We start from the raw sequence: 57671 nt of genomic DNA on the forward strand, positions 1-57671 counted from the left end.
AGCTTCTGAGATTGGGGAGTTTATCCAGCATTTTATTCCGTTTATTCGAATAGTAATTTCGAAGTTTAGTTATTTTTTTGCATCAATAGAAGTCTTATATTAGCCCAATAACAGAGTAATCAAGGCTAACTTATGAAATATCCCGCACTATTTGACACAGCAACACTGGGCTCACTGACCTTAGAAAATCGTATCGTGCTACCGCCACTGACACGCTCCCGTAGCAGTCAACCCGGTAACATAGCCAACGAACTGATGGCTCGATACTACAGCCAAAGATCCGGTGCAGGTTTTATGATCACCGAAGGCACTCAGATAGAGCCCAGGGGTCAGGGCTATGCCTGGACTCCTGGCATTCACTCTCCCGAGCAAGTTGAAGGCTGGCGAAAGGTGACCCAAGCCATACATGATCAGGGAAAAGTGATTTTCGCTCAGCTCTGGCATGTAGGCCGGGTGTCTCACACCAGCTTACAGCCCGGCAACGCCGCGCCAATTGCCCCTTCTGCGGGTAAAGCTGAAACGGTCAGCGTATTTATCGAGACCGGACCGGGAGAAGGGGCATTAGCTGAGCCTTCTCCGGCCCGCGCACTCTCCACTCAGGAGGTTAAGGAGCTGGTTCAGCTCTACAAGCAGGCCGCAGTCAACGCCAAAGAGGCGGGATTCGATGGCATAGAGATACACAGTGCCAATGGTTATCTGGTGAACCAGTTCATCTCAGATAAGAGTAACTTCAGGGAGGATGAATACGGCGGCTCATTAGAGAATAGACTGCATTTTCTAAAGGAGATTATCGAGGCTGTGACCCAGGTTTTCCCCCCGGAGAGAGTCGGAGTACGTTTCGCGCCTATGTTCGAGACCACACAAGAAGATCGTATCTATCTTGGCCTGTTAGAAGATGATCCCCACACCACCTATGTGACGGCAATCAAGATGCTGGAGCAGGCGAAATTAGGTTATCTGTCTCTGGCGGAAGCCGATTGGGACAATGCACCTGAACTGCCCGACAGTTTCAGACAGGCGGTGAGAGACAGCTTTTCTGGACTCATCATCTACGCCGGACGTTATACCCCCGAACGTGGTCAACGGCTATTGGAGAAGAACTGGGGTGACTTGATCGCCTTCGGTCGTCCCTTCATCGCCAACCCTGACCTGCCTGAGCGGATCCGCCATGATCTTCCCCTCAATGCAGTGGATCCTACCACCATGTATGGCGGTACTGAGTTAGGTTACACGGATTATCCCACTATCAACATGTCTCAAACAAACTAAGCCCATCTGAAACTAACATCAGACATGGCGGCGTTGAGTTGAGTTGGGTTAGACAGATTATCCCACTGTAGACGTGTCTCAGACAAACTAAGCCCATCTGAAGCAAACATCAGGCTTGGGATAGCCGATAGAGACCAAGATGAAATTTTTAGCATAGACTTGGTCCTCTATTTCAATTCATTCTCTAATATCGGCTGCAGTTTCTCTGGGTCGTGCTAGTTCTATTTGTCCGCAGACATGAAAAAGGCCTAGCCAATATGGCTAAGCCTTTTATTCGTGTAGTCCTTACACACTAGATAAGAAGGCGTATCACAAGCCCCCTAAAGAGAACGAGCGACCTCATAACCGTCCCAGATTGCAGTCATTATGGTACGGGCCTGCTGGCTGTCGCCTATATTGAACACCTCATTTACATCCAATTCGTTAGCTAACTCATCGAACAAGCTGTGCTCAGCCTTGTAACCCATTGACTCTACTTGAAGGCTATATGAATGTTGAAGAAAAGTTGAGTGACGAGACTGCAGCTGACAAGCAAGAGATCCTGTGGAGCTGGGGTTATAACAGCTATTTTCACGGCGATATAAGCCGAAATCCCCTTGATAGCATATCATCGTCACGGCCCATGGGCATATGGCACAGATCAGGCCATGAGTTTTACCTGAACTCGGCCATGATCTCTCGCCTAAAAATCACTCAGGCAAAGAAGGGGTGGCCGCCGAAGTCGAGCAGACCACTAAGATGTTCGGCAACAACACTAAGGTGCGCTTCTTGGATAAGCAGGTCAAAATTTTGATGGACGGCGCCATCATCTCTCAGTTGATGCAGATGGAAGATTACCTGGGAAGCATTAAGACGGGACAAATTGCCAACTTCACCATACTCGAACAAAACCCCTACAAGGTTGAGTTGGATAGCCTCAAGGATATCCAAGTGTATGACACAGTATTCAAAGGTAAGCTGTTTCCTGTAAAGCACTAGATAGTGTTTAGCCAAAGCTAAAAGCAAAAAAGCCATCTATTATGATGGCTTTATTTTTACTTTGAGTCTTGAAGCGAGCGTTAAATTAGCTTCATTTCTTGGACTATTTCGTGAGCAATTTCTGGCGTAGTGCTCACTGGTTTCTCATGTTTATCAGCTTTTAGCTGACCCTTACGGTGCTTGAGCGCTGCCTCGAGCTTCTTCTTGGCAATCGCAATAGCCGGATACATGACATCGTTTGTCCCCGATGCAGAGATTCGACTACCTTCATAATTAGTGCGCAACTCAACCTGATACTCGCCATGCTCTTTAGAGATGGTGACATCTAACGAGATGAGTGTCGGGAAATGAGTGGCTATCTTGGAAAACTTTTCGTTCAAATGTTCTTTGATTGAATCTTTAACATCTACGTGGTGACCTGAAAGATTTATTTTCATAGGTTTTCCTTTTAATAATTACTTCTAATAATAGAACTGGGGTCTGAGCTTGAAAATCTCAAGGGCTAAGATAAAATTAATTTAAATTTTTACGCTAGCAAGTCATTACCAACTCGGTTAATAGAGTATTTCCATACTCATACAGACCTAATAGCCCTATATCCATCCTAACTATTACCATTGCAGAGAGTGAACGTTTAAAGATGAAAGTGCCAATGGGCGGATATGACAAGGCACATTTGATGCATGCTTGTCACACGTAATTAATCACCAAAACAGTTCCAAACCAGCTGTATTAATATTTACTCCTGATGCGAAACAAATGCAAGCCTCGGTTATATTCAATGTCTAAAATAAAGACAAAACTAAGATAAACGTCATAAAAGCAGACAATATGTCGATATTTTCATCACTCAAGAGACTGATAATTAATCAACTAAAATTAAGCATAAACCATACTCGCTCTATATGATGATTAATTTTCATTCACACCGAATCATTTCCGTCATCTTACCGCAAAATGAGAAGCAGCTCTCACTGTGTAAATTTATATGTAAATGAGAATGAAAACAGTTACCAGACTGATACTGCTGATGTAAAATCGTGCCACCATTTTGATCTACCTGTTTCGTAGCAGGTTAAAACGGATAGCCAAACAGTGATTCACTCTCACGTTACCAAGTTAACTTTCATAGAAAAAGTTAGTTTATATCGCCCCAAACATGGCGCACTGATCACCAGAGTATCGGCAGCGATATTTGGCGGTTATCTGGTTGCAGCCAATGTATGTGGATTTATTGCAGCCTTGCTGCCACTTCCTGCTGTCGATGCAACCTTAGTGGCTACCATGCTGGCATTCACTATCTACGCCGTCAGTGCGATTCGTACCTTTAGTTTACAGTCGCCAATGCGTGCCTGGTTAGAGATTTTGATCATGAGTGCTTGCCTGTACGCAGCCACTAAAATGATGACCTAACACCTATAACAGGCTTATTTCCGTTTTTAGGTAACCTAATGAAAGATTCTTTTTTTTCGCTCCATGACCTGGCTCCATACTTGGGTAGGTCTGCTAGTCTGCTGGATACTGCTAGTCGTCTTTTTTGCTGGCAGCATGAGCTATTTCCGTCACGAGATATCATTGTGGACCAAACCTGAATTACATTTAGGGACATTCCAACATTATCAAGCTAATAAGCTTGGCAAGCAGTTAGCGTCGGGACAGACCTTCTTAAATGAACGGACAGATAATGCGAGGGACTGGCGTATCTACCTGCCAACGGAGCGCAGACCCTATCTTAGCTATGGCTGGCAAAATCAACCGCAAGCTGGGCAACGCCGCGGTGAGTATCATGAATTGATCGTTAAAGCAGATAGTGAAGAGATGATCGGTGAAGTACGAGAATCTAAAGGCGGTGATTTTTTCTACCGATTACACTTTGACCTGCATTATATACCTGCCCAGTTTGCCCGTTGGATAGTGGGATTTTGCACCATGTTTATGTTGGTCGCCTTAATCAGTGGGATGGTGATCCATAAACGAATATTTAAAGATTTTTTCAGTTTCAGACCCAATAAGGGCAACCGTTCTTGGCTTGATGCCCACAATATCAGCTCAGTGATGGCACTGCCCTACCACTTGATGATCACCTATACGGGTCTGTTTATGTATATGCCTTGGCGGTAGTCACTAATTACGACGGTGATAACCGGACCTTTCGCGCCGAGTTAAACCCATCTAGGGTACAAACAAAACCCAGTGGCCAAGATGCGAAACTTATTTCTGTAGCTAGCTTATTGCCACAAGTAAAGCGCTACTGGGGAGACGCCCCGATTAAACGAGTGGTTATCTCTGCGCCACATGACAGTAATAGCCGTATCAGTTTCTATCGCAACAATGGACAACTGGTCACCGACAAACGTACGCAAATGGTATTTAGCGGAGTCACAGGTGAGCTAATTTCCATGTCACCTGTGGAAGAGTCTGCGACTCATGCAACTTACGACACCTTAATGTCACTGCATACGGCTCGTTTTGCAGGCTATTTTTTACGGGGATTCTTCTTTATCTGCGGTCTGATGGGCTGCGCCATGATAGCTACCGGAGCACTGCTTTGGGCGGTAAAAATACGCCAGAAGCAACAGAAACAGATAAGCAAGGGCAAGACTGCGAGTTTGGGTCTACGATTGGTAGAAGGGCTGAACCTGACATTTATTGCAGGCTTGCCCTTAGCGACATCGGTTTTCTTCTACGCCAACCGTATGCTGCCGCTCGAGTTACCAGGTAGGGCACAATGGGAAGCCGATTGCTTCTTTATCACCTTAGGCTTAGTCGGGTTATTAGCCTGCTTTACTCGCAGCCTAAGCAGTTGGCGACTGGTTTTGAGCCTTGGGGGACTAGGATTGATTTTTTTACCTCTACTCAACGCCTAACCTCTCCGAGCAATATTATCGATAATATTGTCAGCGGCCAGTGGACCTTAGTGGGTTTCGACCTCTTATCTTGCTTTTTAGGCTTAGGTTTACTTTTAACGGTCACAAAGCTCAATACTTCAAAAAAACCTAAATCAGCAGCCATCAATAAAAATAAGGCGACTGGGTCTCAGCGACAAAACTTAGTGGCTGAAAATCCCCTGACAGCTAAAGTGAAGGGAGACGCCCAATGATGATCTCCAATCTAATGGTATTGAGTATCTTGTGGATCAGCTATGTCGCATTTGGCTGTTTAGCATTGGCCATGTTTTCAAATTTCAGGAGCACCTTCAAAAAAGCCCCGACTCCATGGCAAAGTAGGGGCTTATATTGGTCTGGTTGGTCGATGCTTGCCTTAAGCTATTATTTTAATGTGGCCAAACAAGGTATGCTTTATGGCAGTATATTCTTTACCGGTATGCTTGCTGTCGCAGGATTATTAGTGATTCTCACGCTAAGTTACCGTGCTAAGTCTTTGCCCGTTTTTATGGCCACGGGACTAATAACCAGTATCAGTTATCTGCTTACTTAACCTCGTACGTTAGAGAAACATGAGTATCGTTAGGTGAACGAGCACTGATATTTTTGGTATCGAGTTCAGCCAATATTCAGCTTATAACTTGTACAATCAAACTTTACTCGTAACCAATGAGCTTGATATGCAAATTAACTCGAACGCTCAACAAAATAATGCTGTGTATGGCACAACCAAGTCAATGACAGCGAAAGCACCAATCTCAGCATATCAAGCCGAAGTTGTAGCCGTAAAACCTCTACCTAGCATCACAGACTCAGTCACCCTTTCGGCCGAAGCCATGGCCTTGTCCAAGCAGCCACCAGCGACATCTAAAGAGGCTGGAATTTTACCGTCATCACCAACATTTATTAACGAGAGAGAGAAGGTCGATAACTATCTTGAGTACCGTAAAGCACAAGCCCAGTATCAAATCTATTCAAATATGGCGGGCGTAGCGACGGGGAACAGTAATGGTATATCACCAGTCACGGCTTATTATGTCTCTAATAATGATGAAGCAAGAGACGCTTTAGTTAACTCTAAAGCCCAGCAGCAACAGATTTCAACCATGCAAACCTATGTAAAAACCACTCAGAGCATCTATGAGCAAGGCTAACTAAGTTACATTTACGTTCGTATTATCTAGACGTCCAGCCAGAACCATTCGTGCTAGTCGCTCAATATTCAAATAAACTCAGTAGAGAAATGAATGGCATTTACCTCAGAAGTAAACTGGCAAACCGATGAGATATCTAGAGAGAATGGCGACTTCTGTCGAGATCACACCATACACTTTGGTAACGGCCAACTAATTCAAGCATCTTCGATACTGATCAGGAGATAAGCGGATAGATATCTCTATCTAACCTTCTTAATAGTTGAATAATAGTAACGGTATATTCAGCGTTAAAAAGAAACGCTATCTGAGCAGGACTTGCAGGCGGCATTGAACTCTCCGGTAGACTCCAAGAATCGGACAGGACAGTTTAGCCCAGCAGAAAACGACACTTAGATTTTATAGCTTAAAACTCATAAGAAAGTGTCAGCATGGGTCCATGAAAGCCATAATGGATACTGGTAGTGGTATGATCACCCTCGATATCTACGGTCACTTTGTAATATTTATAAGATAAATCTGCTGCAAATTTACCTTCAAAGTTATATTCAATCCCACCGCTGAGATCGATCAATTCACCCTTTATATTGTCTATTTTGATATAAAAATACTGAGCATGGCCAGTAATACTCCAACTATCGGCAAACTGATAATGAGCCAGTAGACCGAGATCCGGCAAAGGAGCCGTCACATCGGTAAACACCACAGTATTGGGAGCGATATCTATGATGCCGCAGTTATCATCGACACAAGCACCAATCTCCCCCTCGAAGCCTAACTCTAACCACATGACATGAAAACCGGCGGTAAAGATGAGATCCCATGCATCATCCTTATAAAAATCATAGCCATAACCTATGCGAGCGATATCGACATTAAAGGTTGTGGTGATCTCGGCGCCGAGTTGAATCGAATAAGTCTCATCGATATCAGGGTCGGGATGGTCAAACTCGTAGGGCACTGTGATATTAGTATTGGTTGCATCACGATGAAGTCGTTGCCAGTCAAAATAGATACCATGCCGGGCATTGAACCAATATGCAATTTCAAAAAAAGGCAAAAACTCACTCTCTACCAGCTCTAAATCAGTCTCAAAATCGAGCTCAAAGGTTTTGCCTGTTAATGGACTCGTGACATCCATTCCTGTGTCAGAATTGGAGTAAAAACCACCTACTGCTATCTTGAAATGGCTATCATCGGCGATGGCTGTGGGTGACAGAGTAAGGACTCCGATCAAGATCAGAGAACTCCATACTGACTTATCTTTTATGGCAAGCTGCATTTTCCTACCTCTAATCCTTAATATAGCCCAGTATCTGTTCTCCCAAAAAAGAAAGCTAAGGGACTCTGGCTAATAAATTATAGAAAAGAATCATGAGTAAGCCACCTAGAACAAGGATTTTGAGTAAAAAGTACCATAGAGGCTAGTGATAAAATGCTTAAATAGGGGAAAAGAAAAACGGAAGCTATCAGCCTGGGAACTGCTTGGCTGATAACCTCCTAAAAATTCCGACCTTGGTGAGAGAGCCGAAACAGACATAGGGTATGCCTGATACAAAAACTATTGGATAAGCATTAATATGCATCATCCACATATCTTTAACTAATTAATTTTATTTAATAAATCATTATTTTATTTAACTATTAGTGACTGACTTAGCTACTGACTGTTTATATCATCAGCCATGGATTGCCCGGCAAGCGGCAACGCCTTGAGTGGCTTTATCGGCTTCTGTACCAGCTCATCTTTAAGGTATGAAATGGCCTTTTCAAGCTGAGCATCATACCCGGTAAAGGTGGCATAAGGTAAGTTATCCACCTCAATATCCGGACTCACTCCCCGGCCTTCGAGGATCCAGCGACCGTCCATGGCATATTGAGGATATTCGGCGACGCGCGCCATGCCTTTGTCTGCCAGGGAATTACGTCCCGACAGCCAGACACCGGCCCCCGCAGTCTGTTTACCGATAAGTGGTGCTATGCCGAGGGCCTTGATGCCGGCAGCGAAGGTCTCACCATCTGAATAGGTGAGTTCATCGGTCAACACAACCAAATGGCCGCGGAAGGTCTGCTGCATATTCGCATTTGGCGTGCCACGAGTCGGTTGCCAGAATGCCCAGGTACGGCGCAGTAATTTTTCGATGATCCAGCTGTCGATATTACCGCCGCGATTACGACGCACATCTATAATCAGCCCTTCTTTCTCATAGTTAGCGTAAAACTCACGGGCGAAGCTGGCAATGTCACCGCTGCCCATGGCATAGAGGTGTAAGTAACCAATTTTACCTTCACTAGTGTCACTCACCTTAGTGCCGTTATGGTTAACCCAGTCTAAGTATCTGAGCTTAGCATCACTGCGGATCGTCACAGGCTTCACTATGGTTTTATGTTGTTTATTGCCGCGTTTTAGCTGGAGCAACACCTGCTTCTTCACCTGATTTCTCAGGAAACGGGTCACATCGGCAACATTAGTCACCTTCTTGCCGTTAATGGCGATGATGATATCCCCCACCTCAGCATCGACGCTCACCTTTGCAAGTGGCGCGGCTTGACTGGGTAACTCGGGGTCATTCTGGTAGATGTGAGTGATCTTAACGCCGGCTTTCGTCTGCTCGAGACGTGCACCTAAACTGGCGGCTTTGGCCATCTGCTTATCTTTGTCCAGATCACCACCGCGAACCTGAGAATGGAGCGAATCCAGCTCGGCCATCATCTGCTTAAACAGATCGTTGAGTTCGTGTCTGTCCGTGAGTCTGTCTACCAGAGGTTGGTATTTAGCCTTGGTCGCCTGCCAATCCAGGCCACGCATCTTCTTATCGTAGAAAGAGTCTCTGTGCATCAACCAGGCATCTTCAAACATCTGCTGCCATTCAAGCCTTGGCTCTATGGCGAGCTGCCATTGCTGTATCTGCACCTTGGCATTGGTCAGTTCTTTAGGCAATTTATCACCGGCATCGACAATGAGCATATCTTTACCGCCATGATTAGACTTGCGAATAAATAGCTTCTCACCATCCGCCGATAGACTGTAACTGGCGACGCCTTTAGCAAATATTTCCACTTTAGGGCTGAGAGGATCGAACTTCACCAACTTCAAGTTAGACTTACTGCCACGGGCGGCGGCGCGATCGAGAAAGTAGAGCCCATCCTTGTTCGCCGTCAATGCTGAATAGTTACCGGACGCCACCGGAACCTGCCATAGTCTCTGACTCAAGCCATCCCAGTCGACTGTCACCTTATTCGATGATGTCTTATCTTTGTCATCGGCTTCAGGCTTAAATAACTCATTGGGTTTCTGAAAAGCAAACCTGGCATCTTTATCTAATGCCAAGGCAAAAATTTGGCTACGTTTGTCAAACATAGGCCCTAAGTTACGATCGCCCCAGGGCGAGGTAGGTGTAGAGTTAAATTGCCTGTCGGAGAGGAAATAGAGCCAATGACCATCTGTGCTAAACGCGGGTGAGTAAGATTCATATTTATCACTGGTCAAGGTCTCAGCACGCTGTTTAGCTAATGAATAAAGCACGATTTGAGGTCTGGGTTTGCCCATCTCTAACTTAGTGACGGCAATAAACTGACTGTCACCCGACCAGACGATATCGGCATAAGGGCCCAGGCCCTCGCCTTGGGTGATGATCTTCTTGTGCCTATTCTTCTTAAGGTCCAGCAACCACACGTTACCGTCATAATCATCACTGGCAATGTATCTTCCATCCGGTGAAACACTGAGCGACATGCGTAAGGTGTGACCATTATCGGTTAACTGTTTAGCGCCATTCCCGCCATCGGCCGGGAAGCGCCAGATCTCTTGCTCACCGGAAGCATCGCTGATGCCATAGACCCATTTTCCATCTGGACTCATCACAGCATTGCGAATACGGCTGCTGCCGGGTAAGGCGAGTTCAACTAAACGTGAACCATCTGTGGCCGCTACGGCCACATGACTTCTTGCCGTTATCACCACCTTGCTTGCCGAAGGTGAAAGACGAGTAGATGTGGCGTACTTCATCGGGTCGTTAACCCAATGTTCACGCCGCTGTGGAAAATCAGACACTAAGTTAATATCTAATGTGCGGCTGCTATTGGCAGCGATATCGTAGAGCTTGATATCGGCGCCCTGCTGGAACACGATGCGGCCATTATTTATGCGCGCGCCGCGAACCTGCCAATCGGTAAACTGGGTATGCTGCTTAAATGCTTTGCCATCTAGTGTCATGGACCAGATGTTATCGTTGCCATCACTGTCGCTAACAAAATAGAGGCGGTCATCCCAGAGCATGGGGTGACGCACTGAGCCAATATGGTCCGATGTTAAGCGCTGGGCTTCAGTCTTGGAGCCCAACTTGAAACGCCACAGCTCACCTTTGGCGCCACCGCGATACACCTTGACGTTGTCGCCGGTCGCCTGTAATCCAAAACGAGTGAAATACAGATACTCGCCTTTATCATCGATAGTCCCTTCGATGGCATCGGCAAGAGGCAAGTCTTGAGTCTCCAAGGTGTCTGGATTAACGCTTCTAAGCACCCAATAGTTGGCCGGACCGAAGGCATTATCTGTGGCATACAAGACCTGGCCATCGGCCGTCCAGCCCTGTACTCGCACTCGGCTATTTTCGAAACTTATTCGCTTCGCCTGACCACCTTTGATAGGGATAACATAGACTTCGCTGCTACCTTCGTAGTTAGCCACATAGGCTACCCAGTCGCCATCTTTCGATACTGTAGCCCCTAACTCCTCTGCCGGCAAACTGGTCAGCCTCTGAGCCTGGCTCTGGCCTAGCTTCTTGGTCCAGAGATCGCCCTCGGCGGTAAACACTAAAGTATTATCGCTCAGTGCCGGGGCGCGAAAATAACCGGGATGAATAGTCTTTGCCGAAAAAGCGGCCGCAGAACTTAGGCTGCCGAGCGCTAATAAGGTGCAGACAACAGAAAGGCGAAGTTTCATGATTAGCTCGTTATTTATTATTGATATTATTATTTCAGGCCCACAAGGTAGCAAACTTTTATTAAACCAACAGTAATAATTAGTACCTAAATCATTAGCAAATGTGTACAAACTAATAAACAAAGCAGTCCTATCCTCTGAATTAACCGGGGATGGAGGGATGGAATGTGTACAAACTAATTGAGGCAGCTAGCATAGCGATAACTGCCTTAGTGCTGTTAAATAACAGAGAAATGTAATGTAGAGAAATCAGCCAGCTAGTGCGCTGTTATTTCTGCCTGCAACTCACTCCACCTTTGATGCTGAGGATGCTCAGACTCTTCGAGGTTTGGATACTGCTTGGCAAGCTTGTTGGCTAGCTTCTCAGCCTCATCCCACAGTTTCGAATCGATCAAGTTTTGCAGATGATTCAATGCTTGCTTGGCACTCACCATAGCCTCACGCTGTGGCACACTCTTGTTAGGTAAGGCATGACTCGATAAAGACTTGCTCGACAGCGACAGGTTACTCTGCGCCTCTGCGCCTAGCTTAGCTCTGTCATCAGCGCCTTCACCCGTCGGTTTCATTTTCGGCGCGGCAGCCCCGTCAAACTGCTGTGCCGATGCCGGCATTGCGCTCGGTGTCCTGTGTGCTTGTCTGGACTCACTCTTCACATCGACAGTATCGGCTTGCAAGGATTCAAGCTGTTCATCGAGCGGCTGGCTCATCTGCATCATCATGGGCATGGCATCATCGGAGAGGATCTCTTGGGGGCTTTGAGGGTTTAACATGACCACAGTCACCACCAGCATCACGGAGGCGGCAGACGACAATGCCCATCTATTCTTTCGCCAAAAACTATTCTCGACTCTCACCACATTGTCAGTGAACTTGTCGCCCGCTAATGGGGCTTGATGCTTACTGCTATCAACCGCAGCTTGATTGCTCACGGCGCTCGCCTCAATAGCCATCTTGATGATGCTATCATCGAGTTCACTGCTAGCTTGCTCTTGGGCCTGCAACTTATACCAGGTCTGCAGCTCGTTATCGAATTCCTCAGCTTGCTCGGTCGCAGGCTTATTGTGTTGCTCATCTTTCATTTTGAACCTCCTGCCACTTATTCATCACACAGGTTTTAAGACCTTGGTTGGCATAGCGAATGCGACTCTTGGTCGCTTCGAGTGTCACGCCGACGATATCTGCGATGGCACTGGCGGTAAAGCCCGCCTCCATATTCAATAACAAGGCTTCTTTCTGCACCATCGGCAATAATGCGATGCAACGTTTAAGCAGGCTAGCCTTAAAACTATCCTCCATCGCCCTGTCCGATGACATCTCATCACTGGGCAGCAAGGCTTCGGCGTCTTGCTCTTCGCTAAAGGTCTCGCTAAACAGGTCGACAGGTTTCACCGCTCTAACGTGGTCGATAAGCAAGTTATGGGCAATTTTATAGATCCAGGTCGTAAATTTAGCATCGGCCTGATAACTGGATGCAGATTTAATGATCCGCCCCCAGGTCTCCTGATAGAGGTCTTCCGCCAACTGTTTATCCCCTATCTGGCGGACAAAATAACGATACAAGCCACCCTTATGTTTTAGATAGAGAGTTTCAAATGCCGAGGTGTCTCCACTGGCATAGTTCAGCATTAAGCGCTGATCTATCTCCGCCTCTGTCGATTTATCTTGCCCTAACGCTTGTGCCACAAACCTCTCCTGCTGAAACGCCTCTCCCTTAGGCCGTAAACCTATCGAGGGAGAGACTATAGATAGACTAGTGATGGAAAGTTTGCACGCCCTGAATCCCTTTGTCTATCTCAAGCTAGTATTCGGGAGAGATTATATGTGGCGCTATGTACTTAGGTTGAACTTCGACCTTAGGTTTGGGCATAGGTTTTATGGGGTGAATGACCCTCGACATGTTTTCTCCCTCGACAACAGCCTCTTGCCCTGCCAGCAGGCGAGCTGTCTTAGCGAGCTGCACAAACTCATGACGATAGCCGAACGCGTCTTGGCCCATTGCAGAGTTAGCCAAGTCGATCACCTTAGAATAGCTCAAGTCATGGGTATAGAGACTCTGATTAATCAATTGCCCCAGTCCGGCAACTGCGGCCGAGAATCTATAGTCATCGCTCGCCTGGGCTAAGGTCTTAACTCCAGAGTCTCGGCGAATCGCATATGAGATCAATCGGCTGGTATCTTCCCCTATGGGCTTATAGCGCAGCTTGAGAAAGGCTATCTCATCCCGGCTATATTTCTCCATGCCAGTAGCATTATCATAACCATATCTGAGTTTGTCGTTGGCCTGGTTGGGACTATCGACATAGCTTATCTCATAGAGCGCGGTGACCCTGTGACCCGCCCCTATCTCGCCGGCATCCACCTTGTCATTATTGAAATCTTCACGGTTGAGGGCCCGATTTTCATAGCCTATCAAACGATATTCGGCGACGATTGCCGGATTAAACTCCACTTGAATCTTCACATCTTTAGCTATGGTCAACAGGGTCGAACTCAGCTCATCCACCAGCACCTTACGCGCCTCATTGAGCGTATCTATGTAGGCATAATGACCATTGCCCTTATCGGCAAGTTGTTCCATCAGGTGATCGTTATAATTTCCTTGACCGAAACCTAAGGTCGTTAGGGCTATGCCTTGGTCACGTTTGGCTGCTATCAGGTCCATCAAGGCCTGATGATCTGTGGTGCCGACATTAAAATCACCGTCAGTGGCCAAGATCACCCGATTGACGCCACCTTGGATGAAATGTTTCTGCGCCAGTCGATAGGCCTGCTGGATCCCGGCGCCGCCATTGGTCGAGCCACCCGCCTTTAGGCTATTCAATGCCTGATTAATCGCCTGAGTGTCGTTGCCTTTTACCCCGTCTAGCACCACACCCGATGCGCCAGCATAGACCACGATGGAGACATGGTCTTGCTCACTCAGTTGCTGGGATAACATCTTCAATGATGTCTTTAGTAACGGCAGCTTATCTCGCGAGTTCATCGAGCCGGAGACATCGAGCAGGAAGACTAAGTTGCTCGCCCCTAGCTGGGACTTATCGACCTCATATCCCTTGAGACCAATCCTGAGCAGCATCTTATGCTCATTATAGGGAGACGGTGCCAGCTCGGTATTGACACTGAATGGCTGCTCGACCGTTGAGGGAGTAGAATATTGATAATTAAAATAATTGATCATCTCCTCGACTCTAACCGTGCCCTTCTCAGGCAGGCGTCCCTGATTGATCCAGCGCCTCAGTGTCGTATAACTGCCGGTATCGGTATCGATTGAGAAGGTGGATACCGGGATCTCCCCCACCACCATGATGCCATTGGCAGTGCGCCTCGCAAAATTATTCCTGTTGCTAGCTTGGCTAAACGCTGACACGCCGGGAGCACTCATCTGCCCCATGACATGGTGGCGGCTTAAGGATTTCATCTTAATCATGCGCTCACTGGCCTGCTTACCGGCTCCGTATATACCACTGGGTACAGAGATAGACATATCGGCAGATTTATCATCTGAGATGGCTTGATCGGCCAGTGTTCTATGCTCCTTTACCTCTTCTTGCTGCTGATGCTCAGTCGCTGCTGCGCTGTCTTTTTCTGCATCACCCTGCTGACCACCACAGGCAGTCAAGGCCAGTAGTAACGAAACCGAAATGAGTGATAATTGAAACCCTTGCACACTTTTCATTGCTGTGAATTGATGAGCTGCGAAATGAGCTGTGCAGCCTTGAGCCGAATCAGCGTTCGAATGAGCCATGATCCTGTCCTTTTGTCTGTTGATACTCCTATAAACGGGCTAATAACAAAAAAGGGTTAAAAGATTTAATAATCTGAGTGACTAACAGATATGAGCCACTTATTCATTTGCGTGAAGTGGCTCACACAAGCAGAGCTAACTTAGGCTCAGAATAGTGTCCCGTTTACTGTTTCAATCAGGAAATTCAGTGTCACATAAGGCCCACCTCTTCTCGCTCACCTTAGGTCATGCCCTCATCCAGTCTTGTTTCAAACAGACGTACACCCTCAAGCGTCTGGGGCATGATGCATTGGCAGGATTATCCGTTGGCATCATCGCCATCCCTTTATCCATGGCCCTGGCCATTGCCAGTGGCGTTGCCCCTCAATATGGCCTGTATACGGCCATAGTCGGTGGCTTCATCATCGCCCTCACTGGTGGCTCACGTTACAGCATTTCCGGCCCCACGGCCGCATTTGTCGTGCTGCTTTACCCCATAGCACAACAGTTTGGCTTAGCGGGCTTACTGCTGGCCACTGTGATGTCCGGCATCATCTTGGTCATGATGGCCTTACTCAAACTCGGCAGACTAATCCAATATATTCCCGAGCCTGTTACCTTAGGCTTTACCGCCGGCATAGGTCTGGTCATAGCCACACTTCAGGTGAAGGACTTCTTCGGCCTGTCCTTGAGCGTCATGCCTGAAAGCTTCTTAGATAAAGCATATATACTAGTGCAGTCAGTGCCCGATTTCGATCTGGCCAGCACCTCAGTGGCTCTCACCACCTTGTTGGTGATGCTATTCTGGCCCAAGTTACGTACACAGGTGCCGGCTCATCTGCCCGCCATCGTCATCGGCAGCCTGTTAGCATTGGCACTCAACCATTATGGTGCTCAGATAGAGACCATAGGCACACGTTTTCATTACACCTTGAGTGATGGCACTACAGGCATGGGGATCCCACCCTTGCTACCAGGCTTCGAATGGCCCTGGATGCGAACAGGTCCCGATGGCGGCACACTGAAACTGAGCTGGTCCTTGATACAGGCCCTACTACCCAGCGCTTTTGCCATCGCCATGTTGGGGGCTATCGAGTCACTGCTGTGCGCCGTGGTGCTCGATGGCATGACGGGTAAGCGCCACAGCTCCAACAGCGAATTATTGGGTCAGGGGATAGGAAACATCATCGCCCCCTTCTTCGGTGGCATTCCCGCCACCGCAGCCATAGCAAGGAGCGCTGCCAACGTCAAAGCCGGGGCCCAGAGTCCCGTTGCCGCCGTGATCCATTCCCTGGTACTCTTGTCCAGCTTACTCCTACTCGCTCAAGTGCTGGCCTATTTACCTATGTCGGCAATGGCAGCACTCCTGCTCGTCGTCGCCTGGAACATGAGTGAGGCTCCCAAGGCTTGGCACCTTATCAGGAAGGCACCTCATAGCGACATTTTGGTGTTTATGACTTGCTTCTCTCTCACCGTGATATTCGACATGGTGATAGCCATCAGTGTCGGCATAGTGCTGGCCGCACTGCTCTTCATGAAAGAGATAGCCGACATGACCAAGCTTTATGATATCGGCCATAATCTTAGTTATGTCGATACGCCAGTCCCCCAAGAGATGCTGGTCATCAAAATTAATGGCCCGCTATTCTTCGCCGCAGCCGATCTCATCTTCGCCGAGATACATGTGCTAGCCCGCAACAAGAAAGTCGTGGTGTTATACATGGACGGAGTGTCGATACTCGATGCAGGGGGGTTATCTTCACTAAACCGACTCGTGGATAAATTCAGGCTGGAACAGAAGACATTAGTGATTTCCGACCTGCAGTTTCAGCCAATAAGGAGCCTGACCAGAGCCAAGGTACAGCCCATAGAGGGGCTATTGTATTTCTATCCAACACTCAATAAGGCGATAGATAAACACACGGGAAAGAGAATAAGCACAGAGGATGCTGGAGAATTAGAACGTTATTAATAATAAAAAATGCCACCGACCCTAGGTCGATGGCATTTATTTATCAAACTTTAGCAGAGACTATAAGTTCGCCAGTTTTTCTTGCAGCTTAGCATCTTTCGCTTCAACAACAGCGGCAGATCTGGCACGTTCCTCTTTTACCGCAACCGCCAAAGCGTCATCAGCCACGGCTAAGATTTGCGCGGCTAAGTAACCCGCATTCTTAGCACCTGCGCTACCGATAGCCACAGTGGCTACTGGCACGCCGCCAGGCATCATCACAGTAGAAAGCAGGGCGTCATGACCCTGAAGTGGACCACAGTCAATCGGGACGCCAATCACTGGACGGGTTGTGATACCGGCAACGGCACCGGCTAAGTGAGCAGCCAGACCGGCGGCGCAGATGAAAACCTTACAACCGCGCTCTTCTGCATCATGCACATAGGCGTGAGTCGCAGCGGGAGTACGGTGAGCCGAGGTCACCTTAGCTTCGAATCGAATACCAAAGCCCTTAAGCACCTCTAGGGTGACTTGCATGGTTGGTAAATCAGAATCAGATCCCATCAAGACTGCAACAAATGGTTTGCTCATTTTTAATCCTTATGTAGGGTATAGCTTAGAATTACTTATAATTTGTGGCGCATTATAATGGAATAATGCCCCGATTGCTTGATTCCAGCAACGACTCCCCCAAGCCAGAGGCTGATTATCGTCTAGCTTGATCCACACTGCAAATAACTAATGCCTACAGACTAATAACAAAAAACACCGTTTTGTGTAGCACACAATTCATCTTATGTGTGGACAGAGAGAGCAATTAAGAAGAGACGCCATAACCAGTTCGATAACATATATCCATATACAAATGCCAGTTCAGCTTCCATGCTTCTCATTCATAGGCTCATGGCTATTCCATATTCACCCTATCTCTCGCTCGGAGAGTTTCACGTTGTGAAACCTCGCCCAGATGTTGATTAGAAAAAGTATCTGAATTTACCTGAAAGCTCTAATTCGCTCCGCCCCTTTATTCTAAATGTGTATATAACTGTTAAATAAAGATATTTTAAAAAAAGCAAAAAAAGGCTGCATAAAAAATGAACGATCGCTATTATATCGCTCAGTTGTTCAGAGAGTTATTAAATGCGGCATCAAGTACAAGTAAAACATCCACTACTAAAACCGTGTTTTGTAGCTAGACGTTTCCCTTTTATTTTAGCCTAACATGATATAATTCAATAAATTAACATATTGTTAATATTGAACTTTTTTTAAATTAAATAAATAAGGGACATCACATGTCTAATTCAAATACTGGTACTGTAAAATGGTTTAACGAAGATAAAGGATTCGGTTTCCTTACTCAAGATAATGGTGGCGCTGACGTATTCGTACATTTTCGTGCTATCGCATCAGAAGGTTTCAAAACTCTTGATGAAGGTCAAAAAGTGTCTTTCGAAGTAGAGCAAGGCGAAAAAGGTCTGCAAGCAAGCAACGTTATCGCTCTTTAATGAAGCGCTAATAACGCAAGCTGATATTAAAAAAAGAAGGTCGCCAACGCGGCCTTTTTTATGCCTGTCATATTCAACAAAAGAAAAATAACCAAGACACTCAGGATGGTCACTTGCCTGTATGGCCTATGTAGACCACTCTCCACCAAGAGATAGGCTAGATAGCGCTTAAGCAAGACCCAAGATACCCAATTTAAAGTCATCTTTTCATACATAAGCAAACCCTTGTTTGGGGTTTATAATGTTTTATTTTTAAGGACATAGTCGATATTTTACTCATAACAGACTATTTGAGTATCGTTTGACGTAATAAGTGGGTGAATTGATAAATCGAGGAGTTTATCTAGATGTGTTCGGCACTGGCGATCTTGCTTAGAATAAGAATATATGTATTGGTTACAAATGACAAACAAACTACTAGCTGTGGTAGTTGCATAGTAAGAGCGATCCTTATATCGCTTCCTAGCGATGGTTCTGGCGTCTTTGTCTTGTTCCCAGTCACAACTAAAATGTCGCTTATCAATCCAATACAGCGATTGCTTACGGCCATTAAACACGCCTTTCTCGTTGCGAATTAACCAGTGCTTTGATTTTCTCTGGTGTTTGCTCGGCTATCATGGCGTTAATAACGGCTTCACATTCTGATTTTACAAAGCCGACTGCTCGCGCCCCTAAGCTGATAGGCGGCGGAAATAGACCGTCTTTAATGCGATTGTATAGCGTTAATTTTGATAAGCCTGTTTCGTTAATGACATCAGGCTTTCTGATTATTCTTGGTTGGTATTGGTTCATAGGTAATTATCCTTGTCCGTTATTGAATTATTCGGGACAATTATTTCCTATTTACCCTAGGGTTTAGCGGGGGGGTTAGGTGGCTAATGCTTAATATAATAGGGTTAATATTTAATTATTTTTGCGATAACGTCTTTTGATTTTTCACTAAGCCCTTCTGGATTTTCACCTGAATCTTCGTGCCTAATCCCCCTCGTTTTACTCTCTTTATCTAGCCATAATTTGATGTCTTTATTGAGAGGTGTAGTTGTACTATCGCGTACGAGAGTATCGTGAGCATCAATAGCAATTTGTAGCTCTGGTGGGTATGTTGGCTTTTAGTTTTTCATTTTCAAGGCTTAAAGCTTCAATCGAATCTTCAAAGGCTCTTGCTTCATAATGTAGCCCAGTGTTAATACCTTCATATTCACACCACCTTAGTAATTCTCGTTTTGAAATGACGGTCAATTCGTAGTCTATTACAGCACTTTGCTTTAAATAAGTACCATTATCATATCTTTTTGAATATCTGTCACCGAACTCATCATTATTTGAGCACCAAAGCTCAAGTGTGTGCAATTTAAAATCATCTTGGTTCGTCCCTTTAATACAGTCACTTAGAAGGTCGATATAATGGTCGTTCAAAGGGGTCGAATGGAGTTTGCCATCACATGAATTTTGATTAGTGGAATAAATATTTTATGCAATTCGTGCGGCATCAATTTGAGTGAAATTGCTTTTTCTATTAACTAAGTTCACATCGTAGTTAAAGTCATTAGCTTGTATGCTTTCAGCTCCTCTAGTAAGAGGGATACCGAATTTATTTAGGGCGACTTTGAACTCACTATAGCTGATGAAAACCTCATTAATTAAATACCGCATAGAAACAATATATGAATTACCATCTAATTCTGGACGCGAGCAATACTTAGAGCATTTAGATTTTAGCATTTAGATTTTAGCTTTTAGCTTTTAGCTTTTAGCAGCAAGTCTTCATATTCATGCTCCCCTGTTTGGATTTTAGATGCCTTGTCTATGATTAAATACCCATCAACGTAGAAGGTGTGCCTTCGAAACCTTCAGTTAGTAATCCTTTAAACTTAACAAACTTATTAAGCCCGTCAGTAACAGTATAAATAGGTATCTCTATACATTGGCTCAACTGAGCCTCAGTATAAAATACCTTATCATCCTTTATTTCCATATTACGCCCCCGCGTTCCTACTAAAATTTACTAAGCCAAAAGTTGATAGGTATTCAACTTCTTTCGGGGGCTACCCTAGGCTTCGTAAAACTAGATAACGGCCTTTAAGCCTTTTGTTTTTTGTAATTATAAAGTGATGTTCCGCTTGCTCAATATGTCCAGACCACCAGCACATCAATACTCGTCTACGTTCTAGTATTCAGCACGGTTATATGCGCGCCTAACTTCATTTTTATCAACATGCGCTAAAGCTGCTTCAATGACATCGGGAGCAAAGCCTTGTTCGTTTAGTGTGGTACTGGCTAATGCGCGTAAGCCATGGGAACCAATTCACCAGCAAAGCCCATACGTTTAAGTGCCACGTTCATGGATAAAGGGATCAGAGCGAATAAGATCAGATTTTGGCAGAAGCAACAGGGATTTACAGAGCCGGGCTAGGAGGTTTCCCTGCCCGGCTAATATTTATTGCTAAGCGAAGAAGAGACGCCATAACCAGGAAGAGTCGAGATCTTCCTTACAGGTCTTATATTGCGCGGCGTAGCGCTTAGATCTGGCGTCGACCTTAGCCGCAACCTTGATCAACCAGGCTTTCTGGTTATAGCTCTTGCGCTTATAACCGCCCCAACCTTCATGGTAATTCAGATACTGATTTCTGGCATCCCACTTAGAGACGCCATTAATTTTATGGGTTTTATAAATAAACCAGCCCATAAAGTCCATGGCATCATCGAAATTACTCCGGCTTGACCAGGAGTTCCCCGTCTCCTTGACGTAATCATCCCAGGTCATGGTCTTAGCCTGAGCATAGCCATAGGCATCACTGGCACGCCCGATAGGAATAAAGCCGAGAAAATACTCCATAGGTGGCGCTGCATTGTGTTTAAAAGAGCTCTCCTGATACATCATCGCCAGGGGCACATGGACCGGCACGCCCCACTTCTCTTGGGTGTTCTGTGCGGCGCTATACCAGTCGCGATTTTCCTGATAGATGGAGCATAAATTTTCAGGGTTTTCCGGCGGAGCCGTGGCGCAACCTGAGAGTAATAATGCCAAAAAAGCTGCTGTTAAAACCGAAAACCCTTTCATAAGTGCGATACCATGTGTAATGCAGACAGGAGCATATTAAGTCGTGAAACTAATCAAAACGTTAGTGTCACATCCTTAGGTTAAAGATGCAATTATCCAAGCTCAAAAGTGCCCGATATTAACCTTATGTCACAGGTTACTTCACGGGTAATTCACACGCATGCGCTTCTTCGAGCCAGATCACCGGCTGCCAAAAACCAGAGTCATGGCCACGATAGCGTTTATCGGTATTAAATTGAGCCGCAAAATGATATCTGCGGTTGGCTTCGACTCTGACAACTAAGTCTTTAGGCGTCCTGGCGGCTAGCTTCACCTGCAGAGATGGCGCGCTGATCAACTCGGCAAAAGTAAAGGTATGCTCGCCGAGCGAGAGCCGGTAATTGGGTTTAGAGATGACAGGTTTGCCGTCTAAATGAGTGACGACGGCTCGATACAGATCTTGACTCGAATCGGGGTCGAGATAACCCGAGACGACACCACACCTCAAACTATCATCAGGCTGTGAAGCACAGCCTGAAAGCAAGATAAGCATGATAAGCATGATAAGCATGATAAGCATGGAAAGTAGCACGAGTAATGGTTTCAAATCTTCACTCTCAACGGCAACGTTTTATCTCAGCCATTTTTAAAATAGTTTCATCTCGGAAGTAATCTTGCAGAAATGCCTCAAAACTTTGGCTAGACTCGGCTTCCATCTTAGCTTGCTTAGTCAAGGAGTCTAACGCATCCTGTTTGTATCGAGCGACAACTTGCTCTGGTAGCTCATATTCGTTCAACGTCTTATGGTACTGTTTGGCTAAGCTTTTGACCCAGCAACCATGATCGATTTGACTCTCAAGCAAGTGCGACATGACCCTTCCAGAAAGGGTTAAGTCAGGATCATTGACCGCAGCTAACCAGGTATCGAGCGCTTGACGATAATGATTTTCACCCTCACTGTCCAACAGCTCGGCAATCGAGCTTAAAGATGAAAACATCTGCTTCATCCAATCGGTGAGGAGCACTGAGTGTCCATTATTGCTTAATTCCAGACCCGGCTTACGTCCTTGCAGAATGACTCGGTTCAAGTTAGCGGATATTTCGGCTTCCTCGCCCTCTGCCGATAAGGGGGAATCACTTAACAAACAATAGAGCAGGAACATGTCTAAGAAGCGCACCTGAGATGCTTCTATGCCTATCGCGCTGTATGGATTGACATCTAAAGCTCGAACTTCGATATATTCGACTCCGGCTCTAGCCAGTGCCTGCGAAGGCTTTTCACCATCGCGAGTGACTCGCTTAGCCCGGATTGGCGAATAAAATTCATTCTCTATCTGCAGCACATTGGCATTGAGCTGCCTAAATTCTCCATCAACCTTAACGCCTATTTTTTCAAAATTAGACGAGGGCATATTGATGGCATTGTGCATCCCTTGCAGATACTTATCCAGAGAATCATAGCTGATGCTTAAGTTGTCTTGTTCCTTATTGGTGTAACCCAGGTCACTCATTCTCAATGAGGTGGCATAGGGAAGATACAAGGTCCCCTTGCCCATCTTCTTAAATTCGATATCGGTCTGCTGATCTTTAATGAACGAGCTACACAGGGCCGGGGAAGCACCAAAAAGGTAAGGTAATACCCAAACCATGCGTCGATAATTACGTATGAGCCCTAGATAGGACTCAGAGATGAAATCTGTTTTGGAACCCTGTTGATCGCTTAAAAGGTACAACTTGTCCCAAAGTGGCTGAGATACAGAGAAGTTAAAATGAACTCCGGAGATAATCTGCATCTGAGCGCCGTATCTATAGGTTAATCCCTTACGATACAAACGTTTCATCTGTCCTGAATTTGAACTGCCGTATTGTGCAATGGGAATTTTGCTCACATCACCGACATAACAAGGCATGCTCACCGGCCATAGACCTTGTTGGTTAAGGTTTTGCACCGTAAATGCGTGGGTATAGGTCAGATCTTCAAGCAAGTCATCGATATCACTGAAAACAGGAGTGATAAATTCGAGCAGAGATTCACTATAATCTGTAGTTATCCTGGAATGAGTGAGCGCTGCACCTAGTTCTCTAGGGTGGGCATCTGTCGCCAGCTGGCCTGACTCACTGATTCTTAATGCTTCGCGTTCTATGCCACGTTGCATCCCCTGTAGTGCTGCACGCCCCTCTGAGTCAGAGAGTTGTTCGATCCATGTATTGAAAGAGTTCAATATTTTATTCTCTAATTTTTGTCATCATTTAGGCTTGTCTGGATCAAACCCGTCAAGGGTGTATTTTCTTTCATTCACACAATCGACAGCGTTTAACCCTCTCAGGCAAGTCATCTTTTCTAAGCCATAAAATCGCGGCATCCATTCTAACAAGATGCCGCAAGTTACTACCACTAGATATATGGCCTAATTTGGCAATTACAACTCTAAATCTTCCACCGGATAACCGAGTGCTTTAATATCCGCCTCGATTAACGCTTTATCACCCACGATTAACACCAGCATACTCTTAAGATCTAACTGTTTTCTAGCCAGCTTATTCAATTCATCTTTGCTGATTGAATTAGTGATCTTAGTTTGTTGCTTGGTGAAGTCTGTATCGAGTTGGTAACGCTGTATGCGGCGCATGAAACCCGCTTTTTGATAGGGCGTCTCATAATCCAGTGCATTTCCCTGAGAAATTGAGGCCCGCATAAATGCCAACTCCTCATCCGTCATCCCCGACTGGCTGTATTTTTTAATTTCATCAAAAAACTCTACCAGGGCCAGAGATGTCACATCCGTTCTCACGCTTGCCTGGGCTTGATAAACCCCCTGCTCAATGCCACCGGAAAAGTAACTACGGGCACCATAGGTATAGCCTTTATCTTCGCGTAAGTTAAGGTTAATACGGCTATTGAAGGCACCACCTAAGGGATAATTCATCAGGTAAGATTTAAAGTACTCGCCCGTTGCGTCATAGGGCAGCGCACGCTTACCAATCTTAATCACAGATTGCGCGGCGCCGGGCTTATCTAAAATATAGATAATTCCTCCCTGGAGTTTAGGTAAGTCAGCCAATTTAGGCAGAGACGTAGCTTCGCCTTTCCAATGACTAAAGCCAGCTAACTTATCCATGATTTCAGATTCACTCAGATCACTCACCGCAATAATTTGTGCATTGCCGGCTCGATACTGCTTTTGATAGAAAGCGTTAATATCATCTAAGGTCAACGAAGAAACAGACTCTAAGGTGCCACTTCTGCTTACTCCCAATGGGCTATCACTGCCATACATCAAAGCATCGAAGGCGGTATTTGCCAAGAAATTAGGATCTGACATCATGTGTTGCAGACTCTGCAGTTGCTGCTGTTTCAGTCGGTCAAAATCTTCAGGTTTGAACGCCGGCTCAAATAATCTCTCCTGAGCGATTGCCAGAGTCTCATCGAGGCGTGAGGTCAAGGTCGAGATTTTCACATAACTCTGATAGGCACTGGAGCCGAACGAGACACTACTGCCTAGCATCTCTAATGCTTGAGCAAGCTCTTCTGAGCTGCGCTTCATACTCGATTCATTGAGCATGGCAGCGGTTAAACCAGCAAGGCCCGCTTTTTCAACCGGTACAAGTCGGTGACCGCCATTAAGGTAAATAACCAACTCAACCGTTGGTGTCTCCTCACTTTCAGTGCCCATCACTTCAATATTATTGGCCAGCTTTCCAGTCCAAAGCTTGGGCACAGTAAGCACAGGCGCAGGTCCTGCACCCGGCATTATGCTACGATCGAATCCTGAGACAATTTGCTTATGGTCTGCCACCCCTTCTACCGCGATGTGGGATACAGTGAGCGCTGGGGGCGTGAAAGAATCTTCATGGGCGATAAGCTGCTCTTGTCCCTCGGGCACCACGCTCATGACCACCATAGGTTTGTTCTTAATATACTTGTCGAATACCCGCATCACATCGGCCTTAGTCACGTTGGCATAGCGCTTAAGATCCGCTGAGATCATGTCCGGATTACCGAAGAAAGTCTGATTAAAGGCTAAGGTTGCCACCTTGTCCGATACGCTCTGCAAACCGAAAATAGTCCCAGCTTCAAACTGCACTTTTACCTTCTTCAGGTCGTCATCGGTAACACCACGCTGCTCAAATTCGGCAATAGATTGCTTCATTCGCTTCTCGATGTCGGCTAAATTGCCTCCTTTAGCAGGATTAGCCAAGGCGAACATGGAGAACTGACAGGCTAACTCCTGACAAGGGTGATTCACCCCAGCCTGAACCGCATAGCCATCTTTGACCAAATTTTTATAGAAGATTGAGGTCTTGCCGCCCCCTAAGATATTAGACAGCAGATCTAAGGCCGCCTCATCTTGATGACGGGCATAAACGGTTGGAAAGGCGATGCGTAGCAAGGGAAGGTGAACCTTATCTTCCATCGAGATATAGCGAGTCTTATCTAAGGTCAATAACTGCTTGTCATCGGCTTTGACTTCGGGACCTGCCGGGATCTCCCCAAAATACTGGTTAACCCAAGCTAAAGTCTGAAATTCATCGAAATCGCCCCCTATGGTGAGAGTGGCATTGTTGGGGCCATACCAGCGCTGGAAGAAGTGTTTCACGTCATCGAGATTAGCGCGCTCCAAGTCATCCGGCCAACCTATGACAGGCCAAGAATACTGATGACCTTGGGGATAGAAGGCTTGATTAAATTTCTCGCCCATGCGCCCGTATGGCTGATTATCGATGCGCTGCGCTCTCTCATTCTTAACCGTCTCACGCTGCACTTCAAACTTCTCCTCCGTCAAGGCTGGCAGGAAGAATCCCATACGATCAGACTCGAGCCAAAGCATCTTCTCTAGCTGATTACTCGGTACCGTCTCAAAATAATTTGTTCTATCGGTATTGGTGGTGCCATTCAATGTACCACCGGCCTCGGTGACTGTCTTAAAATGCTGTTCATCGCCGACATGCTGCGATCCCTGAAACATCATGTGCTCAAATAGATGAGCGAAACCCGAACGACCTTCAAACTCTCTGGCAGAGCCCACGTGATAGGTCACATCCACATGGACTAAAGGATCAGAGTCGTCATGATGGAGAATGACCGTGAGCCCATTGGCAAGCTGATACTTCTTGTAAGGGATGCCAATCTCAGACTCGGCAACCTTAACGGTTTCTAACAAGGTCACTCCCACAGGAAGATTGATTGGTGACTCTTGGCTGGCACAACCCGCCAAGGCAACCGAGATGGCTGCGGCTAATATCCATTTTTTCACGTTAAAATCCTTAATATCAATTTACCCGTCACCCGTCTATAACCAATGAAGTGCAAGTCCGGCGACTAAAAAATAACGTACACTCTTACCTATTAATATCATCAGAGTCGATCTGAGTAAGGGAAGTTTCATCCACCCTGCCAATAAACACAATAGGTCGCCAATAATTGGCATCCAGGCTAGCAACAAGGCCCAATATCCATATTTGTCTATGAGGTCGAGAGCACGCTTATATTTTCCTTTAGCCATCTCCTCCGGACTGCGGGCAAAACGACCCAAAGTCCCTAGATAATAGCTGGTTATCGATCCGAATGTGTTGCCCACACTGGCTAGAATAACTAAGGCCAACCAGTTAGAACTGTCATCATTCAGTAATGCCACCAGTAAAACTTCTGATCCACCCGGTAACAAGGTTGCAGCAAGGAACGCCGCACTAAACATCAACCATAACTCTGTCATAAAAGCTTACCTAATGAAAAACGTATTTTTTTGTGATAAACCAAGATAAAAAATCCATGTTGCTCAAGTGTTAATAGTTAAAGTTATTAAAACAAACTTACTTATCACAATAAGTTATAACGAAATCGATTTGTTTTGCAAGCCACTCTGTCTATACAATGCAGCATCGGATAATAGTCTGATCTCATTTTGTTCTAAAAAGGCTTAGGCTAGCATCCAGCACTTTTTTGAATGTTAATAATAAAAATCACTTGGAATTACATAATGTGGCAAACCATTAAGCAGATCCCCTTTTGGCAGAAAGTCTTAGCAGGCTTTGTTTTAGGGGCAATGATAGGGGTGATCTTTGGCGAGTCAGCCACAGTACTTAAACCCCTAGGCGACCTCTTTATCGGCGCCATCAAGATGTTAGTGGCACCTTTGGTATTTTGTGCCATCGTTGTTAGCATCACAGCACTAGGCTCACAGGTGAGCCTGAAGCGCTTAAGCTTTAAAACGTTAGCCATGTTTATGTTTACTGGGACTCTAGCCTCCTTAATAGGCTTAACCGTAGGCTCGCTTATCGACATGGGCGGCAGCATGGATCTGGTCGCAACAGAAGTGAGAGAGCGTCATGTTCCCGGCTTTGCACAGGTATTGTTGGATATGATCCCGGTCAACCCCTTCGCCTCACTGGCCGAAGGCAAGGTACTGCAGATCATCGTATTTGCGGCATTGATAGGCATAGCCATCAACAAGGTGGGTGAGAAGGCCGAGCCATTGAAACGCACCTTCGAAGCGGGTGCTGAAGTCATGTTCCAACTGACCCGCATGGTCCTACAATTGACTCCTATCGGTGTGTTTGGCTTGATGGCCTGGATCGTGGGTCAATATGGTCTGTCTACCCTGTTGCCTTTAGGAAAATTCATCGCAGCCATCTATATCGCGGCCTTAATCCATATCATCTTCGTCTATGGTGGCTTGATTAAGTTTGTCGCTAAACTTAGCCCACTGCAATTTTTCCGTAAAGCCATACCAGCACAAATTGTTGCATTTACCACGGCTTCCAGCTTCGGTACTCTGCCAGCCAGTACACGCTGCACCGAGTCCATGGGTGTCTCGAAACGCTATAGCTCCTTCGTATTGCCTCTTGGCGCAACCATGAACATGGACGGCTGTGGTGGTATTTATCCGGCAATTGCGGCTATATTCATCGCTCAGATTTATGGCATTACACTGGATATGACTGATTACATGCTTATCGCGGTTACTGCAACGGTGGCCTCAGTAGGCACGGCAGGTGTACCCGGTAGTGCTATGGTCATGTTATCAGTGACTCTGGGGGTCGTCGGTTTACCCTTAGAAGGCATCGCCTTCATCGCTGCCATCGATCGTATTATCGATATGATTCGAACCAGCACCAACGTGACTGGCGATATGATGACAGCAGTGGTCATCGGTAAGTCTGAGGGGCAATTTGATGAAGCGCAGTTCTACGCCGCAGAAGATGAGCCCTTAAAGCAACAAGCAAGGAATTAAGCCTGCTAATTCCCGCTGTTAAAACAAGCCGCTGTCGCGGCTTGTTTTCGAATAGCCGGTTCAAAATCAGTCGGTTTGCCTACAGAACTTTGAATTCCTACTGAAAGATCAGATATTTAGTTGGATTGGTATTATACTTACCCCACCAGAAACTTGGGCTTACAAAGCCTGACTTGCAACACTGAAGGATACACAATGGCAAAAGTCTTTCTGCTCCCTATTTTTCTTTGTCTGTTATGGACACTTTTTTTGCATTTCAACGGTGTGTCCATTAAGCAAGGCAAGAAAGGTTTCATCTATATCATAGCCATTAGCGCAACGGTGATCCTCTCTCTGGGACTGTTACTCTGGGTGACTGCCGAGCAAAACATTCGCCATTAGTTTTCTGCTCCACACCCATAGCCTGGTCTCATCAGTTTAGTATTTAGCGCTTCTTAACTGTCGAATAATCGCTATCGAATAGGGATTAATTGGAAATCTTGCCGCATTTATAGTATAAGCTCACACAAATCTGCTTTATCCCATTTCTAATCGTTAACTCTGGAACAAATCATGTCAGATAAGTTTTTCTTCATGGGGCGTAAAACTCCAAAACCTAAGCACGAAAGCTATGGCTTTAACACTAAGCGCATCCAGAAAGCTGGCACCAATCAAAACCCATTGAGTTTATCTGTGGTTTCAGATGAGCGTAAGTCAGAGGTAGAGGTCATTCTTGAACAGCATGGGCTATTGGCAAACATAGAAGTCAATGCCGAGGGAGTTGAAAACATCGCCGAATTAGACGGCATCTTAAACAAGCCTGTCACGATTCGATTCGAGAAAACCCCCAGCAGGAATGAGCCTTGTCCCTGTGGTAGCGGTAAGAAATATAAGAAGTGTTGTGGTTAGTGTTTTTCCATATTAAGCGCGACACTGTAAAGCCACTGAACTCTCTGAGACTCTGGCTTTATTTTTTATCGATCAAGTTATCGCTTGCTAATACCAATCCTATTCTTTATTGACCAAGCTTTCTGAGATACAGGTTAAGTGCATCTCTAATTCACCTTCCGTGGTTGGCATAGTGTCTAATTCAAATAATAGCGGGCTGCTGCCGTTAAGCATGAACACAGCGGTCTCTCCATGAGCATAGTGAAACCACTTGCCGTTGATGCACAGGTCGGTATAGCAGTCGGGTAATAATTCCATGGAGATGCCTCTTATTATTTTACGACATCTTGGTGCCGTCAGGTTATCGTTCTGAGTAACTTATACCATTCCATATAAGTATCTGGTCAGTTCAGAGACTCTCAGTTTTTTCAATTCAAGGCACATTGATGAGGAAATGGTTATTCCCTTTTAAGTCAATGTAACGCAGAAGTGGAAACACTGAGAGCCTCACGTAGTGCGGGGTGCAAAGCCCTTTATGCTACGTTGAATATTCTCGATATACGACTGCATGGTCTATTTTGTTCCATACAAAATAAGACATTTCCCTGACCCATAGGGATATGGGAAATGTCTTGAAAGCGTATGGAACGCTTAAGACCATGGAGGTCAGATGCAGGAGGTACGAGCCCATGGACGGGTGAAGGTAGAATAATGCAGGAGCAATTATCGAGAGCAACGCAGGAGCTTGTTGCCGAGAATAACTATTAGCTTCAAACATCCGCAAGCCACATGGATGTGGTGAATGTCTATATTGCACGACTATAGGGATATAGGAGGTAGAGTAACGCAGGAGCTGTTACCGAGGAGCAATATATAGACCTTGCCTACAGCGCTTTGAACTCCCGCTGAATGATCAGATACTTACTCGGAATGGTATTAATCACTGTCACCGTGATTTGGTTCACCTTTATAACACCTTAAATACCTTATAGGGGTGTTGATCTGAATCAATACAGATGGAGTTATACCATTCCGAGTAAGTATCTGGATGGTATTAGGGTGCCAAACCTATGCTTCGATACAAGTCGGCATTCCTACTGCGATGAAGATTAAACAAAAACTTCTTTATCGATTCTTGCCCATGACCTAAACATTTAAATTTTGCGGCAAAGATATGACTATTGACTCTCACGGGTTCCAACTCCAGCTCGACGCGAGGCTGATTAGGAAGACGTAAAGTCAACACCTTGCCAAACAAGCTCTCTCTGGGATAGCTAACACCTTGCATACTCACCATGAGTCCCGTCGAAGAGAGAGATAGGATATCCACCAGTAACTTGTCTGCTTGATCCCATAGGGTCACATCTATGGGGGTGTTCACCCGCCAACTCCTATCATAGCCATTGATATCGATCACTTCAGGCGTGCCTAAGTTAGGTTTAAATCCACCAAATTCATCTAATTCAAGGTGCAAGGGGATCCATAGCTTATAACCCTCGCCTTGTGCTAACAGGGTTAAACTTGATTGACTCAGGATCGCGGCTAAACCACTAGGAATTTGGGTTTGAACTGCGATGGTATGAAGGTTCACCTCGGATTGTCTTTCAGAAAAGAGTTGTTTGAAAAAATTCACTTCATCTGTTGAGAAATCCATATCTACTTCGATGTAAAAGAATGGTGGTTTGATTATAAAACGTTCAATTTGTAACTTCAATAAGTACTTGTGTAAACTGACAATTTAAACATAAAAAACCCATCGAAAGATGGGCTTCAAGTCTACAAACTGATTGTTTATCCCAGTACGGCGATTAATACCCCTGCGGCTACGGCTGAGCCAAGTACTCCAGCCACATTAGGGCCCATGGCGTGCATCAACAGATAATTATGTTGATTCGCTTCCAACCCCACCTTGTTAACCACTCTCGCAGCCATGGGCACTGCAGAGACTCCTGCGGCACCAATCAGCGGGTTAATCTTACCCCCTGACAACTTATTCATTAGCTTAGCCATCAAGACGCCAGTTGCCGTGCCTATGGCGAAGGCTATCGCGCCGAGTACCAAGATCCCTAAGGTCTCGAGTTGCAGAAATTTATCGGCAGATAACTTAGAGCCAACAGCCAAACCTAGGAAGATGGTGACTATGTTGATAAGTTCATTTTGAGCCGTGTTCGACAATCTATCAACCACACCGGACTCCCGCATCAAGTTGCCCAGGCAGAACATGCCTACCAGAGGCGTCGCTGCCGGCAGAAACAAGATAGTGAGTCCCAGCACCATCAGCGGAAAAATGATCTTCTCTTTCTTACTCACTTCACGCAGCTGCTCCATCTTTATCTGACGCTCAGACTCAGTGGTTAACAATCTCATGATAGGTGGCTGGATCAAAGGAACCAGGGCCATATAAGAGTATGCAGCAACCGCAATGGCTCCCAAGAGCTCAGGGGCAAGTTTAGAAGCTAAGAAGATGGCGGTAGGACCGTCGGCACCACCGATGATCGCGATGGCACCTGCATCTTTCATGCTGAATTCAAAACCAGGTACCCAGTTAAGCGCGATTGCACCGATTAAGGTAGCAAAAATACCGAACTGAGCCGCCGCGCCTAACAACAGCATCTTAGGATTGGCGATTAGCGCACCAAAATCGGTTAATGCACCAACGCCCATGAAGATAAGCAGAGGAAACACCCCAGTTTCGATGCCGACATGATAGGCAAGAAACAGTAAGCCCCCTTCATCGATGAAGCCACCATTGGGAATATTGGCCAAGATAGCCCCGAAGCCTATTGGCAATAACAACAGAGGTTCAAATCCCTTCACGATAGCCAAAAAGAGCAACAAGGCACCGACGGCCATCATAAAGACTTGGCCAGCGGTAAAATTAGCAATTCCAGATGCGGCCCAAAAAGCAATTAATCCTTCCATGAGACTCCTAAGCTATGCCAAGCAATTGATGACCAACCGTGACAGAATCACCCTCTTTGACCCATACCTTGCTGATCACCCCATCGGCTTCGGCGCGAATTTCAGTTTCCATCTTCATCGCCTCTAAGATGATCACCACATCTCCCTCTCGAACCGTATCACCCGCAACCACATTCACTTTAAAGATATTGCCGGACAGAGGCGCATTCATCTCAAACTTAATAACTGCTGCAGCTTGAGGAGCCGCTTGAACCTCATTTGGCACAACGAAAGGAACCACATTATCACTGCAGGCTAGCTGGCTGATATCACCACCCGATGAGACCTGCACCACATAAGTCTGCCCCTGAACATTCACAGTATACGTCTCTGAACCTCGCTCAGATGCTGCAGCCGATGGCTTAACAGGAGTCGTTACACTCTCTCCAGGTTTAGGCTCGAATGCATCGGGGTTATTACGATTTTTTATAAACTTAAGACCAATTTGCGGGAATAGCGCGTAAGTCAGAACATCATCGATCGACTCACTCGCGAGTTCGAGCCCCTGTGCATCAGCCTTCTGGTGTAATTCGGCGGTAAGCCTGTCTAGCTCAGGTACCAGCAGATCCGCTGGGCGACAGGTTATCGCTTGATCTCCCTTAAGCACGCGCGCTTGTAACTCGACATTGACTGGGGCAGGAGTGGCGCCATACTCGCCTTTTAACACACCTTCAGTCTCTTTGGTCATCGACTTGTAACGCTCACCAGTCAATATATTGATAACCGCTTGAGTGCCGACAATTTGCGAGGTTGGTGTGACTAATGGCAGGTAGCCAAGATCTTGCCTCACCTTAGGTATCTCTTCTAGCACTTGATCTAACTTGTCGCTAGCGCCCTGCTCTTTGAGCTGACGCTCCATATTCGTCAGCATACCGCCGGGAACCTGAACCCTGAGGATGCGGGAATCGATGCCTTTAAGCTCACCTTCAAACTGCGCATATTTCTTACGAACGACTCTGAAGTAAGCAGCAATCTCTTCTAGCAAAGCCATATCGTATCCCGTAGCTCTGTCAGTACCCTCTAGCATGGCAACTAAGGTTTCGGTGGCACTATGGCCATAAGTCTGACTCATGGAAGACACTGCGGTGTCGAGCACGTCGATTCCGGCTTCGATGGCTTTAAGGTAAGTTGCTGTACTGAGTCCGGTTGTAGCATGACACTGCATCGAGACCAGCAGATCTGTCTGAGATTTTATTTGGCTGATCAAATCGAAAGCATCGTAAGGTTTTAACAGGCCAGCCATATCTTTAATACACAGTGAATGACAACCCATGTCTTCCAGGCGTTTAGCCATATCGACCCAAGTATCTAAGCTATGCACCGGGCTGGTGGTATAGCAGATTGTCCCCTGAGCGTGTCCACCGACTTCGATCACAGCCTTCACCGAAGTTTCCAGGTTACGGACATCATTCATTGCATCGAATATTCGAAACACATCGACGCCGTTTATATGAGCTCTCTCGACAAACTTGTACACCAGATCATCGGCATAGTGACGATAACCGAGTAAATTTTGTCCTCTTAACAGCATCTGTTGTGGCGTATTTGGCATCGCCTTCTTTAGCTCACGTAACCGCTCCCAGGGATCTTCACCAAGATAACGAATACAGGAGTCAAACGTCGCGCCTCCCCATGACTCCAGAGACCAGAAGCCAACCTTATCCAGTTTAGATGCTATGGGGAGCATATCTTCGAGACGAAGGCGTGTGGCAAGAATTGATTGATGTGCATCTCTTAAGACGACATCAGTTAATGCAAGTGGATTGCTCATGAAAACTCCCTCCTAGTATTATTATGCTTTAGCGCGATATTGCTGAATAGCCACAGTGATCACCGCGACAATTTTGGGGTCCACCCTTCCAGTCTGGCTAATTTCATTATCTGGCGTCCTTGTGGGTTTATCCTGAGGCAAGGGAGCAAATTTCATTGCCACCAATTTAATGCACAAGATGAGCATTATCAGAAATACAAAGACCAGGCCCATGCCTAAAAACATGATGCCTACGGCTTGGGTAATTTGCTCAGATATCGAGTTCATATCATCCTCAGTATTAACAGAAGCTAGCGTGAGTTGCGGGCTCTCTCTAGTTAAACAAGCAAAAACGAATATAAATATTGCAGTTTCAACTATCTATTCACTTACTGTCTGTTTTTTTATTACCAAAAAGATTAAAAAAAGCCGCCTAAATAAGCATTACATGGCTTTAACGATAAAAATCGTAATCAATTTATAACAAAATAGCGAGAGGAATGTAAAATGGCTATACCAATATAAGTAAAAATAACCCACAGAGGTATTGATTCAATAATATTATTAGCAATATATTGATGATCACACAATGAATTGACCGACAAATGGAAATAACAGATAAAGTGGATGAATGTGATCAGAAAGTGAATGAAGAAAAACGAACAGCAGTAGACCGAAATGAAAAAATATGCTGTTTAGAGTCAAGATCCATGATGTAGAAGCCTAATCTAGAGGAATATTAGGCACAAAAAAACCCGTAGATAGAGTCAACGGGTTTATTGGTAATGGCGGAGAGGGAGGGATTCGAACCCTCGATGGGATTTAACGCCCATACTCCCTTAGCAGGGGAGCGCCTTCGGCCACTCGGCCACCTCTCCGAAAATCACACAAACGAGTAAATGGTGCGGATGGGAGGAGTCGAACCTCCGACCGCCTGGTTCGTAGCCAGGTACTCTATCCAGCTGAGCTACATCCGCAAATCTCGCTTTCTTAATTTCTCAATCAATAAATCAACCAAACATTTAAATATGGTGCGGATGGGAGGAGTCGAACCTCCGACCGCCTGGTTCGTAGCCAGGTACTCTATCCAGCTGAGCTACATCCGCAAATCTCGCTTTCTTAATTTCTCAATCAAACAGCAATGAAAAATTAATATTTCCAGTCGACAAATCAACTAGATATTTAATATGGTGCGGATGGGAGGAGTCGAACCTCCGACCGCCTGGTTCGTAGCCAGGTACTCTATCCAGCTGAGCTACATCCGCACAAATAAAACTTTACTACTTTTACATTATATTGAATGGTGCGGATGGGAGGAGTCGAACCTCCGACCGCCTGGTTCGTAGCCAGGTACTCTATCCAGCTGAGCTACATCCGCAACGCGTTTCAATATTTCCCGTCAACTCACAAAGATGGTGCGGATGGGAGGAGTCGAACCTCCGACCGCCTGGTTCGTAGCCAGGTACTCTATCCAGCTGAGCTACATCCGCAACGTATTTGTAAGTAAGAAATGGCGGAGAAGGAGGGATTCGAACCCTCGATGGGATTTAAAGCCCATACTCCCTTAGCAGGGGAGCGCCTTCGGCCACTCGGCCACCTCTCCGTTTCTTGGCGCACATATTACTGTTTGACGAAAATAAGTCAAACCATTTCTTATAAAGGCTTTCTGTTTGAACTGTTTTTAAACAGATCAGTCAGATATCAAGCAAACTCGGTATAAATCATCGTATTTATCTAATAAAGATGTCGTTATAAAACTAGAACACACTGAGACAATCAGCGTTAAAAAACGAGAAGCTAAAAGCCAGAAAACAAAAAAAGCCAGTTAAAAACTGACTCTTCTATTTTAAGGGGTAACTCTTAAGGCATTTAAGACTAGATATTTCCACCCTCAGACGCATTGTCTGCTTTTTCAGACTGAATACGCTGGTAAATCTCTTCACGATGCACAGATATTTCTTTAGGTGCATTAACACCAATACGTACTTGATTACCCTTGACGCCTAAAACAGTGACAGTCACTTCATCACCAATCATCAGTGTTTCACCAACACGACGAGTCAATATCAGCATTCGTTTGCTCCTTTAGTTCCAAATTTAGCTTTATACGATACTATTTCATTATATGCTTATTATAAGGTTAGCTTAGTACAAATTAATAGTACCCTAGTGGAAAACCACCGTTAAAATACACCTTATTTAAGTCAAAAGCGTGATCTAGTCCTCGAACAGCACTCCCATAAGGCTAGACCCTCGAACCCACGAGATAACTATTTTAAAACCATGGAATTAAACTAGCATTAAATCCCAGCCCTACCAAGGGTTAAAGCGGCACCTAAGCACAATGCATTAAAACTTGACCGTTCAACTTAACAAGTTTCACATAAAAAAACTCAACAGAACTTACAACAAGCCAGAAAGCTTCACCTAGTCGAATACAAATTTATAACTTAATCAGTATTCGCTAAGCCTTCACTTAAGCTAAGCGCTCTTTTAACCAAGATGACACCTTGTTCAGTGCGGCATCTAAATTCTCAGGCTGACATCCACCAGCCTGAGCCATATCTGGGCGACCGCCACCTTTACCGCCAACCAGAGCCGCGATATTAGCGACCAATTCACCGGCCTTCACTTTAGAGGTGAGATCTTTGGTTACCCCCACAATCAAGTTTACCTTAGCATCACCTGTTATACCCAGTACTACAATACCCGATCCCAGCTTTTGCTTTAATTCATCCTGCAAGCCTCTTAGTGCACTTGGCTCGACGCCATCGAGCTTCTTGATTAACACTTTAACGCCGTTAATCTCTTGAGCTTCACCGGCTAAGTCTGCACTCGTCGCAGCAGCAAACTTATCTTTTAGCTGAGATAATTCTTTCTCAAGCTGTTTAGTACGCTCCAGTTGCGCCTTAAGCTTAATCACCACCGAGCCACTATCTGCCTTGAGTAACTTGGCAGCTTGATCTAACTCAACCTTTTGACTAGTCACATAAGCCATCGCTGCGGCACCAGTCACAGCTTCTATACGACGTATACCCGCCGCAATACCCCCTTCAGAGGTGATCTTAAACAAACCTATGTCTCCGGTGCGTCCCACATGAGTACCACCACAGAGTTCGATTGAGAAGTCACCCATGGTCACGACACGGACTTCATCGGCGTATTTCTCGCCAAACAGGGCCATAGCCCCCTGCTCTTTTGCCGCATCGATAGTCATGACTTGTGCCGTCAATTCATGGTTGTGACGAATTTGGCTATTCACTAGGTCTTCAACGGCTTGCAGCTCTTCGGGTTTAACCCCTTCAAAGTGCGAGAAATCGAAGCGCAGACGTTCAGGATCGACCAAGGAACCTTTTTGACTCACATGAGTGCCAAGCAACTGACGCAGCGCCGCATGAAGTAAATGAGTCACTGAATGGTTAAGCTCGGTGCGCTGACGCAGCGATTTATCGACACTAGCCTCAAGGGATTGACCAAGGGACAGACTTCCCGTCTTTAAGGCACCAAGATGGCCGACGGCTTGGCCATATTTCTGCGTATCTTTAACGATAAACTCTATACCATTGGTACTGAGCGTCCCGCTATCACCACATTGACCGCCGGACTCACCGTAAAAAGGCGTGGTATCGAGCACAACAAGGGCCTCTTCGCCGGCGTTTATCTCAGTAACAGATTTACCTTGTTTATATATGGCGGTAATTTTTGCGTTCGAAACGAGATCGATATAACCTGAAAACTCAGTCTCTTCATCTATCTTAAGTGAATCGTTGTAATCGGTACCGAACTGACCCGCCGCTTGTGCACGTTTTCTTTGCGCTGACATCGCCAGTTCAAAACCTGCTTCATCTACCGTTATGTCACGCTCGCGACAGACATCGGCTGTCAAGTCGACCGGAAAGCCATAGGTATCGTAGAGTTTGAAAGCTGTCTCGCCATCGAGAACGTTACCGCTGAGCGCGTTAAGCGCGCCGTCTAAGATGCCTAAACCACGCTCAAGAGTACGCGCAAACTGCTCCTCTTCGGCCTTCAATGATTTAACCACTATGGCTTGAGTCTCTACTAAGCCCTTAGCCGCCTCACCCATGACCTCGATTAACGTTGGCACCAACTTATAGAAGAAGGAGTCTGTCGCACCTAACTTATTACCATGACGAACCGCACGACGTATGATTCGACGAAGTACATAACCACGGCCTTCATTGGATGGCATCACACCATCGGCAATTAAGAATGCACATGAGCGTATATGGTCGGAGATAACTCTTAGTGATTTATTTTCTAAATCGGTCACCGCTAATATTTCGGCCGTTTTCTTGATCAGCGCCTGAAAAATATCGATTTCATAATTAGAGTGAACGCCTTGCATAATGGCAGCAATTCGCTCTATTCCCATACCCGTATCGACTGAAGGCTTAGGAAGCGCCAACATCTCTCCATTGGACTGACGGTTATACTGCATGAAGACTATGTTCCAGATCTCGATAAATCTGTCACCATCTTCTTCTGGCGTACCAGGGCGTCCGCCCCAGATATGTTCACCGTGATCATAGAAAATTTCTGAACATGGACCACAAGGACCCGTGTCTCCCATCTGCCAGAAGTTATCAGACGCATAAGGGGCACCTTTATTATCCCCAATGCGGATCAGGTTATCCGCCGAAATACCTATCTCTTTAGTCCAAATATCATAGGCTTCGTTATCTGTCTCATAGATGGTGACGCACAGACGTTCTTTAGGGATTTTCAACTCTTGAGTGAGGAAGTTCCACGCAAATGTGATCGCTTCACGCTTAAAATAATCACCGAAGCTGAAGTTACCTAACATCTCGAAAAAAGTATGATGACGAGCGGTGTAACCTACGTTGTCCAGGTCGTTATGTTTACCGCCAGCACGTACACAGCGCTGAGACGAAGTTGCACGAGTGTAATTACGCTTATCTTCACCCAGAAATACGCCTTTGAACTGGTTCATACCCGCGTTAGTAAAGAGTAAAGAAGGATCATTAACAGGGACCAGTGAACTGCTGTCCACAACCTGATGACCATTTTTGCGGAAATACTCCAAGAAAGCCGTTCTTAGCGCTGCAGTGGTTTGATACATGAAATCACCCTGAATTGAGATTACTTAAATTATTGGCACTGTGTTGGACGTTAGTTATCGAATCGACAATCGTTATTCAACACACACTTGCGCTATTTTGAGCAGTATTATAAGCAGTCTAAAGAATAATACCAATCGGTATAAGAAGGTGGTCAACTCAGAGTTATTTTTGGCTGCTTAATTCAAGGCGAAAGGGTGAGGGAATGGTGATCCCTTGTGAACTCATTCAACACAGAAGTAGGCTGCCAAAAAAACTCCTGAAAGGCGAGTTTTAGCACTTCCGATACGGCGTTAACGAGCTTAAACGTAGAATAACTATGTTCCTCACTCGTTGCCTTGCCTCTGAAGCGCTAAACTCTCGCTGAGTGACCACACCTTTATACCGACTGGTATAATAACCAGAGTTTTAGGGAGGGTATTACACGAAATGAAGATAGAGTGTGAAAAATATAGCTTTAATAGCAGATGAACTTGATTAATCGTCCAATCTCCTATTTCAATGCATAGGAGATTGGAACTTAAGCGCCTCTCTAGAACACTTCACCAGTCTCTAGATCCACATTCTCATCGCTTTTAGCTGACTCAGTCGCATCGGGAGACGCGAGTAACATGCTACGAAGTTTAGTTTCAATTTCAGCCGAAATTTCTGGATGTTCAATTAAGTACTTACCCGCATTGGCACGACCCTGACCAATTTTATTGCCTTTATAGCTGTACCAGGCGCCCGCTTTCTCGACTAATTTATGTATCACACCAAGGTCGACTAACTCACCCGTACGGTTGATGCCTTTGCCATAGAGGATTTGGAATTCAGCCTGTTTAAAAGGTGCTGCGATTTTGTTTTTAACCACTTTAACACGGGTCTCGTTACCGATAACTTCATCACCGTTTTTAATTGCCCCGATACGACGAATGTCGAGACGAACAGAAGCGTAAAACTTAAGGGCATTACCCCCAGTGGTGGTTTCTGGATTACCGAACATCACACCTATCTTCATACGGAGCTGATTGATGAAGATAAGCATGGTAGTTGTTTTGCTTCAGATTACCAGCAAGCTTACGCATTGCCTGACTCATCATACGAGCCGCGAGTCCCATATGTGAATCACCAATTTCCCCTTCAATCTCGGCTTTGGGCGTCAAGGCTGCAACCGAATCGACGACGATGACATCGACAGCACCAGAACGGGTCAAGGCATCACAGATCTCCAACGCTTGCTCACCGGTATCGGGCTGAGAACAGAGTAAGTTATCGATATCGACACCTAAGTTTTTAGCATATATTGGGTCCAAGGAATGCTCAGCATCGATAAAGGCACATGTTCTACCTTGACGTTGTGCAGCGGCAATGACCTCTAGCGTTAATGTTGTCTTACCAGAAGATTCTGGTCCGTAAATCTCAACGATACGTCCTAAAGGCAGCCCACCCGCACCGAGTGCAATATCTAAAGAAAGTGATCCCGTAGAGATGGTCTCGACATCCATTGAGCGGTTTTCGCCCAGTTTCATGATAGAGCCTTTACCGAACTGTTTCTCAATCTGACTTAAAACGGCATTCAGTGCTTTCTCTTTGTTCGCATCAATCTTCATTCGGGTATCCTCTTCGCGCATAATCTAATTCACGGCAACAACGCCGATATAAACCTGTAACGATTCCGGTATTTGAGCTAAGGAAACTTTATCCTACTCGAATAGGGGTCTCAATATGCAAACTAGTATACTGTACAATCATACAGTATCAAGTGCTGGTCATGATTATTTTTCACCCCCCATATTCACTCAATTAGCAGCAGCTGTTGCAGAAGAAAAATTCAACCTGACTATTTATTTTTTAACGACGCAACTGACTCGAAAAATTGCTAATATTGGCATCCTATTTTTAAGGCCGCTCCGATGGAGCATCTTGCCTGGTCAATACCTTATAGAAGAAACGAGCTGTAGATGAATGCAATCGACACCCAAAACCTAGAAAAACACACACCTATGATGCGTCAATATCTGACGCTCAAGGCCGAAAACCCAGAAATGTTATTGTTTTACCGCATGGGTGACTTCTACGAACTCTTCTATGACGATGCCAAACGAGCATCCGAACTCTTAGGTATTTCACTCACTGCCAGAGGTAAGAGTGGCGGCGATCCTATCCCCATGGCGGGGCTGCCCTATCACGCCGTCGAAGGTTATCTCGCCAAGCTGGTTCAACTTAGGGTCTCTGTCGCTATCTGCGAGCAGATCGGCGATCCGGCCACCTCTAAGGGCCCAGTTGAGCGAAAAGTCGTTCGTCTTATCACCCCAGGTACTCTGACCGATGAGGCTTTACTGCAAGAGAGACAAGATAACCTGCTTGCCGCGGTATACCATGGCAAGGCGGGCTTTGGTTATGCCAGCTTAGACTTAAGCTCAGGCCGTTTCGTGGTCAGTGAATTAAACACCAAAGAAGCGTTAGAGGCTGAGTTACAACGAACAAGTCCAGCCGAGCTTCTCTATAGTGAAGACTTCAGTGAGATGTCTCTCATCGCAGGATTCAATGGCAAACGCAGGCGCCCGGAATGGGAATTCGATTTCGATACCTGCTGTAAGCTGCTCTTGGATCAATTTAACACCAAAGATCTGTGCGGCTTCGGCCTTGAAAACGCACGTTTGTCACTGCAGGCGGCGGGCTGCCTGATGCAGTACGTCAAAGATACCCAAAGGACCGCCCTGCCCCACATCAACTCTATCGTGCTATTCAATCAAGATGACAGTATCGTTCTCGATGCCGCCACCAGAAGAAACCTAGAGCTGACAATCAATCTGCAAGGTGGACGTGAAAATACCCTATCAGCGATATTAGATAATACCACGACCCCCATGGGCAGTCGCATGTTGCAGCGGTGGATCCACGAACCGCTGAGAAATAGACAACAAATAGAATCTCGCCTAGGTGCGCTCACCGAGTTACTCGACAGCGGCTTATTTGACACTCTGACTCCACATTTAAAAGCCCTGGGTGATATAGAGCGCATCACGGCCAGACTCGCGCTGAGAAGCGCCAGACCAAGAGATTTTTCTCGACTGAAACAGGCATTATCTACCTTGCCCGACATCCAGCAGCTACTCCTTGGTTGTCAGTCACCGCATCTCAAGCGTTTAGCGAGCCTTATTGGTGAATTCCCCGAGGAACTCGCGCTGCTCGACAGGGCGATCATAGATAATCCACCTATGCTGATCCGCGACGGTGGCGTCCTGAAAGATGGCTACGACGAAGAGCTAGATAAATGGCGCGCCTTGAGTAAGGGGGCGACGGATTATCTCAAAGAATTGGAGGCTCGCGAGAAAGCGTCGACTGGTATATCGACTCTTAAAGTCGGCTACAACCGGGTCCATGGATACTATATCGAAGTCAGTCGTCGGGAATCTGATCTGGTGCCGCTGAGCTACCAGCGAAGACAGACCCTGAAAAATACCGAACGTTACATCATAGCCGAATTGAAAGAACATGAAGAGAAGGTACTTTCTAGCCAAGGCAAGGCACTGGCACGCGAAAAACAGCTGTGGGAGCAGTTATTCGATCTTCTGTTACCCAAACTCCACGCGTTACAGCAGTTCGCTCAGGGTGCGGCTGAGCTTGATGTCATCAGTAATTTTGCCGAACGCGCCGAGACGCTAAACTATCGATGCCCGACTCTCACCGACATCTCGGGTATACATATAGAATCGGGCAGACATCCCGTGGTCGAGCAAGTCAGTCAAAGCCCCTTCATCGCGAATCCGGTGACCTTGAATTCGACGCGTAAAATGTTAATCGTCACTGGGCCAAATATGGGCGGTAAGTCAACCTATATGAGGCAAGTCGCCTTGATCACTCTCATGGCACATATTGGCTCCTATGTACCAGCCCAAGAGGCTGTCATTGGTCCTGTGGATCGTATTTTTACTCGAATAGGCGCATCGGATGATCTCGCCTCTGGTCGTTCAACCTTCATGGTAGAGATGACAGAAACGGCCAATATCCTCCATAATGCCACATCACAGAGTCTAGTATTGATGGATGAAATAGGTCGAGGAACCTCGACTTATGATGGACTCTCCCTTGCCTGGTCAGCTGCCGAATATTTAGCAGAGAAAATTGAGGCGATGACATTATTTGCCACCCATTACTTCGAGCTCACTCAGTTGCCAGAGCTCATCGACAATGTAGAAAATGTCCATCTTGATGCCATAGAACATGGAGACACCATAGTCTTCATGCATGCAGTACAAGAAGGCGCCGCAAGTAAAAGCTATGGTTTACAAGTCGCCGCTCTGGCAGGCGTACCTGCCAGAGTCATAGCCGCAGCCAAACATAAACTGCATCACTTAGAGAGCCGCGACAGCAAGGGCATCACTCAGGAGTCACCACAACAAGCTAGGGTCTTTCCAGAGCCACAAATATCGCCTGTCGAAGAGGCTCTGCAAAGTATTAATCCTGATGAGCTCAGCCCAAAGCAGGCCTTAGATATATTGTACAAACTGAAACGGCTAGCTTAAAAAATGCCAAGCCTTCAGGGAAGGAGGTTTGCAGGGATTATGCAGTACAGAGTGACATAACTCTTTACAAGAGATGCCAGACACAAAGTCTATTTTTACCATCTCTGGCAAATAGACATAAATGTTCCCTACAAAAAAAGCGCACTAAAAAGTGCGCTTTTTTTGTAGGGACATTGATATGTGATGCTTACCACTATTGGTTAAGGTCATTAACTCAAGCTAATTGCTAAGTCTAGTTTCTAGTCCTTAACTTAAAAATCTAATCACGAATGCATCAATAGAAACTGTCATCCTAAAAATGAGCAGGCTTCCTCAAAAGAAAATACTTTCATAATGCGTGAGGCTAGCCTTTATCTTTACCCTAGGAGCAACAATCAACAAATTACAGCTAACTCTTAAAGATTGCCTCTACCGATAAACCTTGGGCGCCGAGTAAGTCTTTAAGACGTTTCAGGGCTTCGACTTGAATTTGGCGTACTCGCTCTCGAGTGAGACCTATCTCTTTACCCACATTCTCCAGCGTAGATGGTTCATAGCCCAACAAGCCAAAACGGCGCGCTAACACCTCTCTTTGCTTAGTGTTGAGTTCATCGAGCCATTTAACCACAGACTTTGACATGTCTTCGTTTTGTACCTTGTAATCCGGACCTACATTATCATCGGCGGCAAGTACATCGAGCAAGGCTTTATCATTGTCTCCACCTAAAGGCGTATCGACCGAAGTGATCCTTTCATTCAGTTTCAACATACGACTGACATCAGAACAGGGTAGGTCAAGTTTAGCCGCTATCTCTTCGGCGGTAGGTTCATGATCTAGCTTGTGGGCTAACTCTCTTGCAGTACGCAGATATACATTGAGTTCTTTAACCACATGTATAGGGAGACGAATCGTTCTGGTCTGGTTCATGATGGCGCGTTCGATGGTCTGTCTGATCCACCAAGTCGCATAGGTAGAAAACCTGAATCCTCTTTCGGGGTCAAATTTCTCAACCGCTCTAATCAAGCCTAAATTACCCTCTTCGATAAGGTCTAATAATGCGAGTCCACGGTTGTTATAACGACGGGCTATCTTAACGACGAGTCTAAGATTGCTTTCAATCATGCGGTTACGTGACTTACCACAACCTTTCAACGATTTACGAGAGAAATACACTTCCTCTTCCGCGCTCAGTAGAGGGGAAAAACCTATCTCGCCCAAATACAACTGCGTTGCATCCAGGTTTTTCTGCAGATCATCTTGAACCTGCTGTTCAAGCTCTGCTTCTTGTAACTTATTTCCTTTTTTTGTTTCTACGTCAGACTCGTTTTTTGACAAATCCACCAACGGCTCCGCTAATGCGGTACTGATTCTATGACCCATAAAATAATCTCCCAAATTATCAATTTAAACTACTGCACTTTACTATCCTCCAAATGCCAAACTGGCTCCTAAACCATTATGTTTAGGTAAATATTTAAGTGGGTTAACAGACTTCCCGTGGTAGCGGATTTCAAAATGTAACATGACCCGATCGGTACCCGTATTACCCATTGTTGCAAGCGTTTGCCCCATAGAGACAAACTGTTTTTCTTTGACTAAAATCTTATCGGCATGTGCGTAGGCACTGAGAAAATCGTCACTATGTTTGATGATGACTAAATTTCCATACCCTCTAAGGGCACTGCCCGCATATACTACTCGGCCATCGGCTGCAGACTTAATTATATCACCTCGTTTGCCTGCGATCTTAATCCCTTTATTCCCTTGCTCATTAGCAGAGAATCGACCAATCAACTTACCTTTCACCGGCCAGAACCATTTGCTTACTTTAGTGGGTAACTGAGGCTTCGGCCTGTGGATATATTTGTTAATATCTTGTTGACTAGTCGTTACAGAATACGCAGACTTTTTAACATGATCAAGTGGTTTGTTTTTAGGCTCATCATGGGACTTCTTAGCTAGAATCACAGGCGTATGTGTTTGTTTTTTATCTACTTCATCCTTAACTAATACGACTTTAGGAGGATTATTCGACTCTGTTTTAGCCATTTGGCTATTTGTAACAGTAGATGTCAGGTTAAGGTTTAGCTTCTGTCCAGGATAGATAATATATGGATTGTTAAGCTTATTTTTCTTAGCTAAATCAAGGAAATCTTTGTTAGATGCCCAGGCGATAGAATAGAGGGTATCACCTCTCTTAACGAAATAAGAATCGGATTTTAATGAGCCTTTATTATAACTAGCCATAACCGGAGTCGTGATATTTACCACAGGAGCGGGTCTATCAGACTGAAAACTACAGCCCACGAAGCAGATGCATAGCACTAATAGTAGTAGATTATTGCAATTCATCTTCAACTTAGTAATCAAAAATACACCCTAGAATAAACAGCCAAACAGACTGATATAAGACCCTGTAAATATCTAAAAAAATAACAAAAATATCTGAGACGAAACAGCTAGCTTAGCGAATTAAGCTAGCTCCCCGTTTATAAGAGGGACAAAGCGAACCATTTCGACCACATCTGAAGTAAAGGTCTCCCCCTTACGTACGACTTTCAGCAGTTGCTGGGACTCCTCTCCCACAGGAATAACCAGTACCCCGCCATCGACTAACTGAGTCAATAATGCTTGTGGAACACTGCTCGCCGCCGCCGTAACCATGATGGCATCGAATGGTCCTTTATTGAGCCAGCCTTGCCAACCATCACCATATTTAAACGATATATTGTGAAGATCGAGCTTTTTTAATCGCTGGCGAGCCTGGATCTGTAGACTCTTGATCCGCTCGACAGTACATAACTCTGGTACAAGTTGAGCCAATATGGCAGCCTGATATCCTGAGCCCGTACCAATTTCTAACACCTTAGATGGATTGTGATCCAGAAGTAGCTCAGTCATTCTTGCAACGATATAAGGCTGAGAAATTGTTTGCCCTTGCCCAATAGGTAAGGCAGTGTTTTCATAAGCTTTATGTCCTAAAGCAGCGTCGATAAAGAGTTCTCTGGGTGTATTGACTAATGCCTGCAACACCTTCTCACTCTCTATGCCCGAATCATGTAAACTTTTGGCTAAATTTAATGCTAAAGTCGTCACAACACCATTCATATATTATCTATCCATTTTTGCAATGGTGTAATTCTCTCGAAAGCGGTCAAGTCAACGGTTAAAGGGGTCACTGATACATAAGCATTATTCACGGCATGAAAGTCAGTTCCTTCGCTGGCATCCTGCTCCTCTCCCGGAGGCCCCAACCAATAGATGTCTCTTCCCGCTGGATCTTGAGCCTTAATCATACCTTCGGCTCTGTGCCTTGCCCCTAAACGAGTGACCTTGATGCCTTTAATCTCATTAATCGGTAGATCAGGAACATTGATATTTAAAATCTGATCCTGAGCAATAGGTTTGTTAAGTAAGCCAGCAATGATCCGGCAAGCAAAATGGGCTGCAGTGTCGAAATGTGCCAATTTAGAGCCCACCAGTGAAACAGCGACGGCTGGCAAGCCAAGAAAGCGCCCCTCCATAGCTGCCGCTACGGTACCAGAATACAGGGTGTCATCACCTAAATTTGCTCCGGCGTTGATCCCAGCCACCACCATATCGGGCTCATCTGCATACAACTCACGTATTGCAAGATGAACACTGTCGGTCGGTGTACCGCTTACTGACACAAAACCATTGCTTAAGGTATTAATTCTTAAAGGATTCGTCAAGGTTAATGAATTACTCGCTCCTGAGCAGTTACGATCGGGTCCCACGGTCATTACCCGATAGGACACAGATAATGCATCCGATAACGCCTTAATTCCCGGTGCAGTGATACCATCATCGTTACTTACTAGGATCTTTATCATCATTAGCCTACTATAAATCATTAAATAAATATTTAAGAAAATTGAAAATGGCACTGGAAATTCGGTGTTAACTTAAGGTTATACAGAGCCTTGCTCTTGCTCACGTCGCTCTAACTGACGTTGGCGAAATTCCCGTTCTCTGACATCTTCATAATCAAACACTTCTCGCAGCACGGAAGTTGCGAAGCTGCCTGCGGGAAGTGCAAATTTAATCACTATCACATCGTCTCCCTCTTGTTGATATGATAGATGCTGAGGCTCTAGTAACAGGGGACGACGCTCTTGCTCTAATCCCGCATGTTCTAATCCATCACGGTCGGTGTCAAACTCGGCCAATGCCTTAGCCTCGAAGTCTGCGGCATCGCCTCGAGGCAATGCCGCTCCCCTGCCCCACATAGGTGCCGACAGCTGGATATCTTTTTCATCCAGACGCTTAAGTAACGCATCATCCCATTGCTCGGCAACAAAATAGCTCCTGCTACCCGCTAACATCACACTGTCGCCATCGAGTTTTTCGAGGCCATGTTCGGCCAACCTCATCGATGTGACATAATTAAATAGATAAGAACGAACGGCAGACAGGTACATACTGCGTTTTTTCCTGTCTTTCACCTTACGACCGGTAAACATCTGTCGACCGAAGACTAAATTTTTTCCATCATGACCAAACCTTTGCTCACCGAAATAATTTGGCACGCCGGTCTCGTTTATGAGGGCTAATCTAGCCAGCACATCTTGCATATCGGTAATATTACGCAGAGTTAAACTGAAGCGGTTGCCAGCCAAGGCACCTATCCTTAACTTTTTACTGTGGCGATGACTAGACAAGATAGTCAGTTCATCGCAGTTTAAACTGGCCCAAGTCGGGGTCTCTTTACCGGGAATGCGTACGCCAAACCACTGCTCAGTGATCGCATTTTTATCCTTCTGACCCGCATAGGTTACCTCTTTAGGATGAACATGGGCAAAACCAGATAATATCTTAACCACATCGGCAGTATTGAGCCCCTCTTTACGTATATGTAGCAGATGGTGCTCTCCCTCCCCGTAGACTGAAGGGCATATTTCCTGCACATGAATCGCTATTTGCGTACGAAGATCGGCCTTGGATGCTGGTTTACCATGTAAATAATGCAGTTCTATCATGATCACTCTTATTCTCTAATTGGGTCAATCGAGTCTGTTGGGAAAACTTATATGGCTATCTTAGTGACCAATACGACGGCTTCGACGGCAATACCCTCTTTACGACCGGTAAAGCCTAGCTTCTCGGTCGTGGTTGCCTTAACATTGATATTATCTATGCTGGTCTCTAAGTCTTGGCTTAGCACTTCACGAATAGCTTCTATGTGGGGCGCCATTTTGGGTGCTTGAGCGATAATAGTGACATCCAGGTTGCCAATCTCAAAGCCTTTATCCCTTGCCAAGGTGTAGCAATGACGCAAAAGCTGACGACTGTCGGCTCCTTTAAATTTTTCCTCGGTATCGGGAAAGTGTTTGCCAATATCCCCCAAGGCGACCGAGCCTAAGATAGCATCGGATATGGCGTGCAGCACCACATCGCCATCAGAATGTGCAATTAAGCCTAACTCATAGGGGACATGCACACCGCCTAGCAATAATGGGGCATCGCCACCAAATTTATGTACGTCAAAACCATGGCCTATGCGTATATTCATTGTTCATTCCATTTAGCGTATTCAATTAACACCACAAGATAATCTAGATTATCCATTGAGATTATTCCCAGTCAGTTTCCGGGCCATTAGCCATCTAGTTTTCCACTTCAGCTTGGCGCAGAAAGAGTTCAGCCAATCGAAGATCGTCCGGGTGGGTGATCTTGATATTATCGGCTCTACCCGTCACGAGTCCCGGTGCGATTCCGGCCCATTCCATGGCAGAAGCTTCGTCGGTGATGTTGACTTTCACCTCCAAGGCTTGGGTTAAATTATCTCTGAGGGATACCAGAGGAAAAAGCTGTGGGGTGAGGGCATGCCATAACTGCTCACGACATACGGTCTGTTCAATACATCCCTGTTTATCCCCTCTCTTCATGGTATCTCGAACGGGTGAGGCTAAGATGGCGCCCTGGGGAAATAAGCCTCTCGAATCGATAAGCTTATCGATATCGCTATGAGTCAAACAGGGACGAGCCGCATCATGTACCATAGCCCAACCCTCTCCATCGACTCGATTCAGGCACGCCAAGACTGAGTCCGCCCGTTCTTCACCACCGACAACGCTGAGCAATTTTGGGTGTCTAGCCTCAGGTAGAGAGGAGAAATAACTATCTTGTGGATGCAGCGCTAGGATCACACGGTCGATTCTAGGATGAGTGAGGAGCACTTGTAAGGTTAAAGATAGAATTGGCTTACCGGCTATTTTTAGGTACTGCTTAGGAACGTCGGCTCCCATGCGGCGGCCTATACCGGCAGCAGGAACGATGGCGACAATCTTTTCTTTGAAATCATTCATGAATAAATTTCTGCTTGTTTAAGATTAGGAAGTCAATCAGTTTGCAGACTTTAGGCTGCCACCCACGACACGAAAAAATGTTTCACCTTCTTTTACCATACCCAGTTCATTTCGAGCCCGCTCTTCTAATGCTTCGGTGCCGCTGCGAAGATCGATTATCTCTTCCCGCAACACTTGATTGCGTGCAACTAACTTGGCATTACCCTCTCGCTGAAGCGCTACCTGTTCGCGAAGTTCAACTGATCCAGGCAGACTATTCACGCCATACCATAACTGATACTGGAGTACGCCTAACAAGCCGAACAATACAAATAAGAAACGTTTCATTGCATACCAATTATTCGACACTCAGCCGAGATAATACAACAAAAAAGGCCACCCAGTGGTGACCTTTTCATTAATAGCGACAATTTAACCTGGCTTACTGACTCATTCTATCGAGAGCGTATCTCGGTTCTTGAATGATCAGCGAGCCGATTATTATAGACCCTTGATTTCGCTACGACCGCGGTATGGCGCTTTCTCACCTAGCTGCTCTTCGATACGCAGCAGCTGGTTGTACTTGGCTATACGATCTGAACGGCTCAGAGAACCTGTCTTAATCTGACCGGCACAAGTCCCGACAGCAAGATCGGCGATAGTCGAATCTTCGGTCTCACCGCTACGGTGCGAGATCACCACGGTGTAATCGGCTTCTTTCGCCATACGGATAGCCGCAAGCGTCTCAGTAAGCGTACCAATCTGGTTGAACTTGATCAGGATAGAGTTAGCTACCTTGTTATCGATACCACGCTTGAGGATCTTAGTGTTTGTCACGAACAGATCATCGCCCACTAACTGGATCTTATCACCTAAGATCTGCGTCTGATATGCCCAACCATCCCAATCTGACTCATCTAAGCCATCTTCTATTGATGCGATAGGATATTGCTCGGTCAGCTCTTTAAGAAAATCAGAGAAACCGTTGGCGCTGAATACTTTGCCTTCACCAGCGAGATTATATTCACCGTCTTTATAGAACTCTGAAGCCGCACAATCTAGCGCCAGCGTCACATCTTCACCTAGCTTGTAGCCGGCTTTCTCGACAGCAACCTTGATCACAGCCAGAGCTTCTGCATTTGAAGCCAAATCTGGAGCGAAACCACCTTCATCACCAACAGCCGTGTTCAGACCCTTATCCTGAAGTACTTTCTTCAAGTTATGGAAAATCTCGGCGCCCATACGTAAGGCTTCGCGGAAGTTCTTAGCGCCAACAGGCTGAATCATGAACTCCTGAATGTCGACGTTATTATCGGCATGCTCACCACCATTGATGATGTTCATCATAGGCACAGGCATAGTGTATTGACCTGGAGTACCATTTAGGTCGGCAATATGTGCGTATAAAGGTACACCTTTAAATGCCGCCGCCGCTTTGGCCGCAGCTAAAGACACTGCTAAGATAGCATTAGCGCCTAACTTATCTTTGTTTTCGGTGCCATCGACATCGATCATGATTTGATCAAGGTCTGCCTGAGCCGTAGCGTCCTTACCTAGCAAGGCATCACGGATAGGACCGTTGATGTTGGCAACGGCTTTAAGTACGCCCTTACCCATGTAACGACTCTTGTCACCATCACGTAGCTCTAACGCTTCGCGACTACCAGTCGATGCGCCAGACGGTGCTGCCGCCATGCCATGAAAACCACCTTCTAAGTGTACTTCAGCTTCGACAGTAGGGTTTCCGCGAGAATCCATGATTTCGCGACCAATGACATTAATAATTTTAGCCATAATTTCCTCGGTTTAAGTTTAAAAATAAAATAAAAAATATAATATAACTGAAATTTGTTCATCCAAATTTACATCATCAGAAAACAAAAAAGCCGCTTCCAAAATTTGGAAGCGGCTTAATGTCACTGATCTAGCCTAAGTCGCGTTTTTGGTACGCGGTGGCTGCAGCAATAAAGCCTTTAAATAATGGCTGACCATCACGAGGCGTAGATGTAAATTCAGGGTGGAATTGACCGGCGACAAACCAAGGATGATTCGGTAATTCGATCATTTCCACAAGCTGGCGATCAGAGGAAAGACCACTGAATATTAGGCCAGCTTGCTCTAGACGTTCTTTGTACTTGTTGTTCACTTCGAAACGATGACGATGACGCTCGACACAAGAATTGCCTTCATAGGCTTCGGCAGCCTTACTTCCCTCAGAGAGATGACAAAGCTGTGCACCCAGGCGCATTGTTCCGCCAAGATCTGATGATTCGTGACGCTCCTCTAGAGCCCCTTCTTCATTGAGCCACTCGGTGATCAAGCCAATAACAGGATACGGAGTTTGCTTGTTAAATTCGGTAGAGTTGGCATTGTCCATACCGGCTACGTTGCGTGCAAACTCAATTAATGCGACCTGCATACCCAGGCAGATGCCGAAATATGGCACATTATTTTCGCGAGCAAACTTGGCAGCCAGTATCTTACCTTCTATGCCACGCTCACCGAAACCACCCGGTACTAGGATACCATCCAGGCCTTGCAGATCTTCGGTACCCTTAGCTTCTAGGCTCTGGGAATCAATATACTTGATATTCACCGATACCCGGTTAAACAGACCCGCATGCTTCAAGGCCTCATTGACAGACTTATAGGCATCTGGCAGTTGAACATACTTACCCACCATACCAATAGTGACTTCACCGGTAGGGTTGGCTTCTTGGTAGATCACTTGTTCCCACTCATGCAGATCGGCTTCTTTACATTTGATGCCAAAGCGCTTAACCACGATATCATCCAGGCTTTGAGCCTTGAGTAGCGCGGGGATCTTATAGATGCTATCCACATCTTTCAGTGAGATGACTGCACGCTCTTCAACATTACAGAAGAGTGAAATTTTAGCTCTCTCTTTGGCAGGAAGAGGACGATCACCACGACAGATAAGAATGTCTGGAGCGATACCGATAGAGCGCAACTCTTTCACCGAATGCTGTGTCGGTTTAGTCTTGACCTCACCTGCGGTGCCTAAGAAAGGCACTAGAGTCAGATGCACATACAGGGTACGATCACGGCCCAGTTCAACACCTAACTGACGAATAGCTTCTAAAAATGGCAGAGACTCGATATCACCAACCGTGCCGCCGATCTCGACGAGAGCGACATCGTGACCTTCACCCCCCGCTAGCACTCTCTCTTTGATGGCGTTAGTGATGTGAGGAATGACCTGAATGGTCGCACCTAAATAGTCACCACGACGTTCTTTACGAAGTACTTCTTCATAGATACTGCCTGTGGTGAAGTTATTACGACGGTTCATCTTGGTACGAATGAAGCGCTCATAATGACCTAGATCCAGATCTGTCTCTGCTCCGTCCTCGGTAACAAAAACTTCTCCGTGCTGAGTCGGGCTCATGGTGCCTGGATCCACGTTAATATATGGATCTAACTTCATAATGGTTACGTTTAGGCCTCTAGCCTCTAAAATTGCTGCTAAGGATGCTGCCGCAATGCCTTTACCTAGTGATGAAACCACGCCACCAGTAACGAAGATATACCTTGTTGTCATTATGAACCTGAGAAAATGAGTTGGAAATATGTGCTTGTAAAGAAGCACTAGGACGGGGCGCAATTCTAGCAAAACTCCAGCGATACGACAAACAAGTTCAACGATAATTTTTATCTATTTGTGCACTTCATTCCGCTTAACTTGATCCCAGTAGCCATCAAGCTCGATTAAGCTGTGTTCTTCCATCGACTTACCGCTCTTGCTCGCTAATGTTTCGACGCCTCTGAAACGTCGTTCAAACTTTGCATTTGCCTGACGTAGGGCCTGTTCAGGTTCAATGCCTAAGTGACGAGCCAAATTAGTCACGGCAAACAGCAGATCGCCCATCTCATCTTGTATCTTCTCTTGTATCGGTTTATCTAACCTGACCTCATGCAGAACTTCGCCGATCTCCTCATGAATTTTATCTACCACAGGGCCGAGATCATCCCAGTCGAACCCGACTCCCGCGACGCGTTGCTGAATTTTAACCGAGCGAGTCAGTGCTGGTAAGGCAAGCGGAATATTATCCAATACCGAATGAAGGGATTTATCCTTGCGCTCTTTGGCTTTTATGCTTGCCCAATGTTGCTTCACTTGCTCGGCACTCGCCTCTTTGAGAGAGCCAAACACATCCAGCAGAGGTTGAATATCACTGTTTTTCATCTTAATCCCGTATAAATCCAAATTAAACTTCCTCAGGATTATAAACGTCTGGCTTCACTCACGCCTTGCACCTGATTAATTTTCGCCAGTACCTTAGATAACCCATCGAGATTATACAATTCTAGCTCGAGTTCGATCGCCGCCGTCTGGGTCTTAACATCCGATGATGTGCTCATCGCCATCACATGGGTTTTCTCGGCGGCGAGTACCGAGGTCAAATCACGTAACAAACCCGAACGGTCATGGGCGATGATCCGCAAGCGGATCTTATAGCCGCCGGAGTAGTTCTCTCCCCACACGACATCGACAGTACGTTCAGGATAGGCGCGAATTAACTCTTTGACCTGATCACAATCGGCCATGTGCACCGAGATCCCGCGGCCCTTAGTGATGAAACCAAAGATCTCATCCCCGGGTACCGGCTGGCAACAACGGGCGATATGACTCATCAAGTTGCCCACACCACTCACTTCAACCTGGCCCTTACCTTTCTTTCCCGCCTTACTCTGACTCTTTTTAACCAGATCTTCGACCGCTTCCTCATCGGATAGCTCATGCTTACGCATCTGGCTCTGTACATGGTTAACCACCTGGTTGAGCCTGACATCTCCGCCACCAATCGCGGCTAAAAGGTCATCCATGCTCACCATATTAAACCGCTCGACTGCACTTTGAGCGTCTTTGAGTTTGAGTCCCACACGTGAAAGCTCAGTTTCCATCATCTCACGGCCGGCGGCAATGTTCTTGTCTCTGTCTTGCTGTTTAAACCAATGCTGAATTTTAGAGCGGGCTCGGGATGAACGAATGTAACCTAAGTGTGGATTTAGCCAGTCACGCTTGGGGTTAGGCTGCTTAGAGGTGATAATTTCGATGCGCTCGCCCGTTTCCACCTGATAGGTAAAAGGCACGATGCGGCCATCGACTTTTGCCCCTATACACTTATGTCCCACATGGGAATGAATATAGTAGGCGAAATCAAGTACGGTCGAACCAAGCGGCAGGTCGACCACCTCACCACTGGGGGTAAACACATAGACCCTGTCTTCGAAGACTTGGCTGCGAACCTCTTCGACTAGATTGCCACTCTCGGCCACATCCTCTTGCCACTGCAAGATCTTACGCAGCCAGTTAATCTTCTCTTCATAGCCCGTCTGCTTACCTCCGCTGGTGCCCTCTTTATATTTCCAGTGAGCGGCGACTCCGAGCTCGGCATCTTCATGCATCTGCTCGGTGCGGATCTGGATCTCGACGGTTTTCCCCTCGGGACCCACAACTATGGTATGGATAGACTGATAACCGTTGGGTTTAGGATTAGCGACATAATCGTCGAACTCCCGGGGAATATGATGCCACAGCGTGTGTACCACACCTAAAGCCCCATAACAGTCCTGCAGCCTATCGGTGACAATCCGCACGGCACGCACATCGAACAGTTCATCGAACTTAAGATCTTTACCCTTCATCTTCTTCCAGATGCTATAGATATGCTTAGGGCGGCCATACACCTTGGCCCTGATGTGATCTTTATCTAATCTGGCTTGCAGTTGGCCGACAAAATTATCGATGAATATCTCACGATCCAAGCGCTTACCATCTAGCTGTTTGGCGATATCTTTATAAGTTTGAGGATGAAGATAACGAAATGAAATATCTTCCAACTCCCACTTCAGTTGGCCGATCCCGAGTCTGTTGGCCAGAGGCGCATAGATATCGGCAATTTCACGGGCCAAGAGCACGCGCGTCTCTTCATCGGCATTCTTCACTTCTCTGAGCAGACAAATACGTTCGGCAAGCTTGATCACCACGGCGCGGACATCTTCCACCATGGCCAATAACATGCGGCGGATGTTATCTATCTGAGGCTCCGCTGCGCGGGACTGGTCGTTGATTTTCAATGCACCAATGGCATTCATGGTTTCAACACTGCGTACTAAGGTAGCGAGCCCTTTACCGAAAGACTCCTCCAGTGACTCCTTAGATAAGATGCCCGCATCATAGACCACGAAGAGGACGGATGCCTGCAAGGTTTCGATATCCATGTTCAGAGGCGCGAGAATTTCTATCAACTCTCTGGCACGCTGGAGTAAATTAGTATCATTGCCGTGCTGCGACACCATGGTCTCAATCTGACGCAGCAGTTCGAGTAAAGATTGGGCTTCATCTGTATCACTGACGTAACGATTGACCCACTCTTCTAACTGAAAATTCGGATCACTAAAATGTGCCTCTCGAACTGATACCATCTCAATAACATCCTTAACTTTAAATCTTAAAGTACGCTCAGGAATTTAATCCCTTCTCACCGAAGGCCTATCTTGAACATTCCGCTTCTAATGTCAATTAACAAACCCTGACTCAAGCGTTAATTAGTTACCCATTATACAATTAACTCAATTCAAATAAGGCCATGGCCTCGATGTGATGGGTTTGAGGAAACATATCGATCAAACCTAATTTTGTTAACTTGTAACCATGCTTTAACAGACACTCACTGTCTCGTGCCAGACTCGCGGGATCGCATGAGACATAAACGATTGACTTAGGTTTCATCTTCTTCAGCCATTGCAGACTCTCGAAAGCCCCGGCTCTGGCTGGATCTAACAGTAATTTATCCACTTTACCTAGCCAGGACTGTGTAGAAAGGTCGGCGCTAAGATCGGTATGAAAGAAAGACACCTTGTCTAATCCACTCAGTGTGGCATTCATTCTGGCTTGTTGCACCATTTCAGGCACGCCTTCAACACCTATCACCTCGGCGCCTTTATTAGCCAGTGGCAGACTGAAGTTTCCGACACCACAGAAGAGATCTAACACCCGCTCATTGGCTTCGACGGATAACCAGTCCACGGCTTGATTGACCATGGCATTATTGATTTCGGCGTTGACCTGAACAAAACTTCCAGGAGTAAAACTCAGCTTAACCCCGTTATCCAGCTCATAATAGGGCAGTTCATCTGAGTCAAGGTCCAGCATTTTTGGCGTATCACAGATCAAGGTTAAGTCTGCATCATTGCCTTGTACTATCAGGCTAACCCCGTGACTGAGGGCAAATTCTCGTAATTTCTCGGTGTCTTTATCCGACATGGCTTTGGTCATTCGGATCACGACAAAATGTCCATTATTGGCTTCGATGAGTTCGATATGACCCAAGGCTTTTTTACTCGAGAGCTGATTGAGCACCTTTGACAAAGGCAAGATGAGGTCTGACAGAGGCGTCGCCAGCACTGGACAATGCGCTATCTTAATGACTTGTTTACTCGCCTTAGCCCTGAAACCTAGCGTAGTGTGCTTAGTATTTCTAT

46 protein-coding genes, 7 tRNA genes and 4 pseudogenes (1 of these 57 running past the window's edge) are annotated in these 57671 nt (G+C 46.0%); 12 read left to right on the forward strand and 45 right to left on the reverse strand.

Translation table 11 applies throughout. The features are described 5' to 3' along the window. The first annotated feature begins 132 nt into the window (after positions 1–132). A complete protein-coding gene (locus tag KT99_RS07055) occupies positions 133–1269 on the forward strand; it encodes an alkene reductase (protein ID WP_005498405.1) in 1137 nt (378 codons plus the stop codon). Here the strand turns inward: KT99_RS07055 and KT99_RS21945 are convergent. Both KT99_RS21945 and KT99_RS22245 read right to left on the reverse strand, forming a co-directional pair. Beyond that, positions 1266–1424 (reverse strand): hypothetical protein, encoded by a 159-nt coding sequence (locus tag KT99_RS21945; protein ID WP_157752187.1) that lies wholly within the window; start codon positions 1422–1424, stop codon positions 1266–1268. The two genes, KT99_RS07055 and KT99_RS21945, sit on opposite strands and share 4 nt — an antisense overlap. Before the next feature lie 165 nt (positions 1425–1589). Further along, a complete protein-coding gene (locus KT99_RS22245; protein WP_005498407.1) occupies positions 1590–1736 on the reverse strand; it encodes a hypothetical protein in 147 nt (48 codons plus the stop codon). Between the two features lie 241 nt (positions 1737–1977). Between KT99_RS22245 and KT99_RS22250 the strand changes: the two genes are divergently transcribed. Beyond that, positions 1978–2247, forward strand: coding sequence for a hypothetical protein (locus KT99_RS22250; RefSeq protein ID WP_005498409.1), 270 nt, complete (start codon positions 1978–1980; stop codon positions 2245–2247). A gap of 80 nt (positions 2248–2327) precedes the next feature. On the opposite strand, the gene hpf is transcribed toward KT99_RS22250, so the two are convergent. Beyond that, positions 2328–2684, reverse strand: a complete 357-nt coding sequence (gene hpf / locus KT99_RS07065) for a ribosome hibernation-promoting factor, HPF/YfiA family (RefSeq protein WP_005498411.1) — start codon at positions 2682–2684, stop codon at positions 2328–2330. Positions 2685–3342: 658 nt separating this feature from the next. Between hpf and KT99_RS07070 the strand changes: the two genes are divergently transcribed. The 4 genes and pseudogenes from KT99_RS07070 to KT99_RS07085 all read left to right on the forward strand — a co-directional run bounded on the left by KT99_RS07070 (position 3343) and on the right by KT99_RS07085 (position 6286). Continuing rightward, positions 3343–3660: a hypothetical protein gene (locus tag KT99_RS07070; RefSeq protein WP_005498413.1), complete on the forward strand. Its 318-nt coding sequence runs from the start codon at positions 3343–3345 to the stop codon at positions 3658–3660. A 63-nt stretch (positions 3661–3723) separates the two neighbouring features. Beyond that, positions 3724–5347 (forward strand): annotated as a pseudogene (locus KT99_RS07075) (PepSY-associated TM helix domain-containing protein). After that, positions 5344–5685, forward strand: coding sequence for a DUF3325 domain-containing protein (locus tag KT99_RS07080; RefSeq protein WP_005498419.1), 342 nt, complete (start codon positions 5344–5346; stop codon positions 5683–5685). Before KT99_RS07075 ends, KT99_RS07080 begins: the two are co-directional and overlap by 4 nt. 127 nt (positions 5686–5812) lie before the next feature. Then, a complete protein-coding gene (locus KT99_RS07085; protein ID WP_040571705.1) occupies positions 5813–6286 on the forward strand; it encodes a hypothetical protein in 474 nt (157 codons plus the stop codon). 406 nt (positions 6287–6692) lie between these two features. Here the strand turns inward: KT99_RS07085 and KT99_RS07090 are convergent, their stop codons facing one another. From KT99_RS07090 to KT99_RS07110, 5 genes are all read right to left on the reverse strand, one after another. Beyond that, a complete protein-coding gene (locus KT99_RS07090; RefSeq protein ID WP_005498423.1) occupies positions 6693–7568 on the reverse strand; it encodes a hypothetical protein in 876 nt (291 codons plus the stop codon). Positions 7569–7946: 378 nt separating this feature from the next. Further along, entirely contained in the window at positions 7947–11231 is a 3285-nt protein-coding gene (locus KT99_RS07095; RefSeq protein WP_005498424.1) for a S41 family peptidase, read from the reverse strand. Positions 11232–11488: 257 nt separating this feature from the next. Beyond that, positions 11489–12310, reverse strand: a complete 822-nt coding sequence (locus tag KT99_RS07100) for a hypothetical protein (RefSeq protein ID WP_005498426.1) — start codon at positions 12308–12310, stop codon at positions 11489–11491. Further along, on the reverse strand, positions 12300–12857 hold the full coding sequence (locus KT99_RS07105; protein WP_198402004.1) for a sigma-70 family RNA polymerase sigma factor: 558 nt from the start codon (positions 12855–12857) through the stop codon (positions 12300–12302). Before KT99_RS07105 ends, KT99_RS07100 begins: the two co-directional genes overlap by 11 nt. Before the next feature lie 172 nt (positions 12858–13029). Then, complete coding sequence (locus KT99_RS07110; protein WP_232504264.1) at positions 13030–14907, reverse strand: vWA domain-containing protein; 1878 nt, start codon at positions 14905–14907, stop codon at positions 13030–13032. Positions 14908–15163: 256 nt separating this feature from the next. Between KT99_RS07110 and dauA the strand changes: the two genes are divergently transcribed. Beyond that, on the forward strand, positions 15164–16927 hold the full coding sequence (dauA, locus tag KT99_RS07115) for a C4-dicarboxylic acid transporter DauA (protein ID WP_005498431.1): 1764 nt from the start codon (positions 15164–15166) through the stop codon (positions 16925–16927). Between the two features lie 60 nt (positions 16928–16987). Here the strand turns inward: dauA and purE are convergent, their stop codons facing one another. Then, on the reverse strand, positions 16988–17497 hold the full coding sequence (gene purE, locus KT99_RS07120; RefSeq protein WP_005498433.1) for a 5-(carboxyamino)imidazole ribonucleotide mutase: 510 nt from the start codon (positions 17495–17497) through the stop codon (positions 16988–16990). 704 nt (positions 17498–18201) lie between these two features. Between purE and cspE the strand changes: the two genes are divergently transcribed. Continuing rightward, positions 18202–18414, forward strand: coding sequence for a transcription antiterminator/RNA stability regulator CspE (cspE, locus tag KT99_RS07125; protein WP_005498435.1), 213 nt, complete (start codon positions 18202–18204; stop codon positions 18412–18414). 549 nt (positions 18415–18963) lie between these two features. Here cspE and KT99_RS07140 read toward each other — a convergent pair. The 8 genes and pseudogenes from KT99_RS07140 to KT99_RS07175 form a co-directional block, all read right to left on the reverse strand. Further along, a complete protein-coding gene (locus tag KT99_RS07140) occupies positions 18964–19206 on the reverse strand; it encodes a helix-turn-helix transcriptional regulator (protein ID WP_005498439.1) in 243 nt (80 codons plus the stop codon). Positions 19207–19485: 279 nt separating this feature from the next. Beyond that, on the reverse strand, positions 19486–19764 hold the full coding sequence (locus tag KT99_RS07145) for a hypothetical protein (RefSeq protein ID WP_157752189.1): 279 nt from the start codon (positions 19762–19764) through the stop codon (positions 19486–19488). A 695-nt stretch (positions 19765–20459) separates the two neighbouring features. After that, positions 20460–20754: pseudogene (locus tag KT99_RS22765) on the reverse strand (tyrosine-type recombinase/integrase); the annotation flags it as partial. 103 nt (positions 20755–20857) lie between these two features. Beyond that, positions 20858–21475 carry a transglycosylase SLT domain-containing protein gene (locus KT99_RS07155; protein ID WP_005498445.1) on the reverse strand — a complete coding sequence of 206 codons (618 nt, stop codon included), beginning with the start codon at positions 21473–21475 and terminating at the stop codon, positions 20858–20860. A gap of 136 nt (positions 21476–21611) precedes the next feature. Further along, positions 21612–22034: a hypothetical protein gene (locus tag KT99_RS07160; protein ID WP_005498446.1), complete on the reverse strand. Its 423-nt coding sequence runs from the start codon at positions 22032–22034 to the stop codon at positions 21612–21614. A gap of 37 nt (positions 22035–22071) precedes the next feature. Further along, entirely contained in the window at positions 22072–23676 is a 1605-nt protein-coding gene (gene gshA, locus KT99_RS07165; protein WP_050774323.1) for a glutamate--cysteine ligase, read from the reverse strand. 198 nt (positions 23677–23874) lie between these two features. Continuing rightward, positions 23875–26709 (reverse strand): M16 family metallopeptidase, encoded by a 2835-nt coding sequence (locus KT99_RS07170; protein ID WP_005498448.1) that lies wholly within the window; start codon positions 26707–26709, stop codon positions 23875–23877. A gap of 36 nt (positions 26710–26745) precedes the next feature. Beyond that, complete coding sequence (locus KT99_RS07175) at positions 26746–27168, reverse strand: YqaA family protein (protein ID WP_005498449.1); 423 nt, start codon at positions 27166–27168, stop codon at positions 26746–26748. 264 nt (positions 27169–27432) lie between these two features. Here KT99_RS07175 and KT99_RS07180 point away from each other — a divergent pair, with 264 nt between their 5' ends. The 3 genes from KT99_RS07180 (at position 27433) to KT99_RS07190 (ending at position 29574) form a co-directional block, all read left to right on the forward strand. Continuing rightward, positions 27433–28686 carry a dicarboxylate/amino acid:cation symporter gene (locus KT99_RS07180; protein ID WP_005498451.1) on the forward strand — a complete coding sequence of 418 codons (1254 nt, stop codon included), beginning with the start codon at positions 27433–27435 and terminating at the stop codon, positions 28684–28686. A gap of 195 nt (positions 28687–28881) precedes the next feature. Beyond that, the gene (locus KT99_RS07185) at positions 28882–29067 is read left to right on the forward strand and encodes a hypothetical protein (RefSeq protein ID WP_005498453.1); all 186 of its coding nucleotides are present in this window, start codon (positions 28882–28884) and stop codon (positions 29065–29067) included. A 171-nt stretch (positions 29068–29238) separates the two neighbouring features. After that, entirely contained in the window at positions 29239–29574 is a 336-nt protein-coding gene (locus KT99_RS07190) for a PBPRA1643 family SWIM/SEC-C metal-binding motif protein (RefSeq protein ID WP_005498455.1), read from the forward strand. A gap of 99 nt (positions 29575–29673) precedes the next feature. On the opposite strand, the gene KT99_RS07195 is transcribed toward KT99_RS07190, so the two are convergent. The 15 genes and pseudogenes from KT99_RS07195 to recA form a co-directional block, all read right to left on the reverse strand. After that, complete coding sequence (locus KT99_RS07195) at positions 29674–29871, reverse strand: hypothetical protein (protein ID WP_005498456.1); 198 nt, start codon at positions 29869–29871, stop codon at positions 29674–29676. 736 nt (positions 29872–30607) lie between these two features. Then, positions 30608–31207, reverse strand: a complete 600-nt coding sequence (locus KT99_RS07200) for a hypothetical protein (protein WP_005498458.1) — start codon at positions 31205–31207, stop codon at positions 30608–30610. 137 nt (positions 31208–31344) lie between these two features. Beyond that, entirely contained in the window at positions 31345–32475 is a 1131-nt protein-coding gene (locus tag KT99_RS07205; protein ID WP_005498460.1) for a sodium ion-translocating decarboxylase subunit beta, read from the reverse strand. A 7-nt stretch (positions 32476–32482) separates the two neighbouring features. Beyond that, complete coding sequence (oadA, locus tag KT99_RS07210) at positions 32483–34285, reverse strand: sodium-extruding oxaloacetate decarboxylase subunit alpha (protein ID WP_005498462.1); 1803 nt, start codon at positions 34283–34285, stop codon at positions 32483–32485. Between the two features lie 21 nt (positions 34286–34306). After that, positions 34307–34552 (reverse strand): OadG family protein, encoded by a 246-nt coding sequence (locus tag KT99_RS07215; protein ID WP_005498464.1) that lies wholly within the window; start codon positions 34550–34552, stop codon positions 34307–34309. 498 nt (positions 34553–35050) lie between these two features. Next, positions 35051–35142 (reverse strand) — tRNA-Ser (locus tag KT99_RS07220). A 22-nt stretch (positions 35143–35164) separates the two neighbouring features. After that, positions 35165–35241: transfer RNA gene (locus KT99_RS07225), tRNA-Arg, on the reverse strand. Between the two features lie 52 nt (positions 35242–35293). Continuing rightward, positions 35294–35370: transfer RNA gene (locus KT99_RS07230), tRNA-Arg, on the reverse strand. 82 nt (positions 35371–35452) lie between these two features. Continuing rightward, positions 35453–35529, reverse strand: a tRNA-Arg gene (locus tag KT99_RS07235). A 36-nt stretch (positions 35530–35565) separates the two neighbouring features. Next, positions 35566–35642: transfer RNA gene (locus tag KT99_RS07240), tRNA-Arg, on the reverse strand. Between the two features lie 35 nt (positions 35643–35677). Further along, positions 35678–35754: transfer RNA gene (locus KT99_RS07245), tRNA-Arg, on the reverse strand. 21 nt (positions 35755–35775) lie between these two features. Next, positions 35776–35867: transfer RNA gene (locus KT99_RS07250), tRNA-Ser, on the reverse strand. Between the two features lie 272 nt (positions 35868–36139). Continuing rightward, the gene (gene csrA / locus KT99_RS07255; protein ID WP_005498467.1) at positions 36140–36337 is read right to left on the reverse strand and encodes a carbon storage regulator CsrA; all 198 of its coding nucleotides are present in this window, start codon (positions 36335–36337) and stop codon (positions 36140–36142) included. Positions 36338–36740: 403 nt separating this feature from the next. Beyond that, on the reverse strand, positions 36741–39365 hold the full coding sequence (alaS, locus tag KT99_RS07260; protein ID WP_005498469.1) for an alanine--tRNA ligase: 2625 nt from the start codon (positions 39363–39365) through the stop codon (positions 36741–36743). A gap of 530 nt (positions 39366–39895) precedes the next feature. Next, positions 39896–40955 (reverse strand): annotated as a pseudogene (recA, locus tag KT99_RS07265) (recombinase RecA). Between the two features lie 351 nt (positions 40956–41306). On the opposite strand from recA, the gene mutS reads away from it, so the two are divergent. Continuing rightward, positions 41307–43874 (forward strand): DNA mismatch repair protein MutS, encoded by a 2568-nt coding sequence (gene mutS / locus KT99_RS07275; RefSeq protein WP_005498477.1) that lies wholly within the window; start codon positions 41307–41309, stop codon positions 43872–43874. Positions 43875–44262: 388 nt separating this feature from the next. Here mutS and rpoS read toward each other — a convergent pair whose 3' ends face one another. The 13 genes and pseudogenes from rpoS to rlmD all read right to left on the reverse strand — a co-directional run. Next, on the reverse strand, positions 44263–45234 hold the full coding sequence (gene rpoS, locus KT99_RS07280; protein ID WP_005498480.1) for an RNA polymerase sigma factor RpoS: 972 nt from the start codon (positions 45232–45234) through the stop codon (positions 44263–44265). A 42-nt stretch (positions 45235–45276) separates the two neighbouring features. After that, the gene (locus tag KT99_RS07285; protein ID WP_050774326.1) at positions 45277–46206 is read right to left on the reverse strand and encodes a peptidoglycan DD-metalloendopeptidase family protein; all 930 of its coding nucleotides are present in this window, start codon (positions 46204–46206) and stop codon (positions 45277–45279) included. A 120-nt stretch (positions 46207–46326) separates the two neighbouring features. Beyond that, positions 46327–46962, reverse strand: a complete 636-nt coding sequence (locus tag KT99_RS07290) for a protein-L-isoaspartate(D-aspartate) O-methyltransferase (protein WP_005498483.1) — start codon at positions 46960–46962, stop codon at positions 46327–46329. After that, positions 46959–47708, reverse strand: coding sequence for a 5'/3'-nucleotidase SurE (gene surE, locus KT99_RS07295; RefSeq protein ID WP_040571707.1), 750 nt, complete (start codon positions 47706–47708; stop codon positions 46959–46961). Before surE ends, KT99_RS07290 begins: the two co-directional genes overlap by 4 nt. Before the next feature lie 78 nt (positions 47709–47786). Next, positions 47787–48854 (reverse strand): tRNA pseudouridine(13) synthase TruD, encoded by a 1068-nt coding sequence (truD, locus tag KT99_RS07300; RefSeq protein WP_040571708.1) that lies wholly within the window; start codon positions 48852–48854, stop codon positions 47787–47789. Positions 48855–48901: 47 nt separating this feature from the next. Beyond that, entirely contained in the window at positions 48902–49387 is a 486-nt protein-coding gene (gene ispF, locus KT99_RS07305) for a 2-C-methyl-D-erythritol 2,4-cyclodiphosphate synthase (RefSeq protein ID WP_005498489.1), read from the reverse strand. A 94-nt stretch (positions 49388–49481) separates the two neighbouring features. Then, on the reverse strand, positions 49482–50183 hold the full coding sequence (gene ispD / locus KT99_RS07310; RefSeq protein ID WP_005498491.1) for a 2-C-methyl-D-erythritol 4-phosphate cytidylyltransferase: 702 nt from the start codon (positions 50181–50183) through the stop codon (positions 49482–49484). A gap of 36 nt (positions 50184–50219) precedes the next feature. Then, the gene (gene ftsB / locus KT99_RS07315) at positions 50220–50510 is read right to left on the reverse strand and encodes a cell division protein FtsB (RefSeq protein WP_005498492.1); all 291 of its coding nucleotides are present in this window, start codon (positions 50508–50510) and stop codon (positions 50220–50222) included. A gap of 153 nt (positions 50511–50663) precedes the next feature. Continuing rightward, positions 50664–51956: a phosphopyruvate hydratase gene (eno, locus tag KT99_RS07320; protein ID WP_005498494.1), complete on the reverse strand. Its 1293-nt coding sequence runs from the start codon at positions 51954–51956 to the stop codon at positions 50664–50666. A 130-nt stretch (positions 51957–52086) separates the two neighbouring features. Beyond that, positions 52087–53724: a CTP synthase gene (locus KT99_RS07325; RefSeq protein ID WP_005498496.1), complete on the reverse strand. Its 1638-nt coding sequence runs from the start codon at positions 53722–53724 to the stop codon at positions 52087–52089. A 114-nt stretch (positions 53725–53838) separates the two neighbouring features. After that, positions 53839–54336, reverse strand: a pseudogene (locus tag KT99_RS07330) (MazG family protein); the annotation flags it as partial. A 71-nt stretch (positions 54337–54407) separates the two neighbouring features. Beyond that, positions 54408–56612 (reverse strand): GTP diphosphokinase, encoded by a 2205-nt coding sequence (gene relA, locus KT99_RS07335; RefSeq protein ID WP_005498502.1) that lies wholly within the window; start codon positions 56610–56612, stop codon positions 54408–54410. Between the two features lie 142 nt (positions 56613–56754). Beyond that, positions 56755–57671, reverse strand: partial view of a 23S rRNA (uracil(1939)-C(5))-methyltransferase RlmD gene (rlmD, locus tag KT99_RS07340; RefSeq protein ID WP_040571716.1) — the 3' portion only. The gene runs 439 nt beyond the window's last position; 917 of the gene's 1356 nt are visible here — the last part of the coding sequence; its start codon lies beyond the right edge, outside the window; it ends in the stop codon at positions 56755–56757.

This window comes from Shewanella benthica KT99 (genome assembly GCF_000172075.1).
GTDB classification, from domain to species: Bacteria; Pseudomonadota; Gammaproteobacteria; order Enterobacterales; family Shewanellaceae; genus Shewanella; species Shewanella benthica_A.

Excerpts from the sequence above, each read along its gene's own strand:
- alaS (WP_005498469.1), bottom strand. The coding sequence starts at position 39,365 with ATGTATCAAACCACTGCAGCGCTAAGAACGGCTTTCTTGGAGTATTTC.
- cspE (WP_005498435.1), top strand. The coding sequence starts at position 18,202 with ATGTCTAATTCAAATACTGGTACTGTAAAATGGTTTAACGAAGATAAA.
- KT99_RS07180 (WP_005498451.1), top strand. The coding sequence starts at position 27,433 with ATGTGGCAAACCATTAAGCAGATCCCCTTTTGGCAGAAAGTCTTAGCA.
- KT99_RS07195 (WP_005498456.1), bottom strand. The coding sequence starts at position 29,871 with ATGGAATTATTACCCGACTGCTATACCGACCTGTGCATCAACGGCAAG.
- KT99_RS07190 (WP_005498455.1), top strand. The coding sequence starts at position 29,239 with ATGTCAGATAAGTTTTTCTTCATGGGGCGTAAAACTCCAAAACCTAAG.
- KT99_RS07200 (WP_005498458.1), bottom strand. The coding sequence starts at position 31,207 with ATGGATTTCTCAACAGATGAAGTGAATTTTTTCAAACAACTCTTTTCT.
- KT99_RS07185 (WP_005498453.1), top strand. The coding sequence starts at position 28,882 with ATGGCAAAAGTCTTTCTGCTCCCTATTTTTCTTTGTCTGTTATGGACA.
- oadA (WP_005498462.1), bottom strand. The coding sequence starts at position 34,285 with ATGAGCAATCCACTTGCATTAACTGATGTCGTCTTAAGAGATGCACAT.
- relA (WP_005498502.1), bottom strand. The coding sequence starts at position 56,612 with ATGGTATCAGTTCGAGAGGCACATTTTAGTGATCCGAATTTTCAGTTA.
- KT99_RS07095 (WP_005498424.1), bottom strand. The coding sequence starts at position 11,231 with ATGAAACTTCGCCTTTCTGTTGTCTGCACCTTATTAGCGCTCGGCAGC.
- KT99_RS07110 (WP_232504264.1), bottom strand. The coding sequence starts at position 14,907 with ATGAAAAGTGTGCAAGGGTTTCAATTATCACTCATTTCGGTTTCGTTA.
- ispD (WP_005498491.1), bottom strand. The coding sequence starts at position 50,183 with ATGAATGATTTCAAAGAAAAGATTGTCGCCATCGTTCCTGCTGCCGGT.
- KT99_RS07205 (WP_005498460.1), bottom strand. The coding sequence starts at position 32,475 with ATGGAAGGATTAATTGCTTTTTGGGCCGCATCTGGAATTGCTAATTTT.
- KT99_RS07290 (WP_005498483.1), bottom strand. The coding sequence starts at position 46,962 with ATGAATGGTGTTGTGACGACTTTAGCATTAAATTTAGCCAAAAGTTTA.
- KT99_RS07100 (WP_005498426.1), bottom strand. The coding sequence starts at position 12,310 with ATGAAAGATGAGCAACACAATAAGCCTGCGACCGAGCAAGCTGAGGAA.
- KT99_RS07105 (WP_198402004.1), bottom strand. The coding sequence starts at position 12,857 with ATGCTGAACTATGCCAGTGGAGACACCTCGGCATTTGAAACTCTCTAT.
- purE (WP_005498433.1), bottom strand. The coding sequence starts at position 17,497 with ATGAGCAAACCATTTGTTGCAGTCTTGATGGGATCTGATTCTGATTTA.
- KT99_RS07215 (WP_005498464.1), bottom strand. The coding sequence starts at position 34,552 with ATGAACTCGATATCTGAGCAAATTACCCAAGCCGTAGGCATCATGTTT.
- KT99_RS07175 (WP_005498449.1), bottom strand. The coding sequence starts at position 27,168 with ATGACAGAGTTATGGTTGATGTTTAGTGCGGCGTTCCTTGCTGCAACC.
- KT99_RS07325 (WP_005498496.1), bottom strand. The coding sequence starts at position 53,724 with ATGACAACAAGGTATATCTTCGTTACTGGTGGCGTGGTTTCATCACTA.
- KT99_RS07080 (WP_005498419.1), top strand. The coding sequence starts at position 5,344 with ATGATGATCTCCAATCTAATGGTATTGAGTATCTTGTGGATCAGCTAT.
- KT99_RS21945 (WP_157752187.1), bottom strand. The coding sequence starts at position 1,424 with ATGCTAAAAATTTCATCTTGGTCTCTATCGGCTATCCCAAGCCTGATG.
- KT99_RS07160 (WP_005498446.1), bottom strand. The coding sequence starts at position 22,034 with ATGCTTATCATGCTTATCATGCTTATCATGCTTATCTTGCTTTCAGGC.
- KT99_RS07285 (WP_050774326.1), bottom strand. The coding sequence starts at position 46,206 with ATGAATTGCAATAATCTACTACTATTAGTGCTATGCATCTGCTTCGTG.
- KT99_RS07085 (WP_040571705.1), top strand. The coding sequence starts at position 5,813 with ATGCAAATTAACTCGAACGCTCAACAAAATAATGCTGTGTATGGCACA.
- csrA (WP_005498467.1), bottom strand. The coding sequence starts at position 36,337 with ATGCTGATATTGACTCGTCGTGTTGGTGAAACACTGATGATTGGTGAT.
- KT99_RS07155 (WP_005498445.1), bottom strand. The coding sequence starts at position 21,475 with ATGAAAGGGTTTTCGGTTTTAACAGCAGCTTTTTTGGCATTATTACTC.
- KT99_RS07140 (WP_005498439.1), bottom strand. The coding sequence starts at position 19,206 with ATGAACCAATACCAACCAAGAATAATCAGAAAGCCTGATGTCATTAAC.
- hpf (WP_005498411.1), bottom strand. The coding sequence starts at position 2,684 with ATGAAAATAAATCTTTCAGGTCACCACGTAGATGTTAAAGATTCAATC.
- eno (WP_005498494.1), bottom strand. The coding sequence starts at position 51,956 with ATGGCTAAAATTATTAATGTCATTGGTCGCGAAATCATGGATTCTCGC.
- truD (WP_040571708.1), bottom strand. The coding sequence starts at position 48,854 with ATGATAGAACTGCATTATTTACATGGTAAACCAGCATCCAAGGCCGAT.
- surE (WP_040571707.1), bottom strand. The coding sequence starts at position 47,708 with ATGATAAAGATCCTAGTAAGTAACGATGATGGTATCACTGCACCGGGA.
- ftsB (WP_005498492.1), bottom strand. The coding sequence starts at position 50,510 with ATGAAACGTTTCTTATTTGTATTGTTCGGCTTGTTAGGCGTACTCCAG.
- KT99_RS22245 (WP_005498407.1), bottom strand. The coding sequence starts at position 1,736 with ATGGGTTACAAGGCTGAGCACAGCTTGTTCGATGAGTTAGCTAACGAA.
- KT99_RS07090 (WP_005498423.1), bottom strand. The coding sequence starts at position 7,568 with ATGCAGCTTGCCATAAAAGATAAGTCAGTATGGAGTTCTCTGATCTTG.
- ispF (WP_005498489.1), bottom strand. The coding sequence starts at position 49,387 with ATGAATATACGCATAGGCCATGGTTTTGACGTACATAAATTTGGTGGC.
- KT99_RS07055 (WP_005498405.1), top strand. The coding sequence starts at position 133 with ATGAAATATCCCGCACTATTTGACACAGCAACACTGGGCTCACTGACC.
- mutS (WP_005498477.1), top strand. The coding sequence starts at position 41,307 with ATGAATGCAATCGACACCCAAAACCTAGAAAAACACACACCTATGATG.
- rpoS (WP_005498480.1), bottom strand. The coding sequence starts at position 45,234 with ATGGGTCATAGAATCAGTACCGCATTAGCGGAGCCGTTGGTGGATTTG.